This window comes from Syntrophaceae bacterium (assembly GCA_013177825.1).
In the GTDB taxonomy this organism is placed as follows: Bacteria; Desulfobacterota; Syntrophia; order Syntrophales; family PHBD01; genus PHBD01.
On record JABLXX010000005.1, the window covers coordinates 57,672 to 112,676 of the forward strand.

Genomic DNA, 55,005 nt, shown 5'->3' on the forward strand with positions numbered 1-55,005 from the left:
ATTCCGGGAAAAATCAATAATAGTCGCCGAAAAAATAAAACATATCCCCAAGTTATTCAATTTATCCCAATATCTGCAAGGCATGAGCACTCATCGGAAGGAGGTTTTATGAATAAATCCGGTCTTATTGAAGCGTTAAGCAAGCGGGAAAATCTGACGGAAAAGAAGGCAACCGACGTCATCAACTTGATTTTCAAAGGTTTCACCGATGAGTTGAAAAAAAGCGGTCGGATCGAAATCCGGGGATTCGGCAGCTTCGTGGTGAGAAAATACGAGGCCTATACCGGACGAAATCCCAAGACCGGCCGGAGCATTCAGGTGTCGCCGAAGAGGCTGCCCTTCTTCAAGGTGGGCAAAGAACTCAAGGAAAGAGTGGACGGGCTGGAATAATCCCTTCCGTTTCCAGGATTTCCCGACATAAACGGAACATTCGTCTCAACAAAAAGGGGGTCGTTCGCCGATCCCCTTTTCTTTTCCTGATATGCGCCGCTTCTCCCTCGCTCACATCCTGCTTTTCACGGCCACATTCGCCACGACGCTCCTCGCGGGCGCCCTGCAGCAGGGGGTGAATCCGCTGGAGGATCCTCTGTCCGTTTGGAAGGGGCTTCCCTTTTCCCTGACCCTGCTCTTCATCCTCGCAGCCCACGAATTCGGCCATTATAGGATGGCCCGGCGGCACGGCATCGACGTGACGCTGCCCTATTTCATCCCCGCGCCGTCCATCATCGGCACATTCGGGGCCTTCATCAAGATGAAGTCCCCCATACCCAACCGCAGGGTTCTCCTGGACGTAGGAGCCGCCGGCCCCCTGGCGGGGCTGATCGTCTCCGTCCCGATCCTCCTGGCCGGCCTGTATCTCTCCGATACGACGACCGCCGCTCCGGAAGGCCAGGGCATCGCCCTGGGGAGTTCCCTCCTCTTCAGCCTGCTCACCTGGCTCGTTCACGGCTCGACCCCGGACGACCTGAACCTGATCCTCCACCCCGTGGCCTTCTCCGGCTGGATCGGCCTCCTGGTGACATGCCTGAACCTGCTCCCGGTCGGGCAGCTCGACGGAGGCCATGTGGCCTACGCCGTTCTGGACCGGAGACAGAAATATCTCTCCGCAGCCTTTGTGGCGGGGCTTCTGATCCTGGGGTTCACCGGGTGGACGGGCTGGCTCGTCTGGGGGGCGATTCTGGTCGTCATGGGAGTCCGTCACCCGCCGGTCCTGTTCGAATGGATCCCGCTGGACGCGCGCCGGCGCGCCATCGGCTGGATCACCCTGGGGCTGTTTGTGGCGACGTTTATACCCGTTCCGTTCCGGGATTTCTAAGCCATTATTCCCTCTTCCCGAAAGCTGAAAAACCGGTTTTCCCCCACAATCAGGTGGTCGTGGATGAGAATATCCAGGGCCTTGGCCGTTTCCTGGAGGGTCCTGGTCAGCCGGACGTCCGCTTCCGAGGGCTGGACGTAACCCGACGGGTGATTGTGAACGAGAATCAACGCCGAAGCCTTGCGCTTGAGGGCGTTCTCCAGGACCTTCCGGGGATAAACGACGGCCTGGTTGACGATGCCCTCCTGGATCGTCTCGATGTCGATGATCCGGTTCCGGGCATCCAGGTATACGACAGAGAAGCGCTCGTCTTTCAGACCTCCCATGCTGGTGCGGCAATAGTCGAGGAGTTCCGCAGTACAGGTAATCTGGGGCTTTTCGACGGCTTTCTGCCGGAGATAGAGAGAAGCCATGTCCTTGACAAGCTTCAGGAGAATCGCCGTGTGGGGACCGATGCCTTTCCGGGCCTCAAGGTCTGCGATGTCGGCGTCCAGAACCGCGCGGAAGCTGCCGAACTCGGTCAGCAGCTCCTTGGCCAGGGGCTTTACGTCACCCTGCGGAACGCCGTAGAACAGGAGCAGTTCCAGCACTTCGTATTCATGAAAGGCATCGAGGCCCGCCTCGACGTACCTTTTTTTCTGGCGCTGGCGGTGCTGTCTGTAATGGGGAGTCGAAGCGGGAACCGTCATGAAGCCGGGCACCGTGATTCAGAGTTGTGCCGGTCCTCCGGCTGCGGCGGTGCCGTGGCCGGGGGACGGCGTTGACGTTAAGGTCGTGTTGCGTTCTTATCCTCCCTGCAGGTGGAGATCCCCAGGGCAACATAAGCGGGACAGAAACCGAGAAGCGCCGTACCGATGAGAATCAGTCCCACCAGACCCCACCAGCTTCCATAAACCCAACCGGCAACTACGATCGCCAATCCTGCGATGATGCGCAAGGTGCGATCCGTTTTCCCCACGTTGCATTTCATGGCCGCACCTCCCGGCTGCTTGCGGAAAACTCCGCTATGACCTGTCCGCGGACAGCCGGTCCGGAGCCGGACCGGCACATATTTGCGCGGTCGCTCCCCGTCAGGTTCCAGGCACCGGGAATGACGCCGTTTTCCATTATTTCTTTCCTCGCTGTTTTCAGGCCGATCCCGGGATCAACTCCGGATCCGGTCTCACCCGAGGTTGGCGTTCACGAAGTCCCAGTTGACGAGTTTCTCGATGAAGGCCGCCAGGTAGTCGGGACGCCGGTTCTGGTAATCCAGGTAGTAGGCGTGCTCCCAGACGTCAATCGTCAGCAGGGGCTTCTGGCCGTGGGCGACGGGCGTGTCGGCATTGGCCGTTTTCACAATCTTCAGGGCCCCTCCGTCCAGGACCAGCCACGCCCAGCCGCTGCCGAACTGGGTCGCCCCGGCGTTCTTCAACTCCTCGACAAATTTCTCATAGTTTCCCCAGGCCGCCTGGATCCTGTCGGCGACGGCTCCCGTCGGTTTTCCGCCTCCGCCCGGCTTCATGCACTTCCAGTAGAAGGAATGATTCCAGGCCTGGGCGACATTGTTGAAGATGCCCGCCCTGGCGGCGTCACCGGCGACCTTGCGGATGATCTCCTCCGGGGCCAGGTTTTCCAACTCCGTTCCAGCAAGGAGCTTGTTGCCGTTGTCCACATAGGCCCGGTGGTGTTTCCCGTAATGGAATTCAAGGGTGTTCGCGCTGATGACGGGCGCGAGGGCGTCTTTCGCATAGGGCAGTTCCGGCAGTACAAGTGCCATGGAGCGTACCTCCTTTCGTTGATGAATCGTGCGGGTTGAATGATTCCGGGCCTGAATCGGCGCCAGCATTCCATGTCCGAATATAACAATGAAACCGGTTTCCCGCAAGGAATGGAAGGACGAGAAAATGTGCGCCGGCACCCATCCGGAAACGGACCGTCAGGATTCCTTCGGACCGTTCACCGATGCCGCATCCGTGCGGACGGTTCCCTCTTCCGCATTTTCCGGCAGTGCCGCTCCGCCCCGCTTTCGCCCGAGCCAGATGTAGTAAAGGATCAGGAACAGGCTCCCTACGGCGGCCGGGAGGGCCGCCTCGCGGCCGAAGAGCGACAGGGCCAGACCGCCCGTGAGGCCGTAGTTCTTGAGAGTACCGAGGAGAATCAGGCTGGTGGCGGTTTCGTCTTTCACACGGAAGAATTTTGCGACGCGCCCCACGAGGAATCCGAGCACAAAGGTGGTTGCAAAGGCAATCGCCGCAATCGGAATCAGAACAGCCGGGTTCCGGAAGAGAATGTCCTGGTTGAGGCCCGTGATGGCGTAAATGACCAGGAAGAATCCCCAGTCGGTCAGAGGACCCCGGACCGGGCGGATTCGGAGATCCCACCCCCTCCAGAGGATCAGCCGTGAAGCCGCCAGGGGAAGGACAATGAGAACCAGGGCGTGCTGAATCAGAAGCAGGGGGTCCGCGAAATCCCCCCCCAGCAGGCAGAACAGCATCAGCGGCATCAGGACGAGTCCGCCCAGGTAACCCCCGACCGTCCCAACCAGCGAGACAAACAGGTCTCCCCGGAGATAGGTCGTGAAGGGAATGACGGCCACCGCCGGGGGCACGGCGGCCATGAGGACGAATCCCTTCCACAGCAGGTCCTCCCGGATCAGTAACGCGCTGAGGACGATAATGACGTTTCCGAGGACAAGGTAGTTCAGGAATATCCCCGTCAGGGAGGGAACGATCAGTTTCCCCGGCTTTCGGAACAGATCGTTGGAAATCCCAAGGGTGGACAGGGTCAGCACGACCGCCAGGGCCGGCAGGATCAGGGGTTTGATCCAGTCCGACGGCCCCGGGACGAGCAGTCCCGAACCGACCGCAAGGATGAAAATGACGTTTCTGTTCGCCAGAAGCGATCGGAAGCGAGAAATGGCGCACCTCCGCGTTTCAGGGGGACGTCTTCTCCCCCGCCCTTCCCTCCCTGCGGCGGAGGGCCAGACCCGCCATCAGAAAGAGAATGTTGACAAAAACGATCGTGGCCCCCGAGGGCAGATCCAGGGCAAAGGAAACCAGAATCCCCGCCAGGACGGAAAGAACGGCAATTGCCGCCGCTGCCGCCATGGTGGCCCGAAAACTGCTGGTTAGCTGAAGGGCCGTCACGGCCGGCAGAATCAGCAGGGCCGAGATGAGGAGCACGCCCACCACCTTCATCGACAGGACCACCGCCACCGCCGTCAACAGGCCGAAGACCCGGTTGATCGCGTCCACCCGGATGCCCGAGGCCCGCGCCGACTCCTCGTCGAAGGTCACCGACAGGAGTTCCTGGTAGAACAGGGAAACGGCCGCCACGACGACGACCGAGAGAATGACGGAAACGGCGACATCCAGGGGACCGATGGTCAGGATGCTCCCGAAGAGGAAACTGAACAGGTCCACGTTGAATCCTCCCGCCAGGCCGGCGATGAGGACGCCTCCGGCAATCCCGACGGCGGAGACGACGCCGATGGCGGCATCCCCGTACATCTTCGTCTTTTCGGCCAGTTTCAGGATCCCCAGCGCGGAGACCATCACGACGGGGATGGAGACGTAAAGCGGATTCCACTGGAGCCAGAGGGCCAGAGCCGCGCTGCCGAAGGTTGCGTGGGCCAGCCCGTCGCCGATCAGCGACAGGCGGCGCAGGACGAGGAAGACGCCCAGGACCGCGCACAGGACGGCGATGAACGAGCCGGCGATGAGCGCCCGCTGTACGAAACCGAAGGTCAGCCATTCCGTCCAGTTCATGGTTCTCTTCTCCCGCGGCCCTTCATTTCCTAACCTCCCCGCACCGGTTTTCCATGCAGGACCCGGCGGCCGTTTCCGGCGGAACGGGGTACGGCACCAGCCCGCCTTCACCCGTCGGAGCCCCGTGGCGATGGCAGATGACATGCTGGGCAAAGGCCCCGAAGATGCGGGTCACGTCTTCGGAATGGCAGAATTCCTCATACGTGCCGTAAAACACGATCCGCTTGTCCAGGTAAAGAAGCTTCGAGCTGTATCGGCCGATGGTCCCGAGGTCGTGGGTTACCATCACGATGGAGACCTGCCTCCCGGCATTCAGGTCCGACAGAAGCTGGAAGAACCGGTCCCGCACCTCCGGGTCGAGGGCGGAGGCGGGCTCGTCGAGGATCAGGAGGTCCGGATCGTTGACCAGGGCCCGGGCGATCAGGACCCGCTGCTGTTGCCCCCCGGACAGTTCCCCCACGGGGCGGTCCCGAAGATCGTCGATGTCCAGTCGTTCGAGGACCCGATGGACGGCCTCCCGGTCGTCACGTCCGAGGACCTTGGGAAAGCGCTTCCCCGCCAGCCTCCCCAGGGCGACGATCTCCCGGACCGTAGCGGGGAAGCGGGGGACGACGAAGGCCGCCTTCTGGGGCAGGTATCCCACCCTCGTCCAGTCACGGAAATCCCGGATGGACCGGCCGAAGAGCCGGATCTCCCCCTGCTCAGCCTCGATAAGGCCCAGCAGAAGCCGGATCAGCGTCGTCTTCCCCGAGCCGTTGGGCCCCACCAGTCCCACATAATCTCCTGTTTTAACGGAGAAACACAAGTCTTCAAGGACGTCCGCGCCATTGTACCGGAAGGTCAGGTTGCGGATGTCGAGAACGTCTACGGACATGCCAGGCCTCGCTTGAGGTTTTCCAGGTTCCTTTCCATCAGATCGAGAAACGTGACGCCCTTCTCCATGTCCTCCCGGCTGATGTTGGCGGCCGGGTGCAGCGTCAGGACGGCGGCTCCCGTCTCCCGGGATACGGCCTCGGCGATTTTCGGACTGACCAGTTCCTCCTGGTAGACGGCGGTCAGGCCATGGCGGCGGACCGTTTCGGCCAGCCGCATCAGGTCGCGGGGGGACGGCTCCGCGTCGGCGGTGAATCCAGGGTAGGCCGTATGGTATTCCAGCCCGTAGCGATGGGCCATGTATCCGAAGGCGAAGTGGCCCCCGTGGGCAATGACCTTTTTCCGGCAGGATGTCAGTGTCTCCCTGTATTTCCTGTCCAGGGCCAGGATCTTTTCCCGGAAGGCGGCGGCATTACGACGGTAGAAGTCCCCGTTGCCGGGATCCCGCCCGGCCAGGGCGGCGGCCAGGGAATCCACGATCAGGACGTCATTCCCAAAGTCGAGCCAGACATGGGGATCCGCACCGGCGTCGTCGTGGCCGTCGTGGGCGCGGCCGGCATCCCCGTCGTGATCCTCATGCCCCGCATCGCCCCGCCGGAGCGCAATCCCCCGGCTTGCATCGACGATGAGGAGATTTTTCCGGTCCAGACCCGCCAGGATTCGTTCCGCCCAGGGCTCCATGAACTTCCCCGTGTAGATGAAAACGGCCGCCTGCTGGATCCGGGTGATGTCCCCCGGCCGGGGCTCGAAAGCATGCGGCTCCACCCCGGGTGGCAGGAGCAGCGTCACGTGAACCCGGTCCCCGCCGACCTGGCGGACGAAATCATACAATGGGAAAAGCGTCGTCACCACTTCCAGTTTTCCCGGTACTGTCCCCGTATCGCCACCGGGACGGCAGGAGAAAGTCAGCAGGATCGACAGCACACAGACCAGTCCTGTCATTGCGACAAGTTGCCCGCGCTTTCCGATTTTCTTCATGAAATTCCTTTCCCTTTCCGGACCGTTCCCGCCGCCACCCGATCCGACGGCTGCGCAGCGGGAAGCCCCGAAGGCTCCCGTGACCCGGTTGCCCGGTGGCAGTCCGGACACAGGCCGAAGAACTCCAGGGTATGATGGAGCACCTGAAATCCCTTGGTCTGGCCGATGTCGGCTTCCAGCTCCCGCAAATCCCCCTCCAGGGCCACTTCCTCCGCCCGTTTGCAGTTCAGGCAGATGACGTGGTGATGGTGCGTATCGGGACAGAGCCGGTACCGGATCGTCCCGTCGCCGAAATGAATCTCATGAACGATGCCCCGGCCCTTGAGGAAAGAAAGTTCCCGGTAAACCGTGGTTTTGTTCACCCTGAGCCCCCGGGCGGCGAGAGCCTGGCGGAGATCGTCCGCCGACAGGAGCACGCGGCTGGTCGACAGGATGTCCAGGACGGCCCGCCGGGTCCGCGTGATCCGGCAGCCGGAGCCTTTTAAAATTTCTAATAATGAAGCTGTTTCCATGGGGTGCACATTTAACGCAACCTGGTTGCGTTTGTCAAGATTCATTCGGAATTGACCCGGACCGGCTTTTCCCGTATTGGTCAGCCGTCTGATTTTCCATGCCGAATAACCGGAGGGAAGTTGAAGAAGCGTAAACGCATCGGCCTTGCCCTGGGAAGCGGATCCGCCCGCGGGTGGTCCCATATCGGAGTCGTCCGCTGCCTCCAGGAGGCGGATATCCCCATCGACGTCATCTGCGGCGCCTCCATGGGGGCGGTCGTCGGGGGCTGCTGGGCGGCGGGCTTCCTGGGCGAGATGGAAACGCTGGTCCGGGAACTCCGCTGGCCGGACATATTCCGCTTCCTCGAGGTCCGGCTTCCCCGTTCGGGATTCATGGGAGGAGACAAAATCACCGCCTATCTCAAGGAGCGCCTGACGGACCTCCATATCGAAGACCTGCCCGTGGCATTCGGCGCCGTTGCCTCGGACCTGTATTCGGGAAAAGAGGTCTGGCTCCGGAAGGGATCGCTCATCGACGCCATGCGGGCGAGCATCTCCGTGCCCGTCATGTTCACCCCCTATCCCGAGGGTTCCCGATGGCTCCTGGACGGCGGGCTCGTGAATCCCGTTCCGGTCTCCCTCTGCCGCGCCATGGGGGCCGACATCGTCATTGCCGTCAGCCTGAACTCGGACATCCTGGGCAAGTCACTCTTCACCCGGGAACGCCGCCGGCGAAATCAGGTGATCCAGGAAAAGGTCGCCGACTTTCTGGACGCCAGCATTCCCTGGGGCAATCCTTCCGCCTGGCTGCGCCCCAACGGGAACTCGTCTCTCCGCGGTCCCACGCTGCTGGAGGTGATCACCCGGTCCCTCTACATCATGCAGGACCGGATCACCCGACAGAGGCTCCAGGCGGAGCCGCCGGACATCCTGATCTCGCCCCACCTGGCCGACATCGCCCTGTTCGAGTTCAACCGCGGGGCGGAGGCCATCGAAGAGGGATATCGCGCCGCCGGCCTGGTGATTCCCCTGATCCGGGACCGGATGACCTGAAGGCGCCCGGCATGAAAAGGGAATAACCGTTCCGTAAAGGAGAAAACATGGATCTGAACCCCGACCGGATCGCCGCCGCCCTCGGCGAGGTCCGCCGCCGTTCCCCGGTGGTCCACAACATCACCAACTACGTTGTCATGAACTCGACCGCCAATGCTCTCCTGGCGGTGGGGGCCTCGCCGGTGATGGCCCACGCCCCCGAGGAAGTGGAGGAAATGGCGGGCCTGGCCCAGGCCCTGGTGATCAACATCGGAACCCTGAGCGTTCCCTGGATCCAGGCGATGCTACTGGCGGTGCGGGAGGCCGCGAGGCGAAAGATCCCCATCGTCCTGGACCCCGTGGGAGCCGGCGCCACAACATACCGGACGAAGACAGCCCTCGAAATCATGGATGCGGTGCCCGTCTCCGTGCTCCGGGGCAATGCCTCGGAGATCCGGGCCCTCGTCGAGAGCGACGCGAAGACGAAGGGCGTGGACAGCCTGGACGACTCGGACAGCGCCGTGGCGGCCGCCCGGGAGCTGAACCGGAGCCGCGGAAGCGTCGTCTGTGTAAGCGGGGAAACGGATTACATCGTCGGCCCGGATCGCACGGTCAGCATCCGGAACGGCCATCCCCTGATGCCCCGCGTGACGGGCCTGGGCTGCACCGCCACGGCCCTCTGCGGGGCCTTTGCCGCCGTCGAGGAGGATCCGATGCTTGCCGTTGCCTCCGCCATGGCGGTCATGGGGATTGCCGGCGAGATGGCAGCGGAAAAGGCCGCCGGCCCGGGGACCCTGCAGCTGTACTTCCTGGATGCCCTCTGGCTCATGACGGATCTGGACATCCGGAACCGGCTCCGGGCGGAGGTCCTCCCGTGAAGGGCCTTTACCTCGTCACGGACCGGGACCTCTGCGGTTCCAGGACCGTCGAGGAGGTTGTCCGGCTCGCCGCGGAAGGAGGGGCCGTCGCCGTCCAGCTCCGGGAAAAGGACCTTCCCACCCGGCCCTTCATCGAGGAGGCGATCCGGATCCGGAAACTTCTGGACGCTCTCGGCATTCCCCTGATCATCAACGACCGCCTCGACGTGGCCCTGGCCTCGGGCGCCGCGGGGCTCCACGTCGGGCAGGACGACATGCCTTATGACACGGCCCGGCGGATCCTTGGCCCGAAGGCCTTGATCGGCCTGTCCGTCGAGACCTGGGAGGACGTGGAACGGGCGGAAGATCTCGACGTGGACTACCTCGGTGTCAGCCCCGTTTTTGCCACGCCGACCAAGACGGACACGAAGGAACCCTGGAGCATCGAAGGACTGGCGCGGATCCGCGCCTTTTCGCGCCATCCCCTTGTCGCCATCGGGGGACTGAACGCCGGCAACGCCGCCGCCGTGGTCCGGGCGGGGGCCGACGCCGTGGCCGTGATCTCCGCCGTGTGCGCCGCGGAGGACCCCCGGGAGGCCTCCCGGGACCTGGCCCGGATCATTGCCGGCGCTCTGGCGGAAAGAAAGGACAGGCCTTGACGGAGAAGCTGGTCGTCCTTGATTTCTCCGGGACGCTGTGCCTTGCGGCCCCCCGTTTCGCCGCCCCGGCGGCGCTCCATGAGGAGCTGGCAAAGAGCGGCCTGGCCGCCCTGGGCGTGACCTCCGAGGTGTTCTGGTCCGAACTGGTCAACCCGACGTGGACGGCGGGCAGCACAACCCGGGCGGGCTATCGCCGGGTCCTGACGGAGCGCCTGGCGAATCTGACCCCACAGGCCTCAAGGGACGACGTCGCCCGGTCCGTCTCCCGGTTCAGCAACGCCTACTTCCAGGCCAACTCCGTCGACCCCCTCTGGTCCGCCTTCCTCGGGACCTGCGTCCGGCAGGCCGGCCTGGCCGCCGTTATCGCCACGGACCATTACGCCGAGGCGACGGAAGCCGTCCTCGCCTCCCTGGCCGGGATCGGAATCCCGGGGCGCTCCGTGGAAGAAGCCCCCTTGTCGCCGCCCGGAGAAGCTGTCCTGGTGGCCAACTCGGCCGACCTGGGGACGCACAAGTCCGGCCGGGAGTTCTGGGAGGCCCTCCGCCGGCGCATGAACTGTCCTGAACTGAAAGGGATTCTGCTGGTGGACGACTTCGGGATCAACGAACCGGAAGGCGACGCTTACGGGGCATCAGAGAGGGTGATCCAGCGAAAGGCGGAGACAACGGCCCGCCTGGTGGAGGTCTTCCAGGCCCCCGTATCGTGCTTCTTCTTCTCGCTCCGGCCCGCCCCCGGCGAACCCGGGGAGATTCCCGCCGCAGCCCGGATCGACGAGGCTCTTGGGGCGCTGAAGCAATTCCTGGCGGCCTGACGGCGTCTCCGGTCACCGTCGCCTTATGCCGCTCCGTCTTCCGCCGGCTCCGGCGTTTTTTCCCCGCGAAACGCCGCCTCCGCCTCCGCGTGGATCTCCCCTTCCAGGCCCCGGTATTTCGGAGAAAAGTGAAACAGGACGATCCGCCGGGCCCCGGCCCGCCGCGCCAGCCACCCGGCCTGGCAGGCCGTCAGGTGGCGCTTCAGGAAGGCCTTGTCCCGCTCCTCATGCAGGAAGGTGGCCTCGATGAAAAGAAGGTCCGAACCCGCCGCGACGGCCTCGATACGGCGGACGTTTTCCCGGGTGAAGACGGCGTCGGTAACGTAGGAAACGACCATCCCGGGAGAGATCTTGACGGCCCGTTCCCGGAAGAGGCCCAGGGGCAGGATCCGCTCCGCCGTTCCCCCCTGTCCGTCCTTCCACCAGGCCCGGACGGGCGTGTCGTCCGGCTGTCCTTCCAGGATCCGCTGCCTCAGGTCCATCAGCCACGACCCCGTCGGCAGCTCCATCTCCTCCAGGACGTTGCGCTTGAAATTGATCCGGTTCTTCTCCTCGAACCGGAACGCCAGGCAGGGGATGCCGTGATCGATCAGATCCGCCCGCACCGAAAAGAGCCGCTCCTCCACGAGGAGACCGTCGAAGCGGTCCGTTTCCTCCCGCCCCTCGGGCAAGAATCCGGTCCGGCACCGGTAGCGGCGGGTGATGCGCTCCGGCGGGCGGACCTCCGTGGCGACAAGGACGAAGTCGGTCGCATAGTTCTCCACCAGGTTCCAGGTGTAGGCCTGGAGCTTGTTCTCCAGGCGCTCCAGGAAACCCGGGGGGCCGTACAGGAAGAGGGGCTGCTCCCGCCCCAGGCGGACCCGGAGGAGGTGGTCGAAGCCGATGAAATGGTCCATGTGGGCGTGGGAAACGAAGACGTGCCGGACCTTCAGGATGTTCCGGGGTACGAGGTTCCGGAGATCCCCCAGGTCGAAGAGGATGCCGTCGCGGCGGTACTTGCTGTCCAGGTAGACGACGGGATCCTCGAATGGATCGTTGACGAGAACGGCTCGGAACATGGCGCGGAAGGTTCCTCCGGTTTCGCGTCATTGTAGGCAATTTCTTGCCTTCCTGTAAAGCCTCCGGTAGATACGCCGGAAAGGATCGCTCCACCGCGGCGGTGGGAAAGGACGGGAAAACATGGACGAACGCTCACGGCAGGACCTGCTGGAATCGGCGGAGAACGTCAGGCTGGCCGCCCTCTACCTGCAGCAGCGCCTCATGAGAGGCGGCGACGAGGGCTTCCTGGAAGCCCGGCGGGAATACGAACGGCTGGTGGAGCGGTTCCGCCGGGATCATCCCGACGCCGTCACCGAGCGGCAGAGCCGGAACGCCCTGGAGGATCTCGATTACTTCCTCATCCTCGTCGAACAGGCCATTGACGGCTACCGGCGGGACGGCGGGTCCTGAGGCACCGCCTCCGGACCGTTCCCTTTCTCTCCCAGGTAAAGCCTCCGGACCTCCTCGTTGTCCAGAAGGTGCGCACCCGTGTCTTCCAGGCGCGTGACCCCGAGATCCAGCACGTAGCCCCGGTGGGCGACGGAGAGGGCCTTCCGGGCGTTCTGCTCGACGATGGCAAGGCTCACTCCCCCGCGGTTGATTTCCTGGAGCCGGCCGTAGATGTCCTCGATGATCCGCGGCGCCAGGCCGATGGACGGCTCGTCCAGCAGGATCAGCCGCGGCCGGGTCATGACCGCCCGGGCCAGGGCCAGGATCTGTTTCTCCCCGCCGGAGAGATTGCCCGCCTGCTCACGGACCCGTCCCTTGAGAACGGGATATTCCTCCAGAACCTGCTCCACGGCCCGGCGGACGGCGGCGCCGGCGCCCAGGGAAACACCTCCCATCTCGAGGTTCTCGCGCACCGTGAGGGTCGGAAACACGTTTCTCCCCTGGGGGATGTAGGCCATTCCGAGACGGACCTTCTCCTGCGGGTCGAGGCGCCCCGCCTCGGCACCGGCGAACCGCACGGATCCCCGGACCGGCTTGAGAAGCCCGAAGACCGTCTTCAGGAGGGTCGACTTCCCGGACCCGTTGGGACCGATGATGCAGACGATCTCCCCCTCGTCCACGCGGATGGACGTCCCGTGGAGGACCTCGATCTTCCCGTAGCCGGCAAAGACCTCCTCCACCTCCAGCAGGGCCTTCGGCCTGACGGTATCTTCCGGCACGCTCATCCTCCGAGATAGGCCTCGAGCACCTTCGGATCGCTCTGGATCTCCTCCGGCGTGCCCTCGGCGATTTTTTCGCCGTGGTCCAGGACGAAGATCTTTTCGCAAAGCTCGACGATGACGTCCATATTGTGCTCGATGATGAAGAACCGGCCGCCCGCCTCCTTCATCCGCACGATCGTGTCGATCATCGTCCGGATCATGGAGGGATTGATGCCCGCCGCCGGTTCGTCCAGCAGGATCAGTTTCGGCTCCGTCATGAAGGCCCGCCCCATTTCCAGCAGCTTCTGCTGCCCGTAGGAGAGGTTCCCGGCAAACTCGTCCCGGAGCCTGGAAATTCCCAGGATCTCCAGCGTCTCCAGGGCCTTCCCGAGATTTCGGACCTCCTGCCGCCGAATTTCGCCCCTCTTCCAGGCCAGGAATCGCAGGGACTCCCCTTTCTGCCCCCGGGGGGCCAGGAGCAGGTTGTCCAAGGCGGTCATGCCCGCAAAGACCCGGGACAGCTGGAACGTCCGGATCAGCCCCAGGCGGGTCATCTGGTGGGGGAGGCGGCCGTCGATCCGGACGCCGTCGAAGAGGATCTGCCCGGTTTCGGGCCTGAGCAGGCCGGAGATGATGTTGAAGAGGGTCGTCTTGCCGCTGCCGTTGGGACCGATCAGCCCGGATACGGCCAGACCCTCAAGGCTCAGGGTGCAGTCCGCCACGGCCCGGATGCCGCCAAAGGATTTGCTGACGCCGCGTACCTCCAGCATCACTTCCTCCCCTTCTCTCGGATGAGCCCTTCGGGACGGAAGACCATCAGGGCCACCAGAAGCGCCCCGAAGGCCATCTGCTGCAGGGGTCCCAGATACCGCGTCCACTCCGGAGGCAGCCGGAGAAACCGCAGCGATTCCTGGAGGAAAATGAGGGCGACGGCTCCCACCACGGGCCCCGGGCGGGTCCCTTTCCCGCCGAGGACCACGATCAGGAGCACCACGATTGTCTCGTTGAGCGTGAAGTCCGACGGGCTGACGAAAGAGGTGTAATGGGCCCAGAGCACCCCCGCCAGCCCCGCGAAGACGGAGCCGATGACGAAGGAGCGGGTCTTGAAGGCGAAGGCGTTCTTTCCGAGGATCTCCGCTGCCGTCTCGTCGTCCCGGACGGCCCGGAGGGCTCGGCCGAAGGGGCTCTCCGTCACCGCCCCCAGAACCAGGTAGGTCAGGAGCGCCGCAACCGCCGCCAGGCCCAGATATTCCGGGAGGCTCTCGAAACGGACCCCCAGCATCTCCGGTTTCGGAATGCCCGGAAGCCCCATGGGTCCCTTGGTCAGCCACACCTCGTTCTGGAAGACGAGGCGGAGGATCTCCCCGAAGCCCAGGGTGGCGATGCCGAAATAATCCCCCTGCAGCCGGAGGGCCGGGATGCTCAGGAGAAGACCCGTGAGGCCCGCCGCCGCGAGGGCCACCATGAGGCAGAAGGCGAAGGGAAACCCGGCGAGGCTGAGCAGGGCCGACGTATAGGCGCCGATGCCGAGGAAGGCCACGTGCCCGAAGTTGAACAGCCCCGTGTAGCCCACCTCGATGTTGAGGCTCATGGCGAAGATCGAATAGATGGCAATGACGACGCACAGGTGCAGGAGCAGATCCATATGTCACCCGTGAAGGCCCGGCATGATGCCGGGGGTGCAAAGGCCTCGCAAAATGGCCGCAGGCAAGGCGCACCCGCACCGAGAAGCGAGGCGTACCCCTGCGTACGCCGCAGCGACGAGGGGCGTGGTGCAACGCAGCATCCGGGCATTTTCCGAGGCTGCCATCAATCCATCCTCTTTCCCGTGACGATGTACGGTCGTGTCAGCAGAATTCCCACCATGATCGCGAAAGCCACGGCGTCCTTGTAGCCCGGGGAGATGACGAGTACGCTCAGGTTCTCCGCCAGGCCGATGAGGAGCCCCCCCAGGAGCGCCCCCCAGAGGTTCCCGACGCCGCCGATCAGGGTGGCGGCGAAGGCCTTGACGAGGTTGATGACGCCCATCTCGGGGTTGAGGTTCGTATCCAGGGCCATAAGAATCCCTCCCGTTCCGGCGAGGAGCGCCGAGACGACCCAGGCCGCCCGGATGGACCAGCGGGCGTTGATCCCGACCACCCGGGCCAGGTCCAGGTTGTCCGAGACGGCCCGCATGGATTTACCCAGGCTGGTCCGGAAGAACAGAAGGTAGACCCCGATCACGCAGATCACCGTAACCCCGATGATCAGGATCTGGTTTGCCGTCAGGCTCAGCCCGAGAAACCGGAATCCCCGGGTGATCTCGAGGCCGTAGGTCCGCACCTCGGCCCCCCAGAAGAACTGGGCGGCGTTCCGGAGGAGAAACGAGAGGCCCATGGCGGCGATGAGAAGCGTCAGGCGGTCCGCCTTCCGGAGGGGCCGGAAAACGGCGAAGTCCATGGCCATCCCCAGGCAGACGGTGCAGAGCAGCGCCGGCGCAACGGCGACCCAGAGAGGCAGGGAGAAGGGCTCCGAGACAAAGAGATAGAGGAAGTAGGCCCCCCACATGATCAGCTCGCCGTGGGCGAAGTTGACGAAGTTGAGGACCCCATAGATCAGGGTCAGCCCCATGGCGAAGAGGGCATAGATGCAACCGGCGAGGATGCCGTTGACGACGGATTGAAGGAGAATGTCCATGGGGTGCTTAAAAAAAGCAGGTTCCGGCGCCCCGTGGACGCCGGAACCCGTGCTTCGCAGAACCTTGCGGCCCTCCACCGCCGTCCCGTCCGGAGGATCGGGCAGCGTCGTTGAAGAGCCGTCGGCGGGTCGCCTTTATTTCTTGTAGTCGATGATCTTGCCGTCCTTGACGGTCCAGAGTCCCATGTCGGCGTTCAGCATGCCCCGCTTCGCGTCGAAGGTCTTGTCTCCCGTGACGCCCTTGTAGCCCTTGGCTACGGCGGGCAAGGCTTTCCGGATGCCCTCGGCGGTGTAGCCGCCCTTCTCGATGGCCTTCGCGACGAGGTACACCATGTCATAGTTGTAATCGCCGAAGATGGGGATCTTATCGTCGCCGTACTTCTTCCTGTAGGCGTCCTTGAAGGCCTTGTACTGCTTCGTATCCTGGGGAACGGAGGGATAGGTCCCGATGACCCCCTCGGCGGCCTTGCCGGCCAGTTCCACCATCTTCGGGGCCCGGGCTGCAGAGCCGCATAGCCACTGGGTCTTGATGCCCATCTCATAGGCCTGCTTGAACTGGACGGCCCCCTCGTTGATGTAGGTCAGGTTGACGATGGCGGCGGGGTTTCCCCTGTTCACCCGGAGCAGCTCCGTCCGGTAGTCCGTTTTCTTCTCGTCGAAGGGAATGATGTCCGTCACGACGCCGCCCATCTTTTTAAAGCTCTCCACAAACCCGTCCTTCAGGTCCAGGCCCCAGTCGTTGTTGACGTACATGACGGGCAGCTTCTTGTAGCCCATGTCGAAGGCCAGTTTCGCCAGCCGCTGTCCCTGCTTCGCGTTGGACGGGATGATGCGGAAGATGAACGGCCCGGCCTGGGTCAGCTTCTCCGCCGTTCCCTGGGCGGAGACCATGACCGCCTTGCTCTCCTGGGCCACCGGCGCCGCCGCCATGAAGTTGGAACTCCCGGCGGGTCCGAAGAGGACGGGCACCTTGTCGACGGTAATGAGCTTCCGGACCGCCGTCACGCAGTCCTTGGGCGTACTCTTGTTGTCCTCGTAGACGATCTGGATCTTCTTGCCCTTGATTCCTCCCTTGGCATTGATCTCGTCCACCGCCAGATCCACGCATTTCCTGAATCCTTCGCCATAGACGGCGATGCTTCCGGTGAGGGCGAAGGCGGCACCGATCCGGATCGTATCCTGGGCGGCCCGGACGGGCGAGGCGACGAACAGTACCAGGAGCACGATTGCAAAAAGCGCTTTGAATTTCGACATGATTGCGATCCTCCTCGGGAAAAGTATGTAGTACTTACCGGAGTATCGTAGAACCTGTCAATGAAAAAGCCGGGTTCGGAAAGCGGGGGAATCCGGGGCCGCAAACCGGACAAATGGCGGACTGACGATCCGATAACACCGCCCCGGGGCTATCGCCCCGCATCCTCGTAAAGGCCCCGGACCTCCGCGGGCATCTCCGCCAGCCGCTCCCGGGCCCGCTCCGGCGCCAGGGCCTCCAGGGACCCGTCGCGATTCTGGACGACACAGCCGCTCTCCACGACTATCCGGTGGCGGCGCTTCCGCACTTCCTTGTCGGGATGGCAGGCGATCTGGCAGTGGCCGCAGGTCAGGTACAGGGGATCGCGCATGAGAAGGTGATAGTGGCCGCCGGCAATCCGCGGCCAGCGCCCGTATTTCTTCATGGCGGTCACGATGGCGGGCAGATAGTCGTCGTCTTTCTCCGGGACGGGGAGCCGCCCGGGGGACCAGGTGGACCACTTTCCCGAAGGGTGGAGTCCCGTGAAACCTCCGCAGACATACTCGCAGCGCAAGTAGTTGCGGCGCTTCGCGTAGGTGAAAGCGTGTCCGCCCAGGGTGATCGTCGTCTCCTCGTCCGGGTCCATCATGCCGGATGCGCACAGGGCCTGGCAGAGGCGGCAGCGGTCGCAGTAGTTCTTCTCCGGCGCCAGGGGCTCCGTGGGCAGGAGTTCCAGCGTGGTGACGACGGCGCCGAGGATGACGGCGGCACCGCGTTCGGGATGCAGCACGTTCCCGGAGAGGCCAAAGGCGCCGACGCCGGAGCGGACCGCGAGGTAGCGGAGCGATACGTCGGGGTGCATGTCGATGGCACCGCGCCCCGTATCGGCCCGATAGACCTCGTTGGGCGCCACGGGGACGGAGGGGAAGCCCTTCTGGGACAGGTTTTTCGCCAGGCCCAGGGCGATGCCGCCCGCCTGGTTGTTCGTCCGGAAGTTGTCCCGCTCGTGGGACAGGCGATCCTTTTTGCTCAGGAACGGCTCGATGAGGGACGCGTCCAGGGGAACCGCGAAGGACACGGCGGACTTCGCCTCCGGCAGCACGTAGGAGAGGTCCGTCGAGGGGGGGCCTCCACGGAGAGTTTCGACCGTCACGACGCCGGCAGCGCAGGCCCCGTCCTTCATCACATAGTCCATCACGAAGCGGCTCATCTTCTCTTTCATCACCCTTCCTCCTTTCTCCGGCCGCGGCTGTCAGCGGCCGGCCGGGCAGACGGCCAGGCAGCGGACCATCAGGTAGTTGTTGTGCTGGGTCATGCCCATGATGCCGAGGCGCTCCGTCATGCTGGTCCTGGGGTTCGGGCTGTCCAGGGATCCGTCCACTTCCCGGTAGCCCAGGACGACCAGGGACTTCACCGAGGGCATGATTATGGTCAGTTCCGGTGTCCGGGGCGACTTGTAATCCCCTGCGGCAGCGAAGCCCACGACATCCGCGCCGAGATCCAGTCCATGCTTCCGAATTTCTTCCTTGCTCATCGCGTCTCCTTTCCCGCAACCGCCTGCACAACGCCTTTTCCCTTTCCCCCGAGGCGACTGTAGCGAGGTTTACTCATGTCATCCGGCGGCCGTTTCCGAATGGTCCCGCCGAACATGAATTTCGCGTACGAAACAAAAGGTCAAAAATTTTTACGCCTGGAGATCCCGGAGCATGCGCTTCAGGAGCAGGCGCTCCTCCGGCCGCAGGCAATCCATGATTTCGTCGTTGGCGCCGTCCCTGGCCCGGATGAGTTCACCGGCGGCTTCCCTTGCCTTGTCCGTGAGGGAGATCCGGAGGGTCCGCCGGTCGTCGTCGGCGATCTCCTTCACGATCCAGCCGGCCTCCGCCAGTCGGTCCAGGAGCCCCGACAGCGTTGCATAATCGAGAGTCAGGCGCCGGGCCAGCTCCCCCGCAGAGACCCCCTCGCCCTCGTGCAGGGCCAGGATCACCAGGCTCTGTGGCGGTGTCAGGCCGTACGGCTGCAGCCGCTTCTTGAATTTTCCATGGGCCTTCTGGTAGGCCTTGGACAGGAGGAACAGGATGCAGTCTTCGTACGGGGGTGCCATGGATTTGCCTCTTATGTTTCGTGTGCTAAATATCAAGCCGACGAAGTCGTGTCAACGGGATTTCCTTTCCCTTCGCCGTAATCTCCAGCAAGGGGCGGCGTCCGGTGCTTCGGATAGGGCGCTTTCTCAAAGGAGTTGCGGCGGACCGAGCCCCGGGACGGATTTTCATGGTTCCCGGCTGGGATCTATGCTACACAAACGCGTCTGCCCTCCCCCCGGGAGATGCAGGCTGGGAAAAGCGTCGCAGGGATCAGCCGGGTTGTTCCATTCATCTCAAAGGAGGTAGCGTATGGGAAGCATTTTTCAACTGAAGGTGGAGGACGGCATCGGAGTGGTCACCTTCGACGTGGCGGGCGATGCCATGAACACGTGGACGGAGCAGGCTTTCAAAGACTATTTCGCCCTCATGGACGATCTGGCGAAGGAGAAGGGTCTCAAGGGGATCCTCTTCATCTCCGGAAAGCCCGAAAACTTTCTCGCCGGGGCCAATCTCAAGATGATCTCGGAGCTGGAGAAACCGGAAGAGGTCCGGGAGGTGCTCGACACGTTCCACGGAGCTTTCGGGAAGATGAACGCCCTGGGAATCCCCATCGTGGCGGCCATTCACGGCCACTGCCTGGGAGGCGGCCTCGAGTTCGCCCTGGCCTGCACGGCCCGGATCGCCAAGGAAGGGAAGAACACCGTCATCGGCCTGCCCGAGTGCAACGTAGGGCTCTTCCCCGGCGGCGGCGGGACCCAGCGCCTGCCGAGGCTCATCGGCTACGGCGCCTTCGAACTGATTCTCAAGGGAACGATGCTGCCGGCGGCCAAGGCCCTGGAGATGGGCATCATCGACCGGTTGATCCCGGCCGGCGGAGACCTCCTGGCGGAGGCGAAGAAGTTCCTGGCGGAGATCGTCGCCGGCAAGGCCGAACTGAAGCGGCCGGCCCAGGATTTCTCCCAGGTCGATGCCGTGGCGGACATGGCCAAACAGGGGGTCCTCAAGGCCACCAAGGGCCGCGAGATCCCGGGTCCCATGCTGGCCCTGGATTCCATGCACCGGGGGCTAAAAGTCTCCCTCGACGAGGGCCTGAAAATTGAAAAGGACAACTTCGTCAAGGTGGTCATGGCTCCCCAGTCGAAGGGCAGCATCAACACATTCTTCATCAAGGGCCTGACGGACAAGCCGAAAAACATGATGTCGAAGGGATTCCAGCCCAAGGCCCTCAAGAAGGCAGCCGTCTTGGGCTTCGGCACCATGGGCCGGGGCATCGTCATCGAGATCCTCCGGAACACCCAGATCCCCGTGGTTGTGAAGGACGTCGAAGCGGCCCTCCAGCCGGGGAAGGATTTCGTGCAGAAGATCCTCACCGGCATGGCGGAAAAGAAACGCCTCAAGGAACCCGTGGATGCCCTGATGGCCCGGATCATCGCTGTTTCCAACTACACGGCGGATTTCAAGGACGTGGACATCGTGGTCGAGGCGGTCTTCGAAGAAATCGGGGTCAAGGAGCAGGTCTACAAGGAGCTCTGCCCCGTCGTCCCGGCGGACTGCGTCATCGCGAGCAACACGTCGTCGCTGGCCCTCGACAAGATGGCCCCCTACGTGACCAACCCGGAGCGCTTCGGCGGTCTCCACTTCTTCTCCCCCGTCTGGATGATGCAGCTCGTCGAGGTCATCCAGGGTGCGAAGACGACCCGGGAGACCGTGGACAACCTGCTCAACTTCGTGGCCCTCATCCGCAAGCGCCCCATCACCTGCAAGGACAACCCCGGCTTCGTCGTGAACGCCCTGATCTTCCCGTACATCATCAATGCGTTCCAGTACGTGGAGGAAGGGAACTCCATCGAGAAGGTGGACAAGGCCATGATGAAGTTCGGCATGCCCGTGGGGCCCGTCCGGTTGACGGACGAGGTGGGAATCGACGTCCCCGCCAAGGTCCTCAAGGGCATGGGCATCAACCAGAAGACGCTGGAGGCCGTGGTGGCCGACGGCCGCTGGGGCCTGAAGAAAAACGGAAAGGGCTTCTTCGTGAAGGACGGCTCCGTGGACCCGACGGTCCTGCCTCTCATCGCAAAGGCAGCCACGCCTCGCGAGCGCAACGATGAGCAGATTCAGGAAGGCATCATGGAGGCCATGCTGAAGGTCGGCAAGGATCTCCTGGACCGCAAGATCGTCGACGACGTCCGGATGATCGATGTCGGCATGATCTGGGGCGTGGGATTCCCGCCGGACAAGGGCGGCCCCATGAAGTGGGGGGACCTGACGGGCCTCAGCAAGAAGCTCTTCGGGAAGAACTTCTACTGAGACCGGGCGGCGTGATTCACCCGTAACGACCGGGGCCGGCGGGAAACCGCCGGCCCTTCTTTGTTCCTGACCTGTGCCATAAAGGCGCTGAACGGCCGGTCCGGAAGGACTCTTCCCTCCCCGTCATCCATGGGGGCGCGGACGGAATGGAAACAGGTCGAATCGTTGGTTGCAGCGCATAAAATAAGCTGACCTGTTTTCTTCGGTTTTCTTCACGACCGGATCATGACGAGCATCATCTTGAAGGACTTGACGGCCTGGAGCGCATGGGGCTCGCCGGCGGGCATGATGATCATTTCACCTGCCTTCAGCCGGTGCGGCCTGCCCGAAATGGAGATTTCCGCCTCGCCGTCCAGAACCAGAACCAAGGCATCGAAGGGCGCCGTGTGCTCGCTCAGACCCTGTCCTTCGTCGAAGGCAAACAGGGTGACCGTCCCGGTTTTCCGCCCCAGTACCTGCCGGCTCACCACGGAGCCCTCCTGGTAGGCCGCCAGGGCCGCTGTCTCAAGCACCCTGCCCCGGAGATCCGCCTCTTTCGCATCGATTCGTTCCATGGTTTTACCTCCATCAGGAGAAGGGGGCAGGCTTGAAATCCGCCCCTGGAATTATTTCAGGATTGCCGCCAGGTCCGCCTCCGCCGTTGTGATGGGCATGAGGCCGAAGTCCTTCACCAGGACATCCAGAACGCCCGGCGATACGAAGGCCGGCAGGGACGGCCCCAGGCGGATGTTCCGGATCCCCAGGTGGAGCAGCGTCAGCAGGATCGCCACGGCCTTCTGCTCGTACCAAGACAGGACCAGGGACAGGGGCAGTTCGTTCACCCCCACGCCGAAGGCCTCCGCCAGGGCCTGGGCGATCTTCACGGCCGAGTAGGCGTCGTTGCACTGGCCGACGTCGAGGAGCCGCGGGATCCCGCCGATGTCCCCCAGTTCGCGGTCGAAAAACCGGAACTTCCCGCAGGCCAGGGTGAGAATGACCGTGTCGGCCGGCGCCTTCTCGACGAACTCGGTGTAGTAGCTCCGCCCGGGCCGGGCACCGTCGCAGCCTCCCACGAGGAAGAAGTGCCGGATCTTCCCGGCCTTCACCGCTTCCACCACCGCGCCCGCCACGGAGAGGACCGCGTTCCTCCCGAACCCGACGGTGACGGACTTCTCCCCTGTCTCCTCCGTGAATCCCGGCAGGGACAGGGCCTTGTCGATCACCGCGGAAAAGGACTCCCGATCGAGATGCGGGATGCCCGGCCACCCGACGGCTCCGGTGGTGAAGATCCGGTCCGCGTATTCCTCCCGGGGCTTCTGGAGGCAGTTGGTCGTCATCAGGATCGCCCCGGGGAAGGCGGTGAATTCCCGGTGCTGGTTCTGCCAGGCCGTCCCGTAGTGGCCGTACAGGTGCGGATATTTTTTCAGGCCGGGATAGCCGTGGACCGGCAGCATCTCGCCGTGGGTGTACACGTCGATCCCCTTTCCCGCGCTCATGCGGAGGATCTGTTCGAGGTCCATCAGGTCGTGGCCGGAGACGAGAATGGCCTTCCCCGGCCTCGTTCCCAGGGGCACCTGCGTCGGCACCGGATGGCCGTAGGTCTCCGTGTGGGCCGCATCCAGGATCTCCATGGCCCGGAGGTTGATCGCACCGCATTTCAGGACGAGTCCCAGAAGATCCGGCACGCCGAGGCTTTCGTCGAGCGTCGACGCCAGACCCTCGTGGCAGAATCCGTAGACGGCCTCATCCTCCCGGCCCAGGATTCGGGCGTGGTCCGCATAGGCGGCAACGCCCTTGAGCCCGTACGTCAGGAGTTCCCGAAGAGAGCGAATGTTCAAATCGAGGCTGTCCGCCGTCGGGATGCCGACCTCCTCCCCCTGGCGGACGAGACCCTCCAGGGAATCCGCCGGGGCGAACGAGAAGGCCTTTCCCTCCGGTGGTGTGCCGCCCGCTCCAAGAATCTTCTCCCGGAGGGCGTCCCTTCTTTCCGCACATTCGCGAACCAGCGCGGCGATCCTCTCGGGATCGAAGTTGACGTTGGTCAGGGTCGCAAAGAGAGCCCGCACGGTAAACGGGCCGGCCCCGGAATCGACAAGTCCCATCCGTCGGGCCGCGAGCACGGTCCCGGAATATCCCTTCAGGGCATGAACCAGCAGGTCCTGCAGGACCGCCACCTCGGGAGGCTTTCCGCACACACCGCCTTTTTCACATCCCGTTCCTTTCGCCGTCTGCTCGCACTGAAAACAAAACATGGCATCCTCCTGTCCCGGCGCATCGGGGGCGCCGTCCGTTTTCGGAATACATAACCCGCTGCGCCGCGGCAGTCCTTGACTTAAATCAAGAGTTCTGCTCTTTTCCTCCCACGATCCCCATGAAAGGAGCCCCCGATGGAAACCGCCTCCTGGCTGACAGGACAGATCCGCGAATTCGCCCGGACAAGCCCGGACAACTCCCTCAGGAATCATGGCGGCGAGAGGGCCTGGCAGGAGCCGCTCGTGGGGTTCGCCGGCGGGGCCGATCCCCTCTTTGTCCGGCTGAAGGAGGACATCGGTGATTTTTACTGGACGCCCGGGGAGATCTTCAGCCTGACCTTCCCGGACCGGCCCTTTCTGCCGGAGGACCTGACCGTCGCCAGCTGGGTTCTTCCCCAGACGAAGGCGACAAAGGAAGACAACCGGCACCTCGACGAGCGCCCCTCGGAGCGCTGGGCCCGCTCCCGGAAGTTCGGCGAAGAGTTCAACGTACTGCTCGCCCGCCACGTCGTGGACCGGCTCCGGGAAAAGGGGATCGACGCCGTGGCCCCGTCTCTCGGCTCCCCCCTCTGGGGATGGCGGGAGTCGACCCGGTACGGGTTCTCCTCCACCTGGTCGGAACGGCATACCGCCCATGCAGCGGGCCTGGGCACCTTCGGCCTCTGCGACGGCCTCATCACGCCGGCGGGAAAGGCCATGCGCTGCGGCTCCGTCGTGGCGGCATTTCCGTCTTCTCCTCCGGCGCGGCCTTACCGCGATCATCATGCCTGGTGCCTCTTCTTCACCGATGGAACCTGCGGAAAGTGCATTCCCCGCTGCCCCGCCGGGGCCATCACGGAGCAGGGGCACGACAAGAGCCGATGCCGGGCCTTCCTGTTCGAAACGGTGGCACCTTACACGAAAGAGCGGTTCGGGTTCGAAAGCTATGGCTGCGGCCTCTGCCAGACGGGCGTTCCCTGTGAATCGCGCATTCCCTTGAAGGCATGAAAGCGCATCACACCATCGGCCTGCTCCGGAGCGGCCGGCCCGTTACCCTTGCCGCCCTGGGCGATTCCCTGACCCGGGGCTGGATGGTCCGCAGGGGATACCTCGACTACCTGGCGGAGATGCTCCGCCGGGAGTACCCGGCCTGCGATCTCCGGATCGTTAACGAGGGCCTCCCCGGCGATACGGCGGACTGCGGCCTGTACCGGCTCGAGACGGACATCCTGGACGTGAAGCCGCACTGCGTCCTCGTCCAGTACGCCATCAACGACGCCTCCCTGGGCTTCACGACGGGCCAGTTCAAGCGGACCATCCGGGGCATCGTCGAGAAGATCCGCCGCGCTGGAGAGGCAGAGATCGTTCTTGTCACGTCCAGTTTCATCGGCGACAACCGTGAGAACGGCATCGTGGAAGAGTATTACGGAGTTCTCGCGGACCTCGGAGCGGAGGAGGGACTGCCCGTCGCCCGAGTGCACGAACACTGGAAGCGGAAGGTCGCCGAGGGGGTGGACTGGCGCTCCCTTGTCCAGTTCGACTTCGTCCACCCCACCATGGAGGGTTACCGGTACATGGCCGAGGCCGTCATGGAGATTTTCCGGGAGGATCACGCGGAGGGACTGCAGGAAGCCCCACAGCGCTGATGGAATCACGGCGGCGGCGCGGTCTGCGGGCGGCGCCGAACAGCGGATGAATTCAAAGGAGAAGCAGATGCCCGTAACAGACTTGATCTCGACGCCCGAGGACCGGCGGATCCTGCGACGAATTCTTACAGCCGGCCGGCATGGAGCCGGGAGCGCCGATGGAGGGGAGCTGACCGCCCGCCTGGGCCTCCTGTTCCTGGGCGCACCTTATGAAGCGTCCACCCTTGAAGGAGGGAAGGGCTCCCGCGAACCGCTCGTGATCAACCTGCAGGCCTTCGACTGCTTCACCTTCGTGGAGTCCGTGACCGCCCTCGCCCTGACGATCCTCGTCGGCAAAACGTCGTTCGAGGCCTTCGCCGAAAATCTGGAGCGCCTGCGTTACCGCCGGGGAATCCGCGGGGACTATGCATCCCGCCTCCATTACTTCACCGACTGGCTCGGCGACAACCGGCGGCTGGGCATCCTTCGCGACGTGACCCGGGAGCTGGGCGGGCGTCCCCTTCCGAAACCGATCCGCTACATGTCGGACCATTCCGGATCCTACCCGCCCCTGGCCGACGGGACATTGCTGAACGCGGTGCGCCGGGCCGAACGCAATCTCTCGAGGCGGTGCCGGTATTTTCTTCCGAGGGACGTCATCGAAGAAGCGGAACCGCTGATCCGGGAGGGAGACCTGATCGGCGTCACCACCGCCGCAGAGGGCCTCGACGTCGTCCACGCCGGCCTGGCCGTCCGGAGGAGCGACCGCCTTCACCTGCTCCACGCATCCCGGCCCGGGGGTGGGGTTGTAATTACGGGAGAACGCCTGCACCGCTACGTCGCCGGACGCGGGGACGCCACCGGTATCGTCGCGGGCCGGCTGAGACCGGCGCAGCAATAGACTCCGGCATCCCGGGTCTCGACGGGCCGGCCGGTTTGCCACGGGACGGGATATCGAGAAAGCGGAAGATGTTTTTTTTACATGAACCTGCCGATGGGGAGAGAGGAAGACCGCGTTCCATCAGGCCTGAAATCGGGGAAAACGGTTTCAGGTCCGATGGAACGTGAATGTTTCGGTGGAAACGGACGCTGCCCGGACCTTCAGTCCGCAGCTCCCGACTCCGGCGTTGCGGACTCTGCGGCGGCGTACATGCCCCGTTTCACTTTCCGGACCTTGCCCCGTTTCTCGGCCGCGTAAATGACGCCCCAGATCTGCTGTTCCGAGAGGCCCGTACTGGCCTTCAGGTCCGACGTGGTGACTCCGGAGGGGTTTTCCCGGATCAACTCCAGAACCCGGTCCGTGTTGGAGGATCCCTGAATCCTGCGGCCTCCCGCCCGTCTGTTTCGCATCGCCGTTTTGTCTGACTTTTTCTCTTTCCCTGCCTTTTTCGCCCTGACTCCCTTCCCGGCTTTTATGGCCTTTTTCGGTGTCCGGCCTTTTCTTCTCCTGGGCTCCTCGCGCACTTCCTGCGCCACCGACAGAATCAGGCTCTGGATCTTGTCGAAGTACGTCTCGACAAACGCCTGGCTGCCTTCTATTTCGATTTCCATGGAAGACGGATTGAACTTGATACGGTAGTTTCCGCCCATACTTACGCCTCCTTTTCATAGTAGTTCATTGTATGTTTTGTGGGAGAGTAAATAACGGATTGAGTTTTGTCAAGATAAATATCTGCTGATATTGAACGTTTATAAAACTCAATGGCAATATCGAGATTTCATCGGCAACTCACAGGCGTCATATCAATCTCGCATATCCCGTCGGATCAGCGAAACGAATCCTCCGGTTACAGAAGCAATGGTCGAGCAGAGGATTTATAGTCCGATGCATCCGTGCATCATGGAACTCAACACAGCCATGCGGATTTCCTTGACAGAAGAACCATGGAGAAGTCAAGAATGCGTCCAGCATCCGGCAGCTCAACCGGATGCATTCTTGCGAGGGGTGGGGTTCATGAATCGAAAGGAATCTTTTTCCGAGCAGTTTCTCCTCGGCGGCTCTCCGCAGCATGACGGGTCTTCCCTGTCGTCGGTCCTGCGTACGGACCGTCATGCGGAGGGCTGGAACGGAATCCCTCACGGCGGCTTTGCCATGGGTGTCTTCGTCGAGCTGGCGCTCCGGGCCATGGGAGAATCGTCGTCTTCATTCCCGGACCCCTGGACGGCCGATTTCCGGCTTGGGGGAGCGAGCCTGCGTCGCGGAGACCGGGCCGACGTGAAGGTCGAAGCCACGGAGAGGGGTGCGGAGGGCGCCATCACCGTTCCGTCGTCGGATGATCCCTATATGACGGCGGTTTTCCTCCGCGGCGAGACCGACCAGGAGTCCCTGGCGGCATTCCGTTCCCTTCTCCCATCCTCCCTTCCCGATCATGAACGGGACGGCATCCCCCTCCCCTTCTATCGGGAATGCCTGGTCTGCGGCACGGAAAGGGAAGTCCCCGGCCTCAAGCGGCGACTCTTTCTGGCACCTCCCCCTGCGCGGAAAACCGTCTTCACCCGGGCCGGCTTCGATGAGCGGGACAGAGAGAGTTTCGATCGATTTCAGAAGGATGGAATCACTCACCCGGTCGCCCCCCTGGCTCTCCTGGATGAAATCCTGGGCTGGGGCGGTTTCATGCTGGCGGGCCAGGGAGGCGTCACGGTCCGGATCCGTTTCACGTTCCTTCGCCGGATCCTCGCCGGTGAAAAACTGATCTTTCTGGGCCGGGGCGACCGCGTGCGGGGCACATCCCCCTCGCGCATGCTCTTTTGGGCATCCGGCGGTGCAGCAGCCGTCCATCCCGACGGCGGTCTGGAGCCGGTGGCGACGGCCGCAGGCCAGTTCATGGTCGTCCCGGAATTGACAGAGCAGATGAAAACGACACTCCTCCCCCGCGAATGGACGGACCGGGCCTTCCGCCTTGCCGGCCCCGGGAAATAAAGCGGACCTATTTTCCGGGACGTTCAAAAATGGCTGGATGCAAGGCGCCCGCAGGCTTGAGCCGTGAGTCGTACACATACGTACTTCGAGCGGCGAAAGACAAGGGCAACGAAGCAGACGGCCGTTTTTCAGCAGCCCGCCTTCCTCTTCTTCACCCCAAGGGCCGTTCAAAAACGTCCGGATGCAAGGCGCCTGAAATCCCGAGCCATGAGTCGTACTTTTTCGTACGTCGAATGGCAAGGGATGAGGGCAACGAAGCAGACGGGCGTTTTTCAACGGCCCGCCTTCTCTATTTTGTCGAAGTGGTGCAAATCCGCATATGCGCTGAACTGGCCGCCCCAGCGCCAGCCCCGTTCCAGGAAGGCCCGGACGACGGGGTGGCCTTCCGACAGCGTGCCCGGCACCTCCGGACGCCAGGATGCGCCGGGAGGGGTGATCCGGCCGTCGCGGTAGAGCACGGGGTTCAGGAAAGGGTTGATGTCGACGGCCCGGCCGAAGGCGTGATTGGAAAGGCGGTCCGTCCCCTCGACGACGCGGTAATTGAAGGCGGAGGAGTTGTTGTCCGCCATGGAGGCGTCGTCGGACCAGCCGTAGCGGACAACGGGCACGACACGCGCGACGGGAAAGCGAAGCGTCTGCATGAGCCGGAAGATATACAGCACCTCCGCCTCCAGGGTCTCGTGGACGACCAACTGGCCCCGATGATCCCGGCCGTCCAGGCCGAGGTACTCCACCTCCAGCAGGCGAAGGCTGCGCAGCACCTCCTCCGGCGCGGCCGTCCCCGCCACGGCCTCGCCAAACGTCATGGCGCTGTCCGCGATCACGCCCGCCGGCCCGCTCCCTGCCCTCATCACTCCTCCTTCAGGCATTTCCCGGCGCAGGAAACCCCCGACAGGGAATGCTCCCGGAAGGAATCCAGGACCTTCTCCACGGCCCCGGCATCGGCCGATACGTCGCGATAGATCTCCCGGATCAGGGCCTCGTTCATCCGCAGGAAGTCCGTCTCCCTGGCTGTAATGATGGTCCCCGCCATTTCCACGGTTCCCGGGCTCACGAGGATCTGTTCCTCGCCTTCCCGGAAATAGGCCTCCGGCCGGCCCTGCCGCCGGGGAAACAGAAACAGGGTCCAGCGGCCGTCGCGGAAGCGGCCGAGCAGGTTCATCATGGGCTTTCCTGGCGCCGGGGGGACGCGCTCCAGGGCGTCGACGACCTCGGTGAGCATCCGGGAAAGCGGCTCCTCGCGGGCGCCCTCCAGCGTCAGGAGCGTCCTGCCGGCGTGGGCTCCGAAAGACAGGAGGATCCCCTCCCGCTCGTGCACCGGTTTCAGGTTCCAGACAGCCGGTGAGTCCTTCTCCACGGGCAGCGCCCCCGACGGGACGGCCTGGAGGTGCAGATGGTCCGGAGCGGAGGCACCCGACAGCGGCCCATTGAAGAACACGGACCACACCGGGGAGAGCCTCCGGGCGAGGCCCGGCAGGACGCCGAGGATCGCCCGGACGTCCTGGAGGCGGTGTTCCCGGTGCACCACGGTCAGGTGGCGGGGAAAAATCGGGTAGGGGTTGCAGAGGATCCACCATTCGTCGAGGTACAGGATGCTCTCCTGCTCCCGCGGCCGGTTCTCCGGACAGAGGAAGCAGGGCCGCCGGGCCACGGCGGCCGGATCCGTATCCGCGTTCGTGCTGTTGATCCGGCCGGGATTGAAGACGACATTCACCGTTCCGCCGTCCAGCCCGAATGCCCGTTCCCAGACGCTCGCCAGGGCCACGCTGTTCTCCGCCAGGAGCGGCCAGGTCATCATCTGCCCGGCGTGGAGGCGGAGGCACAGGTCGGGAAGGGATTCCCCGCCTCCATCCCCGGGGTAGGCCATCGTCTCGTTCGCATCGTCCATTCGTTCCATCAATGCTATTCCTTTCGCCTTTCCATGGTCCGACGGTTCTTCCGCCGGCGGGCCGTTATTTCGAGGGTCCGGAGCCTGTCCTTGTAGGCGTCGTTCCGGTTCGCCGCCTCCACGGAAAGGGCGGCGTCGGTGTTGCCGCCCCACCGCCGGCACAGGTAGAGGGATTCGTAGATCCGCCCGATCCGGTAATCCCGGGAGATCCGCAGGGCCACGGCGTAGTCCTCCCCGTAACCCACGTCGGGAAAGCCGAAGCGCCGGAGCACAGCCGTGTCGAAGGCCCGGGGCGCCCCCAGGCCGTTGATCCGGAGGGCGTTGTTCCGGCCGTTGCCGGGCGTCCATTCCCTGTGATCGATGAGTCCCGGAGGGATTTCCTCGAGCCGCTCGTTCACGAGCCGGTAGGAGCCGACGACCATGGCGTATGGGCCCTCCCGGAGGAGGTCCACGATCCGCTGCAGCGCGTCCGTCCCTTCGTAGAGGTCGTCCGAGTCGAGCTGGACGGCGTAGCGCCCGCAGAAGGGAGAGCGGACCGCCTCGTTCCAGCAGCCGCCGATGTTCAGATCCGTCCGCGCCGGGACGATGTGCCGGAGCACCGGGTTCCGCCGCGCCAGGCCCGCCAGAACCTCCGTCGTGCCGTCGGTGGAGTGGTTGTCCACGACCAGGACGTTGAAGGGAAAGTCCGCCTTCTGGCCCAGGGCGCTGTCGGCGGCCTCCGCCACCGTCCCTTTCCGGTTCTTCACCGGGATGATCACGCTGGCCAAGACCGGAAAGACCTCCCGGGACCGGGGAACCGGACGGAAGACCGGCGGGAGGTACGCCCCGAGCCGCTTCAGGTGGGCCGTCGCCGCCGCTTCGAATTCCAGCTGGGCCTCCCGGTTCCGCGGATCGACATACTCGAAGTGCCGCTCCGCCGCCGTTCCGGTCTCTATTGACGGCATCCCGGCCGCCGTCCGGGAAAAAAGAGCGCGGTCCAGACGGCGGAGCCCGTGGTCCAGGGACAGCTTCAGCCGGAGATCGTAGAAGCCGGCGGCCCGGAAGTCCGGGACGGAGCCGTATTTCCCGAGAACGGACCGGCAGGCGGCCATGGACAGCAGAACGGCCGGCCCGAAGTCGAAACCCTCCCGAATGCTCCCCCGCCGGCAGGCGATAACCGGATGATCCACCCATCCGCCGGGGCCGGACTCCCGGTAGCCGCCGTAGGCCATCCCCGTCCCGACCCGCCGCAGGGCCTTCCGCAGCGCCGAGAGGCTCCCGGAGAGCGGCAGGACCACCGAATCCGGATCGAGGACCGCCAGGGCCTCCTCCGTCCGGACCGCCTCGGGGATCCGGTTCCAGGTCCCGCCGGCATGGAGGGATTCGACCCGCAGGGAATCGACGCCCGGCCGTTTGAGCGGCGGGCTGTTTCCTCCGTTGAAGACGAGAATCCGCACCACCTCCGGTTCGGCGGAAAAGGCATCGATCATCCGGGCGGATGATTCCCGGCTCCCCTGCGGCAGAATGACGGTGATTCCGTTCATGATCCCGATGCTCCCGTGCTGCGATCCCGGGCCTCCTTCAGCGGCCTCCGAAAACCGGGTGGCGGGCCGCGGCGAAGGACACGATGCGGCTCCCCAGGGCGCCGTAGGAGTATCCCGCGGCCTCGGCGGAGCAGGCCACGCTGGCGTCGGCACTGATGTCGGCGTTGGGATTCACGTCCAGGACGTAAAAGACGCCGTCCCGGAGGCGCAGGTCGATCCGGGCATAGTCCCGGCATCCCGTCGCCCGGTAGGCCTCCCGGGAAACCGCCGCCAGGGTCTCCCGCTCCGCCGGTTCGAGGGGCGCCGGGAGCAGGGTCCGGATGGCCGTATAATGGAAGGATCCGGGGACGAACTTGGCCTCGAAGGTGCAGAGGCGGTCCTGAAGGCGGCCGATGTCCGAGTAGTCCATCTCCACGGCGGGGAGCATCTCCACGGGGCCGTTGCCCCACAGGACGGCCCGGAACTCGCGGCCGTCGATGAACTCCTCCACCAGGGCCGGCTGGCGCCAGGTCGAAACGACGAAGTCCACCCGGTCCAGCAGCTCCCTCTCGGTCATGACGACGGCCTCGGCGGTGATCCCGGCGCTGCAGTGCTCGCGGAGGGCCTTCACGATGGCCGGGAATCGCCTCCAGCGTCCCCGCTCCGGCACCGCGAACAGGGCGCCCTCGGGAACGGGGACGCCGCGCTCCCCCAGGAGGTTCCGGACGCGGCCCTTGTCTTCGCAGAACGCCAGGGCCTCCGGCGCCGCGCCGGTGTAAACGAAGCCCGCCCCGCCGATCCGCCGGGCCGCCTCGGCCTCGCTCCGTTCGATTCCGGGAATGGCCTCGCACCAGTTGAAGACGATCCACCCGGCCGGGTCCAGGTTCGACAGGGCATTAAAATCTTTCTCACCCCGGACGGAAACCTCCCGGACCCGGTGGCCTTCGCCTTCCAGGGCGGCAGCGAGCCTCCGGGTCTCCCGGAGGACCTCCTCCTGCGCGCCGGCGTCCCAGGATTCGTCGAGGTTGTAGACCAGAAGCACCGGCTCAGGCGACAACATGAATCCCCCTTTCCGCCAGCGCCTCCCGGCACCGTGAGAGCAGGTCCTCCAGGCGGGGAAAACCGCCGTGCCGGCGGGCCGCCTCGGCAAGGTTCAGGAAGCCCCGGGGGATATGGTCCAGGAACTCCCGCTTCCCCTTCCGGAGCCCCAGGAATCCATAGGCCCCCATGGCCTGGAGGAGCCGCTGGACCGAGGCCTCCCGGAAGCGGGACGCATCGTCCCCGGCAATCTCCGGCAGCCCGCCGAGCCCGGCGTACCAGAACAGCATCTCCATTCGCTCATCCTCGGCCAGCGGCACGTAGGGATCGTACAGGAGCGATCCGAGGTCGTAGAGGGGATTCCCGAGGCGCATCCCCTGGAAGTCGATCAGAACCGGCTCTCCCCGGAGGATCATGACGTTCTTCGACTGGAAGTCCCGGTGGACGAGGCAGGGCGGGACCGCAAGCAGCCGCTCCGCCAGGGCCGACAGCTCCTTCTCCAGGGCCTCCCACTCCCGGCCGCCCGGCCGGATTCCGCAGACGGCGTAAACGAACGATTCGAGAAAATACTCCCGCTCCCAGCGGTACAGGTCCGGCCCGAACGAGGCCATCAGGCCCAGCTCTCCCGCGGCTTCCTCCGGCCGGGGATACCCGTGGAGATGGTGCGCCGCCTCCAGAACCTTCCCGTAGAGGGCGCGGCGGACCTCCCAGGGGGCGTCCCGGAACGACCAGAGATCGGCGTCGCCGGCATCCTCCAGGAGGACGAAACCGCGCTTGGGATCCTCGGCGAGAATTTGCGGCACGGGGACGCCGATTCCCAGGAGGAACCGGGCCGTCGCCGTAAAAATCGTGTTTTCCCGGCCCTCCGGTCCGTACTGCATCATGACCGTCGACGATCCACCGGGTCCCGCCACCCGGTGGAAGGACCGGTCCGACCCTCCGCCCGCCAGGAGCGTCAGTTCAACCGTCTCCTCCGCTTTCAGGGACAGGACCTCTCGCAGCCAGGATGCCGCTTCTTGAGAAAACATCGTCATCGTCTAAGAAAACCTTCCATTCCCGGGCAAACGGAACGAAGGGCCGTTCGCCTCGCCGCGCTGTGCGCTATTTGCGGAACGCCCCGGAACCCCGGGAGGCAAACTCCTCATCCAGCCGATTGTAGGCCTCGACCGTGCCGATGTCGTGCCATGACCCCTCATCAATGATCACCGAGCCGACGGATCCCGGCTGCCGACGGATCATCTCCACGAAAACGGGGACCACCGACTCGATCCGCCCCGGCTCCAGGCGATCGAGGAAGGCCCGCTCCACCGCGTAGATCCCGGTAAACAGGCACTGCCGCGTCCCGGGATTTCCCAGGATCCCCCGCATGTCGCAGATCCGCCCCTCCCCGTCGACGCTGACGTTCCGGAGGCCGCCGGAACTGCGGAGTGCCAGCATCGCCTCCGGCCGGCTCCGGAAATGGGCCGTGAGGAGCCTCTCCAGGGGAAGGTCGCTCACGACGTCCCCGTTGTACACCAGGATCGTTTCGTCGTCGCTGTCCAGGAGAACCTCGATGTTCTTCAGCCCCCCGGCGGTGTCCAGGAGCACCGGTTCGTGGCGGAACAGAACGGGAAGGCCCCGCCAGGTCCCGTCCGGGAAGGCGCGGGCGTATGCCTCCGCCCGGTGGTGGGTGTTGACGATGAACCGCTCGACGCCGGCCGCCCGGAGGTGCTCCATGGCGTACGTGATGATCGGCCTTCCGCCCAGGGGAAGAAGGGGTTTCGGGCATTCCTCCGTCAGGGGCCGGAGGCGCATCCCCAGCCCGGCGCCCAGGATGAATGCGGTTCTAACGGATGGCTGTTCAGTCATAAAGCCTCGTCAGGGACGTCCCCGGGAAATAGCGGGCCAGGATCTCCTCCGCCCGGTCGCCCCGCCAAGCCAAGGCGGCGGCCCCGATCTGGCAGAATCCGACCCCGTGGCCCCAGCCCGCTCCATGGATGATGAAACGCTCGGGCGGACCGGACGGCGGGCCTTCCGTTTCCACGATAAACGCGCTACTGTAGAGGTGGCTCCGGGAGAGCCAGCGGCGGATCTCCAGCTCCTTGCCCACGACGACGGTCCGCCGGGAACCCTCGACGCGCAGGCGGACGATCCGCCCCGACGGCCCCCGCTCGAGAGGCACGAGATCCAGGAGGTCCCCGAAACCCAGTCCCGATTTTTCCTCCAGGATCGCCTGCAGTTCCTCCCGTCCGTACTCCACCTTCCAGCGGAAAAAGTCCGGCGTCTCGCGGTCGAAGTCGGGAAGGACGGTCTTCAGGATGTCCGGATCGCGGACCCGGCAGCAGGCCTCCGGCTCCGAGCGGATCCAGCGCTCCGCCTCCTCCTCGTTCGAGACGACCGGGAAAGAAGCCGGTCCGTCCGCCACCGAAACGAGGTAGGGGACATGGACATCCTCCCAGGCGCTCTGGAAACGCTCCGTCCGGCCGCCGCAGCACTTGGAATAGCGGGCGTCGCAGACCTCGCCCTGCCAGGTGAGGACCCGGCCCCGGGTCGCCGCAACGGCCTCCCGGGCCTTCTCCGTCACGGCCCCGACGCCCTGGTAACGCTGGCAGTGGTCGTCGGCGCAGACGTCGAAGTGCTCGTGGTCCTCCCGGCCATACCAGCGCCGGATCTCGGCGATCCCGGCATCGTCACAGCCGGCGGCCGCGTCCGCTTTCCGCTCCGGAGATTCCCGGAGCCGCCCCGCCTTCCGCTCCAGCATGGCCAGGATCCAGCTCCGGGAGAGGACCGCGTGGGCCTTGAGAAACTCCGGGGGTGCTGCGGGGCTCATCTCCGATGAGACGACGCTCTCCAGGTAGGCCTCCAGGGGGATCTCGTTGACGGCGGAGAGCAGGCCTTCCCTGCACTCCAGGACGAGGTCGCCCTGGAACGCCTGCTCCCGCCTGCGCTCCCAGTGGAACGCAACACCGATGGTCACGTCCCGGAGGACGAAAGGGGCATCGCCGGAAACCCGGCACCGGATGCAGCGGGCGACGACCGGGGCGCCGTCTTGTCCGCCGCTTAAAACCACATGCTCCCCGTCCGCAACCGCCCGGAACGGACCGGCCGGAAAATCCCGTCCATTCACGGAAACCGTTTCCCGGAAGGCTCCGGTTACGGTTTCTGCGCGGCCGATGATGCCGACAGTTATGGCGGGTTCCATCCGGATCATGCTCCCTCCCCGTTCCGGCCGCAGGCGGAATGCGGCGTCAGGCAGACTAGGGTCTTTTTGCGGGTCCGTCAAGGCTGGAAATGTAATGGACGCATCGTCCCCGATCAACTATAAGAAACGCGGCCCTCGGCGGGGAGGCGGCCCCGGGGCGAAAGGAGACGGCGGGAAAAAATCGGAATTCAAATCCGGTTGCTTTCCGTTTTCGACAGCGTTTTTCCACCTCTGCGGCTGTTCAAAAAGGGTTGAATGCAAGGCGCCCGAAGTTCCGGGCTGCGAGGCGTACTTTGTCGTACGTCGAGCGGCACGGGACAAGGGCAACGCGGCAGACGCCCTTTTTCAACAGCCGCACACAGGGAATACCCTATGGAGAACCAACCCCTTATCGGCCTCAACATGTCCGTCCTGGAGCAGGAAGGGGCGGACGTCCTCCGGGTCCACCTGGACTATCCGGATGCCGTCGCGGCCGCCGGCGGTTGGCCCCTCTGCCTCCCGGCGCTGGATGATCCGGACTTCCTGCGGGAAGTCCTGCCGATGCTCGACGGCGTGCTCTTCGTCGGTGGCGCGGACTACGATCCCGGACATTACGGGGGACACCCCCAGCCGGCGGAAGAGCTCGTTGCACCCCGGCGCGACCGCTTCGACCTGGAGCTGGCCCGGCGGGTCCTGGAAAACACGGACCTTCCTGTCCTGGGGATCTGCGGCGGCTGCCAGCTCCTCTGGATCGCCTGCGGGGGCGGCCTTGTCCAGGACATCCGGACCGAATGGGCGGTCCCCGGCGGCGGCCCGCCACTTCCCCACGCAGGAAAAGACCGTACCGGGATCGATCCGGGCCCGTATCGCCATGACGTTCTCCTCACTCCGGACAGCCTCGCCGCCGCCGGTGTCGGGAATCCTCCCGGCAACAGGGTCGAGACCAACTCGTTCCACCACCAGGCGGCCGACCCGGCCCACCCGGCCCGTCACCTTATCGTATCGGGGAAGTCGGAAGACGGTATCGCGGAGGCCGTGGAGCCCGGCCCCGACACGGACTGGACGCGGTCGGGACGGTTCGTCCTCGGCGTCCAGTGGCACCCGGAGCGGATGCGGGACGAGGAGCCCCAGCGGCGGCTCTTCGAGGCCCTCGTCGCAGCGGCCCGGATCCGGAAAACGCGGATGCAGAACGGGCGATAGCCTGTCCGGGACCGTCCACGCAGGCAGGCAGCGGAAATCCTCACGCCAGGAGAAACGACGCGTCCCATGATGAACCGCCTCCGCATCGCCCAGATCTATCTCTCCCCCCGGATGCTCCTGATGCTCGTCCTGGGGTTCGCATCGGGGATGCCCCTGGCCCTTTCCGGAGGGACGCTGACGGCCTGGATGGTGGCGGAGGGCATCGACATCCGGACCATCGGCGTCTTTTCCCTGACAGGCCTTCCCTACGCCTTCAAGTTCCTCTGGTCCCCCCTGATGGACCGGTACGTCCCGCCCTTCCTGGGCCGCCGGCGGGGCTGGATGCTGGTCACCCAGATCCTCCTGGTCGTTACCCTGGCCGCCCTGGGCTTTTTCAACCCCTCGTCGAACCTGCCCCTGGTCGCCCTCCTGGCGGTGGCCATTGCTTTCTTCAGCGCCAGCCAGGACATCGTCCTGGACGCCTACCGGACGGAGTATCTTTCTCCACAGGAGCGGGGCGCCGGCGCCGGCGTCTGGATCATGGGGTACCGGCTCGCCATCCTGGTCAGCGGCGCGGCGGCCCTCATCCTGTCGGACCACCTCCCCTGGAGGACCGTCTATGTCCTCATGGGCGGCCTCATGACGATCGGCTGCATCGCCACGCTGATCGCCCCGGAGCCCCACCCGGAAGACAGGGAGGGACGGGCCGTGGCGCCGCCCGCAAGCCTGCGGGAAGCGGTGGTCCAACCCCTGCTGGAGTTCTTCCGGAGACCCGGATCGCTGGAGATCCTGCTCTTCGTCGTTCTCTACAAGATCGGCGACGTGGCGGCGGCCCAGATGACGACGCCCTTCATCCTGCAGCACGTGGGGTTCTCCCGGACGGAGCTGGGGGCCGTCTTCAAGGGACTCGGGATGGTGGCCACCATCGCCGGGACCCTCGCCGGAGGTGCCCTGATGATCCGCTGGAGCCTGAAGCGATCCCTCTTTGTCTTCGGCATCCTGCAGGGGATCTCGACCCTCTCCTTCATCCTGCTGGAGTTCACGGGCCGGCAGATCTGGGCACTGGGAGTCGTGATCGGGATCGAGAACGTCACCAGCGGCATGGGCACGGCGGCCTACACAGCCCTCCTGATGGGCCTGTGCAACACCCGGTTCACCGCCACCCAGTACGCCCTCCTGAGCAGCCTGATGGCCGTGAGCCGCTATGTAACCGGCGCCCCGACAGGATACCTGGCCGCGGCCGTCGGCTGGCCCGCCTTCTTCATCGTCTGCACCCTTCTGGCCGCTCCGGGGCTGCTCCTGCTCCTGCGCTACAAACGCTGGGGCGTCAACTCCGAGCCGGACGCAGGTCCTCCTCCCGGTGATTGATCGCCGGATTTCTCCCGCTGATTTCTTTTGGGACGGCAAAAACGGAAATAGGGAAAGTGTCCCTGGTTTTTTTTTAGCCTTTGGACAGGTCTTCCCGGGCGATGAGGGCGGCCCCGAGGGCGCCGGTGAGCTGGCAGGAGTGTGCGATCCGGATCTCCGTTTTGAGCTCCTTCTCCAGGGCCCGGACGACCCCGCGATTCTTCGCCACGCCGCCGGTGAGGACCACGGGCGGACGGACGCCGAGACGGGAAACGAGCCCGGCGACACGCTTCGCCACGGACTGGTGGATTCCCGCCAGGACATCCGGCACGGCCTCCCCGCGGGACAAGTGGGAGATCACCTCCGACTCGGCGAAGACCGTGCAGATGCTGCTGATGGAGACCGTGCGGGCGCTGGTCTTCGAGACCTCCGCTAGCCTTTCGACCTCCAGCCCCAGGACTCGGGCCATCACCTCCAGGAAGCGCCCCGTCCCGGCGGCACACTTGTCGTTCATGACGAAATTCCGGACAAAGCCCCGGTCCGGATCCACCTCGATGGCCTTCACGTCCTGGCCGCCGATGTCGATGATCGTCCGGGCCTCCGGCATCCGGTGGAGCACCCCTCGGGCGTGGCAGGTGATCTCGCTGACCTGCCGGTCCGCCCCTTGCCAGGTGACCCGCCCGTAGCCGGTGGCGATCGTCCGCCCTACGTCCTCCGGCGCGATTTCCGCCTGTGCGAAGGCCTCCCGGAGCGCCCGCTCGGGTCCCGTCGTGCCGGTTCCCACCGGGATAACAGCCTGACCTGCCACTTCCCCGTTGTCCCCGAGAATGACCGCCTTCGACGAGGCGGAGCCGATGTCGATGCCCAGCGTATACATGCGTCAGATCATCTCCGCGAAGGACTGGAGGCGCGTCCGGGCCTGCTCCAGGGACATCCGCGGCTCCACTTCCAGGTGAAGGACGGGGATGCCCGCTGCCTCGAATTCTTTCCGGTAGAGGGGATAGTCCATCTCCTCGGGATCGCAGAACTGCATCATCAGGACGACGAGGCCCCGGGCCCCGGAATTCCGCACGAGGTCCAGGAGGATCCGGTTTCTCTCCTTTCCCGGATCGAAGGCCAGGGAGCAGCCCTCGACGAGGGACCAGCGGCGGGCAAGGCGCTCCAGGGGATCGCCCCCGTCGGGCACGTCGGTCCGGAAGGCCCTGGATTCCTGGGCCAGGTCGTCGGCCGCGATGTCCAGGCCGACCTCTGCGAACAGCCCGAGGAGGCCCTCCGGCTCGGCCATGATCCCCGTCAGAACGACCCGCTTCCCAGATACGGCCTCCTCCGGCAGCGACTGCAGGAGGCCCGTCAGCTCGCCGACAAGGGCGGCATGGTCCGCCCGGTCCATGAAATAACCGCTCTTCGCGACGGCGTGGCGGATCCGGGGGGATACGAGGGACGAATGCCGGGGCGCTTCCTCGAAAAAGGCCCGCATGACCCGGCGATGATCGTTGAAGATCACGATGGCCTGGTCGAGGTCCTGCGCCGTAACCGCCCGCCCGGCGATCTCCGCCAGCCGGTCCCGGACCTTTTCATACTCCGCCCGGAGATACGCCACTCCCTCGGGACTCCGGCGGTTCTGCGGGTGGACCACCGGCACGAAGGGGATGCCCGACCGGGCGGCCCGGAAATTCTGGCCGAAGAAGGTCAGGCTCTCGCAGAGGGCCGGAACGATCATGGCGGCGAGGTCGTCGTAGACGCCCCGGAGGGCCAGTTCCAGGGCCGATTTCACCAGGGGACAGGCGAAGGGTGGGAAATAGTGGCCCGCCATGGACGCATCCGCCGTCCCGCCCCAGACGCCCACGGGAAGCATCCCCGCGGCATGAACGATCTCCTCGGGGGCGTAATAGGGCAGGACGCCGACCAAGGGCTTCCCCTTCTCCCGCTTCAATCTCTGTGCGGCTTCGCCGGGACGGGCGGCGGTTTCCTCCAGTTCGGACAGGATCGCCCGGATTCGCTTCTCCCCGGTCATCGCCCTGCCTCCTTCCGGGACTCCATCATCTCGACAAGGGCCTGGACCCTCGTGTCGAACTGGGCGGCAACGAAGATCCGCGGGTCCGCCTGGTCCCCGTCGAAGGTGATGTAGGGCACGCCGGTTTCGGCGAAGACCCGCCGCTGCGCCTCGTAGGTCGTGAAGTCCATGACCTTGCAGCTCCGGTTCATGTGATAGACCGCGCCGTCGCAGCGGCCCTGCCGGATGATCTCGACCCGCTTCTCCACCGCCTTCTCCAGGCTCATGTTGTTCGCGATGGAGGCGTAGGCCCGGGCCATGCCGTCCAGGTCGCCCGTCTCGTACTGGACGGCCCAGCCGTCGGGGTAGTTGGAGCCGGTGATGTTGATGCCCCAGGAGCGGAAGGCCTTCGCCGTGTGGGCGAGCTGCGGCCAGCAGGCGATGCCGTCGAACATGATCCGGAACTTCTCCGCGGCATCCCGGAACGGCCCTTCGCCACGGGCAATTTTCCCCTCCATCTCCCGGATCCACAGGCGGAGGACCTCCGTCGTCTCGGCGCGCCCTCGCATGAAGACCATCAGGGTCAGATAGTTGTAGAAGTCGAAGCCGTTCGCCGGCGACGGAACGTGGCCCACAAGTTCGAAGGCCCGCTTCCACAGCCGGGCGTTCTCCCGGGAGATCTCCATCACCTCCCGGAACCGTTCCTGGTCGAACGGGCGGCCCGTCAGGTCCTCCAGCTGCCCGACGAGGCGGTCGAACTGGGCCCGGATGTACCGCACCCGCGCATCATCCACGGCGCCCTCCGGGTTGTAGGGCATGTCGATCATGAACAGGGGAACCCCCAGCTCCTTCGCGAGGTTTTCGTACCACTTGACGATCATGGTGCAGTAGTTGTTGCAGCAGACGACGAAGTCAGGAACCGGCGCCGGCGGCACGTCATCGTCTCCCTCTGCCCCTTCCAGGAGGTAACCGAAGTTGACCCGCATGTACCCGCAGACGTCGGCGTGATAGCCGTACCCCTCGGCCCGCTCCAGGAACCCGAGGGCCCGCTTCCGGGCCGAGATGACGGCCGAGTGGTTCTCCGGGTAGACGAGGGGCAGGTCCATGGTCTCGAAGAACTCCTGGGGCACGATGGCCGTGGACCAGCCGACGGGCCTTCCGGCGGCCTTGGCCGCCGCCGCGTCGGCATAAACCTTCCGTGCGTAGTGATCCAGGAGCTGTTTGGAAGTAACGTTCTCGCTCATTCTTTACCCTTTTCGTTCGGGACGGCCCGGTCTCCGCACCGGGCGGACCGTTTCCATCCTGTTCCTTCGCACCCTTCACCGCCGCTCCGGCAGTGCCACGTACAGTCGGGCCCCGTCGTGGAGGGCACCTTCCAGGCCGAGGACGAATCCGTTTTCGTCCCGGACCGCCACGTCACCATCGAGCGCAGGCTTGTACAGGTCGCCTCCGGCGGCGATCAGGGCGTGCTTTACCGCCAGACCCCGGTAGATCGTCATGGGCCGGTCGTTCACGAAGACCCGGATTCGCTCCTTTTCCATGAATTTGCCTCCCCGCTGCCCGCATCAGGCAGCGAACCTCGATCAGGGTGCGGCGGAAGCCCTTCAGATTCCCCTCACCTCGATGCGCCCCTCGATGCGGGGCCGGACGGGGGAATGTTTTTTCAGGTAGGCCGCCGCGACGTCCCGGAGGTCGTCTCCGTACACGACGTTCTTCCCCTCCCGGAACACGGTGAACTCGTCTCCCCCCGCCGCCAGGAAGTCGTTCGTGACGACCCGGTACGTCTTTTCCGCCGCGAGGGGCCGGCCGTCGATCTCGACGCCCACAATCCGCTGTCCGGCAGGCCTTGTCAGATCGGCCGTCACCCGGAGTCCGGAGATCTGGAGGCTTCCGCGGCTCCCGCGGGCGCTCTCTTCCAGGATCTGAAGCACCTGTCGCCCCGTCAGGTCCATGGAGACCAGGAGGTTGTCGAAGGGCAGGAGGGTGTAAAGAATCTCCAGCGTGACGGCCCCCCGGGAGATGTCCGTCCGGATGCCGCCGCTGTTCATCAGGGCGATGTCGGCCCCTGCGGCCTCCCTCATGGCGTCGGCGATCAGGTCGCCCAGGTTCGACTCGCCCCGGTAATTCCGCGTCAGGTCGACCTCCGTCGAGCCGACGACGGCGGCGAAGCGGTCCCGGATCCGGTCGTCGTAGGACGCCACGATCGCGGCAATCGCCGGATCGAAGGAATCCTTCGGCCCGGAATAGACGGCCTTCAGCTCGTTTTTCTCCGTGAAACCCGTGATCCGGCCCTCCTCCGGATCCACCTGCAGTTCGAGAACACCCAGGTACTGGCCGTAGCAGCCCGCCTGGACGATCACCGTCTTCCCCACGACGACGGGGTCCATCACGGCCGTGTGGCTGTGGCCGCCGACGATGACGTCGATACCTTCCACCTCCCCGGCGGTTTTCCGGTCCGCGTCGAGCCCGCAGTGGGAAAGGACGACGACGAGGCGCGCCCCTTCCGCCCGGACCTGCCGGATCAGCCCAGGCAGGACGTCCTTCGGCTCCCGGAACGTCAGCCCCGCCACGTTCCCGGGCTTCGTCGTCCAGGCCGTCTCGGGGGTCGTGATCCCAATGACGGCGATCCGGATCCCCTTCCGTTCCGCGATGATCCATGGCTTCACGCCCGGCAGCCCCTTTCCCTGCCCGTCGACAATGTTCGCCGCGAGCCAGGGCGTGCGGGCCGCCGTCCGGAGTTTCCTCAGGGTGTCCATCCCCCAGTCGAACTCGTGGTTGCCCACGGCCATGGCGTCGAAGGCCAGCGCGTTCATGATCTCCGTCACGGGCGCCCCCCGGAAGACGTTGGAGATCGCCGTCCCCTGGAACATGTCGCCCCCCGAAAGGAGCAGCGTTCCCTGCGGGTTTTTCGCCCGCTCGTCCTCGATCATCTGCGCCAGCCAGGCGGCCCCGCCGACGGGCCGCTCGGGGTCCACCGTCTTGACGACGCCGGGCAGGATGTGGCCGTGGGTATCGTTGACGTGAAGGATCGTGAGCGCGACGGTGGGTCGTGCGCCCGCCGTGCCGGCAAGCGTGCAGACGGCCGTCAGGCAGAGGAGAAGGATCAGTAACAGGGCCGTCCCTGGAAAAGAACGGATCCTGCCGGTTCCCAGTGCCGATTTCTTCCAATTCATGAGCTCTCCCTTGGAACCGACGTTTTTCAAGCCCGGCATTGCCGGCCGGTCGAATCGTTCACAGGACGATCCGGACGGCCGGGTGGTTTTTCAGCATCTCGTAAAGGCTTGTCCGGACATTCTCGTCCGCCACGGTCAACTCGACATTCAGGCAGCAGTAACGGCCAGTGGCGCTCGTATTGGAAAGCGCCACCGTATGGGGAAGATTCTGGACCACCTGAGTCACCGCCTCCCGCAGGGCCGCCTCGTCGGGGCCTATGATCTTGTAAACCCATTGGCACGGATACTCAATGACGGGCTTCCGATTCTTTCCACTCATGATGTGTCGCTCCTTTATCCGAGGCGGGCGGGACCGCGGCCTGCAGGCCTTTATTGCATGAACGGGCTTGCACTGAAAAGCACTATGATGCGTAATGCCCATGACCTGGAGGGAAGGCATCAACATTTCTCGGAATATTTCGAATCCAGCATCCATGGAGGGAGCCGGCGGGATCAACGCCGCCTGCAGGCGGCCGGCCGAACCGCTATTTGGCCATGCACGTCCCTCCATCCTGTGGTAGAAAGCGGTGCCGGAAATGCCGGAGGAGCTATGGAATCGACGTTACCCCAAACCCCCGCCTGCCTGGAGATGGAGCGTCTCGGGGACGCCTGGCCGTGGAAATGCCGGCAGGCCCTGGTCGTGCGGGCTGATGGATGGAAGGCGACGGAAGGCATGATGTGTCTCTGCTCCCGGGAGCATCTTCGTTCGCCCTGGCGCTTCGATCCCGGGAACCTGCCGGTCATTCTGGGGAAACACGGCCTTGCCTGGGGGCGGGGGATTCATCCACTGACGGAGGAGGAAGAGCCGCGCAAACGGGAGGGCGACGGGACGGCACCGGCGGGGATTTTCCGGATCCGGCGGGCCTTCGGGCACGCGGCACCGGAGGAAGTCCCGTGGATCCGGCTCCCTTACCGGCGAATCGCACCGGAGACGTTCTGCATCGACGACCCGGTATCGGCCTCCTACAACCGCATCCTGGACGGCGCGGGCATCGAGCCGGACTGGAAGAGCCGCGAGGCGATGCTCCGGGAGGACGGTCTCTATCGCCTGGGGGCTGTCATCGAGCACAACGCCGATCCCGTCCTGCCGGGGGCCGGCTCGTGCATTTTCCTGCATCGGTGGCAGGGACCCGCATCGCCGACGGAGGGATGCACGGCCCTGGCGGAGAAAGACCTGGAGCGGGTCCTGCGCTGGCTCGAACCGGAAGCGCAACCGGTCCTGATTCAACTGCCGGATGTGGAATACGAAAAAAGGCGCGCCCCCTGGAGCCTGCCCTGAATCAGTCGGCAGAAGCGCCGAAGGCAGACGAAAAACGAATTACCCGATCCTTGCTTCCACAGCCATAAAAAAAGGGCGCGGGCCCATGACCCTCCGGCCATTCTCCCGCGCCCTTGTCTTTTTTTACCGACCCGGCTTTCCTACTGGATGCTCCAGGTCGTTCCGGACGGACCGTCCTTCAGCACAACATGCCGGGCCGCCAGTTCCTTCCGGATCTCGTCGGCCCTGTGCCAGTCCTTGTTCTCCCTGGCCTCCCGGCGTCCGGTGATGAGCCGCTCGATTTCTGCCACGTCCAGTCCCCGCTTGGCCGCTTCCCGCTCCCGGTCCTCCAGGAGGTAGCGGTCCGGATCCACCAGGAACAACCCGAAGACCCGGCCGAGCCTGTCGAGGGTCTCCCGGGCCTGGCGCAGGACCGCCATGGAGGCAGGCGTGACGCTGAAGGCCTTGTCCAGGAGGTAGCCGTTCAGGTGGCGGATCACGTCGAAGACGTAGCCCAGCGCCCGGGCCGTGTTGAAGTCGTCGTTCATGGCCTCGGCGAACCGCTCCGGCAGACGGGTCAGGACCTCCGCCAGGTCCTTCTCCTTCCCGGTCAGCGACGACGGGGCGGCCTCCGCCGCGCCCTCGCCCGCCTTCAGGGCGTCCTGAAGCGCCTTCAGCGTGCTGTAGCAGCGGTCCATGCCCTGCCGGGCCTCGGCCAGCGACTCCTCGGAGAAGTCGACGGGGCTCCGGTAATGGCTCTGGAGCATGAAGAAGCGCAGGACCTCCGGGGCATAGCGCCGGAGCATCTCCTCAATGGTGAAGAAGTTCCCGAGGGACTTGGACATCTTCTCGGAATTGATCCGGACGAAGCCGTTGTGGAGCCAGTAGTTGGCGAAGGGCTTTCCGTAGGCGCCCTCGGACTGGGCGATCTCGTTCTCGTGGTGGGGAAAGATCAGATCCTCGCCGCCGCCGTGGATGTCGAAGGTCTCGCCAAGAAAGCGCTGGCTCATGACGGAGCACTCGATATGCCAACCCGGCCGGCCGGGCCCCCAGGGGCTCTCCCACCAGGGCTCTCCTTCCTTGCTGGCCTTCCAGAGGGCGAAGTCGAGGGGGTTCCTTTTCCGCTCGTTCACGTCCACCCTGGCGCCCGCCAGCATGTCCTCCAGGTTGCGCCCCGAGAGCTTCCCGTAACCCCGGAATCCCTCTACGGAATAGTACACGTCCCCGTCCATCGCGTAGGCAAGGCCCTTCTCCTCCAGGGTCCGGATAAGGCGGATCATGCCCTCGATGTTCTCCGTCGCCTTGGGCGTCACCGAGGGCGGCTCGATGCCGAGAGCCCCCATGTCCTCGTTGTGCCGGGCGATGAAGCGCTCCGAGATGTCGCCAATCGTCGCTTTCTCCCGGTTGGCCCGTTCGATGATCTTGTCGTCCACGTCGGTGAAGTTCTTCACGTAGGTTACGTCGAAGCCGGCGTATCGGAAGTAGCGGGTGATGACGTCGAAGACGACGGCGGAGCGGGCATGGCCGATGTGGCAGACGTCGTAGGCGGTGATCCCGCAGACGTACATCCCCACTTTCCCGGGCACGATGGGTTTGAATTCCTCTTTCCGTCTCGTCAGGGTGTTGTAGAGTTTCAGGGACATGAAAACTCCTCCATGAGCAGGCGTCCGGTCAGGAAATTGCCCTGGCGCCTGCGGGATGTTCAAAGCGGAATATCCGCGCGGGTCCGGCCCGGGCAATGAAACACCGGTCGGCGCCGCGGACGGGCCTCAGGGGAACACGGACAGCATCCCCAGCCCCGCGTCCTCCGGGAAACCGCACATCAGGTTCATGTTCTGGACAGCTTGTCCCGAGGCCCCCTTCACGAGATTGTCGATGGCCGAGAGAACGATGACCCGCCCCGTCCGCCCGTCGGCGACGACGCCGATGTCGCAGAAGTTGGTTCCCTTGACCGACGAGATGTTGGGAACGCTGCCTTCCCGGTAGATCCGGACGAAGGGCTCCCGCTCGTAGAAGCGGCGGAAAAGATCCGTCAGGTCCGCCGTGGACAGGCTCCTCGTCAGGCGGGCGTAAAGGGTGCTCAGGATCCCCCTGTTCACAGGCAACAGATGGGGGGTGAAAGAGAGAAAGATATCCCGGCCCGCCAGAACGCCGAGTTCCTGCTCGATCTCCGGTGTGTGCCTGTGCTGGCCCACCTTGTAGGCCTTGAACCCTTCATCAACCTCGCAGAAGAGCGAGCCGATCTGGGCCTCCCGTCCGGCGCCACTCACGCCGGACTTGGAGTCGGCAATGAGTGTTTCCGTATCGATCAATCCCTCTTTCAGGAGCGGCGCAAATCCGAGAATGATGCTGGTGGGGTAGCAGCCCGGATTGGCGACGAACCGGGCCGCCTTGATCTCGCTCCGGTACAGCTCGGGGATGCCGTAGACCGCTTCTTCGATAAGGCCCGGGGCTCCGTGCTTCTCGTACCAGGCCTCGAAGGTCTCCACCTTCCGGAGGCGAAAGTCGGCGCTCAGGTCGACGACCTTCTTCCCGGCATCGAGAAAATGCGAGGCTACTTTCATCGCTCCGCCGTGGGGAAGGGCCAGAAAGACAAAGTCTACCGCCCCGGCCACTTCTTCCGGCGAGGCGTCCAGAAAGACAAGGTTCGTCCGGTCCGTAAAAACGGGATAGAGATCGGAAACGGCCATTCCCTTGTACTGGCGGGACGTGACTGCCGCGACTTGCACATGGGGGTGGTTCAGAAGGATCCGCAGCAGTTCCTGGCCCGTGTATCCGCTTGCTCCATAGATTCCAATTTTCATGTTTCCGCCATCCGGATTTTCCGGTGTCGATGAACACCGGACAATGGGAAAAGAATGCCCGGGAGGGGGCGAAAAAAAAGGGAGGCCCGAAAGCCTCCCTCTCCGTTACCGTTTGGAGAACTGGAATCGCTTCCTGGCCCCCGGCTGACCATACTTCTTCCGTTCCTTGATGCGGGAGTCCCGGGTCAGGAAACCAGCCCGTTTCAGGGTGGAACGCAGCTCGACGTCGTAATCGATGAGCGCTTTCGCGATTCCGTGCTTGACGGCTCCCGCCTGGCCGGCGCTTCCGCCGCCGTTCACGTTGATGTAGAAATCGAAGCGGTCCTTCTTTCCCGTGATCTCCAGCGGCTGCTGGATGAGCATTTTCAGGCTGTCCCGGGTGAAGTAATCGTCAAAGTTCCGCTTGTTGATGATCATCTGGCCGCTGCCTTCCTTCATGTAAACCCTGGCGATGGCCGTTTTCCGCTTGCCTGTTGCGTAAAAGCGCTTTTCCATGTTCTTCTCCAGATCGAGTCTTCCCTGCGATTCCCTACAGCTCGAGTGTCCTGGGGCTCTGGGCCTCATGCCCATGAGTGCCGCCCTTGTAGATCTTGAGCTTTCTCAGCATCTGCCTTCCCAGGGTATTCTTCGGAAGCATGCCCTGAACGGCAATGCGGAGCACGTCCTCCGGCCGGGTCTGCAGCAGTTTACCTGCCGTGATGGACTTCAATCCTCCCGGATAGCCGGAGTGGGAGTAGTACATCTTGTCGGTGAGCTTCCGGCCCGTGAGGACCACTTTCTCCGCATTCACGACGATGATGAAATCCCCCGTATCCACATGAGGCGTATAGATCGGTTTGTGCTTGCCCCGCAGCCTTGAGGCGATCTCGCTGGCCAGCCGGCCCAGCGTCTTTCCTTCGGCGTCCACAACGTACCAGTCCCGCTGTACGTCTTCTTTCCTGGCACTGTATGTTTTCATCGGATGCTCACCAGCCATATAAAATTGAAAGGTGGAACCTACGCAATCCAGGTGGGTTTGTCAAGGAAAAACCTTTCCTGCAACGCTTCCGGGACCACGGAGGAACCGGCCGAAGATGTCTGTCCTTTCGGCGCCGATACGGCCTAGAGACCATACAGGGAGAGCTTGACCGCATAGACCCGGTCCGGCTCCTCCACTCCATTGGCCAGGTAGGACACGTTGTCGGAGAAGCTGACCTTGATTTCCCAGCACTGCCGCCGGTACTGGACGCTGTATGTTCTCTCCACATCCTTGTTGTCCAGACGGTTCCGTCGATGGACATACATCACGTCCAGGGAAGGCGTGATGACGGCTTTCAGGGTCAGGTTCAACTCTTCCAGCGTATCCTTCGTGTACCGATACCCTGCCGTGATCGAATCTCCCCGGACATCGGACAGGGTCAGATCGTAATTGGTCTGCTTCCATCCCCCTGTGCTGACATCCAGTTTGTTTCTGGCCGCAAAGTTCAGATAGGAAATCGGCGTCAGGTCGAGTTCCATATCCATCACGCTGAAGGGCCGGTTTCCCGTTGTCCCCAACTCAACCGTCCGCTTCGCCTCGATGATGTCGAATGTCTGGGCCAGCTTCAGGCGGACCCACTCCTGGTAGGTTGTCTTGCCCGTCTTTCTGTCTTTGCGGCGAGCCGTAAGGGTGTTCGTCAAGGCGTATGTAACCGTGTTCTTCTCGCTGACGGAAGCGGCAAAATCGGGAATGTCCGTCTGCGATACGTTCGGGATGTACGTATAGGTTACTTCCGGCTTGATGGCGTGGCGGACCTTGTCCACGCCAAACAGGTTGATGTCGAATATTTTCTGAACTTCCGACGAGAAGGTGGCTCCCGCCTGAAAGAGCTGGCGCTCCCCCTGGCGGGTGTCCGTGGTGAGGCTGACGTCGTCGTCCCGGCTCCAGAATGTTCCCTCCCAGCTCATGCTGGGCGTGAACTGGATCCGTCGGAAGAGGGTCATCGGCATGGAGATGGTCGGTCTTATGTCCAGCAGGTGCCCTTTCTGCCCGGTGTTCCGATAGAAGTAGTCATAGACACTGCCGAGTTCGTAATACAGCGGCGTCTTCAGGATCTGCTGCTTCGAGGTGGTGAAGGATATTTCCGGGTACCTCTGTAGTGTCGTGGCATTGGTCGACTTCGTAAAATCGTCGGTATAGCGGATGGCGGCGGTCAGGTTGGCATTGGCCCAGTCCTTTACATAGCGGACAGTGGAATCGAGTTGGGGCAGGGATTCGTTGGCCAGGAAGGAAACCCTGCGGAACCGGTCCGACTGATCGCTGGAGTAGGAGCTGAGGAAATAGTTATGGGACGAGAAATCCCGGAAGTACCAGGAATCGGACACCTTGGCGATATCGGCCCGGATGTAGCTCTGGTTCTCGAACCGGGTCTCGTGATTCCACCATAATGCCCATCTGCTCTGACCCGGCTGCCAGTCACGGAGCTTGTAACTTACATCCTCGTAGACACGCTTGCGGTCGTCGAGGAAATCCCCGTAGATCGTACCGAAGGATCCGCCCGCCGTGACGTAGCGCACTTCCAGGCCTTCCTGGGTACCCCGCTGGGTCATGACGCGCGTGTAAAGAGTGGCATCGATGTTTTTCGCTGCGGCCCAGTAGAAGGGAACCTGAACGTCCACGCCCAGCTTATCTCTCGAGTAGGACATGTAAGGCAGAAGGAATCCGCTCTGACGCGTCGTTTTTACCGGAAACATCAGGAAGGGGGTATAGATTACGGGCTGTTTTCGGACCTCGAAACGCCCGTGATAGAGCTTGCCGTACCCGTCGAGGGTAACGTCGAGTTCCCGGCCGGTAAACCGCCAGTCCGGCGTGTCGCCGTCACAGGGCGTGGCCGATGCATTCTCGATCCAGTAAGTGGCTTCGGCCCGCTTCTCGATCCGGTCCCCCCGGACATACATATGATTTTTCGCCAGGAACAGGCGGCCGTCATAAATGACGCCCGTTTTGGCCTGGAGCTTGAGGAACCCCCTGTCTCCCTCCAGGATGTCTCCGTCGCCGAGGACCAGCACGTGCCCTTCCGCCGCGGCCTCGTCGGTGGTCCGGTCGATGCGGACAGTCTCCGCCACGAGGATCGTGCTGTCATACGTTATATAAACGTTGCCCGAAGCCAGATACGTCTCGTGATCTTCCTCGTAGCCGAAGCGGTCCGCCTCGATCTCGACGGGACCGCCTTTCCCGACGGTCGGGGCAACGTTCTCTCCGTCCGGATACAGGACATACCGCTGCCTGGTGTCCTGGACGGGAGAGCCGGGATCCGGCCGGGAGACGAAGAGGGGCAGTGATCCCGCCCTGGTGATTTTGAGCAGAAACGGCTCTCCTGGGGGAATGGAAATGGAGAACCGGCCTTCACGGTCGGTCCGGACCCGGATCCCGGGCCTTTGAACCAACTCCACCAGAGAGTCTGCAAGGGGCTTTCCGAAGGGATCCGTTACCGTTCCGGTAAAGGTGTCATGGACTGCCGTCGTTGAGGATTCCCTTCCCGTGTCCTTCATTTGCGGCTCCGGAGGCTGCCCGTCTTCTATGCTTTGCTTCGCTTCCGCCGCAGGACCGGCCTGCACGGATTCCGGCGGGGGAAACCCCGGAACTGCAGTCGCAGCCGCCGCGGATGCAATGGCCTTGAGGGGACACAGGAGATGAAAAACAAGGAAAAGAAAGAAGAAAAGCGGAATGATGCGTCTGGCTTTGCCTGCACCCATGGGGTCCCGATCCTGGTTGTAAGCGGATATCTTTGTACATTCCTGAATTTACGGAGGACTTTCCCTAGCATATTCTGCATCAGGAGGGAACAGCTTTTTCACGGCGCCGACCAGATAGAGGGACCCGGTCACACAGACCAGCCCCTGTTTCCCCGCGATCTCCCGGGCCTTCCTGAGGCCATCCCGCTGATCCGGGCAGACATCGACGGGAACCGGCAACACGCGGGAAGCGAGTTTCCGAAGCTCGCCCAGGGGGAGCCCCCGTTCCGACTGGGTTTCCGTGAGAATCACATGTGAGGCCACGCCGCGCATTTTCTTCAGCATGGACGCAACGTCCTTGTCCTCCAGCACGCCGAAAAGAAACACAACAGGCCCGGACGCCGACTCCCGTCTCAAGGCCCGACAGAGAACGGACATCGCCGCGGGATTGTGGGCTCCATCCAGGATGACCGGCGGAGTTCCCGGAATCGTCTCCATCCTCCCTTCCCATTGCGTCGATGCCAAACCGGATCGGACAGCCGCCCCATCCACCTGGAATCCTTGTTCGGCCATGACTTCCAGCGCTGCAAGGGCCACGGCGGCATTATCGATCTGATGCCGCCCCCGGAGCGGACAGGACAGGGAGCGCTCCCTCCAGATTCGTCCACAGTAAGAGAAGCTTTCCCCATCGGTCGATCGGACCTTGAATTCCCTACCGAGCCTGAATACCGTCGCCTGCCTCCGCCGGCCCTCCTCCTCCAGCACTTGCAGGGCCGAAAGCTGACGCACGCCCGTGACGCAAATCCCTCCTTCCCGGATGATTCCCGCTTTTTCCCCCGCGATTTCTCTCAGAGTCCTGCCCAGATAGGCCGTATGCTCCAACCCGATCGTTGTGATTACGGATACCACCGGATTTGGAACCAGATTGGTGGCGTCGAGCCTGCCGCCCATGCCCACTTCCAGAACGGCGACATCAACGCCGGCCCGGCGGAATTCGAGAAACGCCACCGCCGTGATGAATTCAAAATAGGTGAGGATTTCATCTCCAAGAGCCCCACGGATTTTGAAGACATGACGGGAGAAATCCTCCTCTTCGATCCAGCGGCCGGCAATCTGGATCCGTTCCCGAAGGTTCATCAGGTGAGGTGACGTATAGAGACCGACACGAAGCCCGGCGGCCGTCAAAACGGATGTTATAACAGCTGCAACGGACCCCTTGCCGTTTGTACCGGCAACAAGCACCGCCGGGCAGACGTCCTGGGGGCGGCCCATGCGCTCCAGAACGCGGCCCAGACGATCCAGGCCGAGCCGGATGCCCATTCCACCGAGATGCGAGAGATACTGGAGAGCTTCCTGATAGGACATGATTTCAGAGGTGTAACTGGAACGATAAGAAAAAAGCCACGAACCCGGCGGATAAAACACGCCCGTCCATGGCCTTTCGGAACCTGATGAAGATCTGACCGGCTACTCGACCTTGAAAACCTCGTCGCCGGGCCGCACCCGATCGGGCACCTTGATGCCGATGTAGTCGCCCGCTACGGCTTTTTCCACCTTCTGGTTGTTCACCTCCATGGAATCGATCGCCATCGTCAAATCCGTTGTGTGGCCGAAAAACTTTATGGATTCCCCGACCTTGAGTTCCCCGTCCGTGATCTTGACGGCGGCGACGCTTGGCTTCGCAAAAAATTTCACAACTTCTCCAATCTTGATATCCGCCATGGTACCTCCTTTCGTCGGTTATCCTTTTCGGGATCAACCCAGCTTTCTTGCCTTGGTTAACTATCCCCAAAGCGGGAAAAAGACAAGCAAAAAGAGAGGCAGGCGTGATCGGCCTGCCTCTCGATATTTCTCAGATAACCGGCCGGGGCTGTCCGGCTGCGTTCCGTCAGGCGGTTTTCTGCTTGGTCTTCTGGGGCTTCTTGGCCTTCTGGGCCTTTTCCTTCTCCCCTCCGACGAGTTCGATGAGCGCCATGGGGGCATTGTCTCCGGTCCGGTAACCGGTCTTGACGATTCTAGTGTATCCACCCTTGCGCTCCTTGAAGCGCGACGAGATCTGCTCGAACAGCTTCTCCACGACATCGCGGTCCCGCACATAGGCCAGAGCCTGCCGCCGGGCATGGAGATCGCCCCGCTTTCCCAAGGTGATCATCTTCTCGGCAACACGCCGAAGTTCCTTGGCCTTGATGTCCGTTGTCTCTATCTTCTCGTACTTCAAGAAGGAGGTAACCATGTTGCGGAACATGGCTTTCCGGTGGCTGGCTGTTCTTCCGAGTTTCGTTGTCAGTTTCCGGTGACGCATGAGTCCGGTCCTTTCCTCGACGGATGTTTAACTGTCACGGCCACCGCCGAGCTCATCCGCATCGGCGGCCCGGTTCCAGGGTGGGAATTCAAGCTTCATCCCGAAATTAAGGCCCATTTCGTCCAGAATCGTCTTGATCTCGTTGAGTGACTTCCGTCCAAAATTCTTTGTTTTGAGCATCTCTGCCTCGGTTTTCTGAACAAGTTCACCGATGAGCTTGATGCCCGCGTTCTTCAGGCAGTTGGCCGAACGCACGGATAGCTCCATGTCATCAACGCTGCGCAGCAGCATTTCATTGACGTCCCTCTCCGGTTCCAGTGCGGGCGCATCCTCTTCCTCCACCTCGTCAAAATTGATGAAGGTGTCCAACTGATCCTTGAGGATCTTGGCGGCATACGCCACGGCATCCTCGGGAAGAACGCTCCCATCGGTCCATACTTCAAGGATCAGCTTGTCGTAGTCCGCTACCTGGCCCACACGGGCATAGGTTACGGTATAATTGATCTTCTTCATCGGCGAGAAGATCGCGTCGATGTTGATCGTCCCTTCCGGCTGATCTACATCCCGCTCCCGCTTTGCCGGGACATACCCCTTCCCCATCTTCACGACCATGGAGGCCTTGAGCGGTGCTTCTCCCGACAGGGTGGCAATATAATGCTCCGGATTCAGCACCTCCACCGTTCCGTCTGTGACGATATCCGCTGCCGTGATGGTTCCACTCTTGGAGCGATCAATGGTAACCGTCCGGGGGCCCTCGCCGTGCATCTTGAACCGGACACCCTTGATATTGAGGATGATATCCGTCACATCCTCTTTCACACCCGGGATCGTGTCAAACTCATGAAGGACACCGTCGAACTTTACGGAAACAACCGCCGCTCCCTGGATGGACGACAGCAACACCCTTCGCAGGGCGTTGCCCAGCGTGATGCCGAATCCTCTCTCCAGGGGCTGGCAGGTGAACTCTCCATAGGAACGGGTATGCGTGCCCTCATCGCACTCGATACGTTTGGGCCGTATCAGACTGCGCCAATTGCTTTGCATAGACGTGATTTCCTTTCCGCCACTTTCAAGCCAAGCCGTCGGCCGTTATTTCGAATACAACTCGACGACCAGCTGCTCCTGCACGGGCATGGTGAGTTCTTCTCGGCTGGGAAGAGCCCTGACGCCTCCCCGGAAGTTCTCTTTATCCAGTTCGAGCCAGGAGGGAACTCCCCGCCTGGCCACCGTCTCCATGGCCTCGATAATTCTTTCCACTTTCCGGCTTCCCTCTCGAATTTCGATCGCGTCGCCGGTCTTTACAAGATATGAAGGAATGTTGACTGGTTTCGAGTTCACCAGGAAATGGTTATGTCTGACCAGCTGGCGGGCTTCCGTTCGGGAACTGGCGAATCCCATCCGGAAAACCATATTGTCCAGTCTACGCTCCAGAAGCACCAGGAGGTTTGTCCCGGTGATTCCTTTCTGCCGGTCTGCCACCTCAAAATAGCCGCGGAACTGCTTCTCCAGGATTCCATACATCCTCTTGAGCTTCTGCTTCTCTCTCAACTGGACGCCGTAATCGGAGAATTTCTTCCGAATCTGTCCGTGCTCACCCGGCGCATAACCGCGCCGCTCATATGCGCAC

Annotated in this window: 56 protein-coding genes and 1 pseudogene (1 of these 57 cut by a window edge); 15 read left to right on the forward strand and 42 right to left on the reverse strand. The window is 63.7% G+C overall.

The genetic code is table 11. From position 1 onward, the window contains the following. The first annotated feature begins 108 nt into the window (after window positions 1-108). Together HPY65_11195 and HPY65_11200 are read left to right on the forward strand one after the other, a co-directional pair. Window positions 109-390: an integration host factor subunit beta gene (locus tag HPY65_11195; protein ID NPU85043.1), complete on the forward strand. Its 282-nt coding sequence runs from the start codon at window positions 109-111 to the stop codon at window positions 388-390. A 91-nt stretch (window positions 391-481) separates the two neighbouring features. Further along, complete coding sequence (locus tag HPY65_11200) at window positions 482-1,315, forward strand: site-2 protease family protein (GenBank protein NPU85044.1); 834 nt, start codon at window positions 482-484, stop codon at window positions 1,313-1,315. Here HPY65_11200 and radC read toward each other — a convergent pair. From radC to HPY65_11240, 8 genes are all read right to left on the reverse strand, one after another. Continuing rightward, the gene (gene radC / locus HPY65_11205; protein ID NPU85045.1) at window positions 1,312-2,004 is read right to left on the reverse strand and encodes a DNA repair protein RadC; all 693 of its coding nucleotides are present in this window, start codon (window positions 2,002-2,004) and stop codon (window positions 1,312-1,314) included. The two genes, HPY65_11200 and radC, sit on opposite strands and share 4 nt — an antisense overlap. 77 nt (window positions 2,005-2,081) lie before the next feature. After that, window positions 2,082-2,285, reverse strand: coding sequence for a DUF2892 domain-containing protein (locus tag HPY65_11210; GenBank protein NPU85046.1), 204 nt, complete (start codon window positions 2,283-2,285; stop codon window positions 2,082-2,084). Window positions 2,286-2,477: 192 nt separating this feature from the next. Further along, window positions 2,478-3,071 carry a superoxide dismutase gene (locus HPY65_11215; GenBank protein ID NPU85047.1) on the reverse strand — a complete coding sequence of 198 codons (594 nt, stop codon included), beginning with the start codon at window positions 3,069-3,071 and terminating at the stop codon, window positions 2,478-2,480. A 159-nt stretch (window positions 3,072-3,230) separates the two neighbouring features. Next, a complete protein-coding gene (locus HPY65_11220) occupies window positions 3,231-4,085 on the reverse strand; it encodes a hypothetical protein (GenBank protein ID NPU85048.1) in 855 nt (284 codons plus the stop codon). 142 nt (window positions 4,086-4,227) lie between these two features. Beyond that, window positions 4,228-5,061: a metal ABC transporter permease gene (locus HPY65_11225; GenBank protein NPU85049.1), complete on the reverse strand. Its 834-nt coding sequence runs from the start codon at window positions 5,059-5,061 to the stop codon at window positions 4,228-4,230. A gap of 22 nt (window positions 5,062-5,083) precedes the next feature. Further along, window positions 5,084-5,935, reverse strand: coding sequence for a metal ABC transporter ATP-binding protein (locus HPY65_11230; protein NPU85050.1), 852 nt, complete (start codon window positions 5,933-5,935; stop codon window positions 5,084-5,086). After that, window positions 5,926-6,876: a zinc ABC transporter solute-binding protein gene (locus HPY65_11235; protein NPU85051.1), complete on the reverse strand. Its 951-nt coding sequence runs from the start codon at window positions 6,874-6,876 to the stop codon at window positions 5,926-5,928. Before HPY65_11235 ends, HPY65_11230 begins: the two co-directional genes overlap by 10 nt. Before the next feature lie 32 nt (window positions 6,877-6,908). Continuing rightward, window positions 6,909-7,424: a transcriptional repressor gene (locus HPY65_11240; GenBank protein NPU85052.1), complete on the reverse strand. Its 516-nt coding sequence runs from the start codon at window positions 7,422-7,424 to the stop codon at window positions 6,909-6,911. Window positions 7,425-7,544: 120 nt separating this feature from the next. Between HPY65_11240 and HPY65_11245 the strand changes: the two genes are divergently transcribed. From HPY65_11245 to HPY65_11260, 4 genes are read left to right on the forward strand one after another with little or no spacing between them, the layout of a single operon-like run. Continuing rightward, a complete protein-coding gene (locus HPY65_11245) occupies window positions 7,545-8,456 on the forward strand; it encodes a patatin (GenBank protein NPU85053.1) in 912 nt (303 codons plus the stop codon). 47 nt (window positions 8,457-8,503) lie between these two features. Next, a complete protein-coding gene (thiM, locus tag HPY65_11250) occupies window positions 8,504-9,313 on the forward strand; it encodes a hydroxyethylthiazole kinase (protein NPU85054.1) in 810 nt (269 codons plus the stop codon). After that, window positions 9,310-9,951, forward strand: a complete 642-nt coding sequence (thiE, locus tag HPY65_11255; protein NPU85055.1) for a thiamine phosphate synthase — start codon at window positions 9,310-9,312, stop codon at window positions 9,949-9,951. The genes thiM and thiE overlap by 4 nt, the downstream gene beginning before the upstream one ends. Continuing rightward, window positions 9,948-10,763, forward strand: coding sequence for a hypothetical protein (locus HPY65_11260; protein NPU85056.1), 816 nt, complete (start codon window positions 9,948-9,950; stop codon window positions 10,761-10,763). Before thiE ends, HPY65_11260 begins: the two co-directional genes overlap by 4 nt. 23 nt (window positions 10,764-10,786) lie before the next feature. On the opposite strand, the gene HPY65_11265 is transcribed toward HPY65_11260, so the two are convergent. Further along, window positions 10,787-11,821 carry a ribonuclease Z gene (locus HPY65_11265; GenBank protein NPU85057.1) on the reverse strand — a complete coding sequence of 345 codons (1,035 nt, stop codon included), beginning with the start codon at window positions 11,819-11,821 and terminating at the stop codon, window positions 10,787-10,789. 121 nt (window positions 11,822-11,942) lie between these two features. Between HPY65_11265 and HPY65_11270 the strand changes: the two genes are divergently transcribed. Then, window positions 11,943-12,212 (forward strand): hypothetical protein, encoded by a 270-nt coding sequence (locus HPY65_11270; protein NPU85058.1) that lies wholly within the window; start codon window positions 11,943-11,945, stop codon window positions 12,210-12,212. On the opposite strand, the gene HPY65_11275 is transcribed toward HPY65_11270, so the two are convergent. From HPY65_11275 to HPY65_11310, 8 genes are all read right to left on the reverse strand, one after another. Next, entirely contained in the window at window positions 12,188-12,976 is a 789-nt protein-coding gene (locus HPY65_11275; GenBank protein NPU85059.1) for an ABC transporter ATP-binding protein, read from the reverse strand. The genes HPY65_11270 and HPY65_11275 overlap by 25 nt on opposite strands. Further along, window positions 12,973-13,722: an ABC transporter ATP-binding protein gene (locus HPY65_11280; GenBank protein NPU85060.1), complete on the reverse strand. Its 750-nt coding sequence runs from the start codon at window positions 13,720-13,722 to the stop codon at window positions 12,973-12,975. The genes HPY65_11275 and HPY65_11280 overlap by 4 nt, the downstream gene beginning before the upstream one ends. Beyond that, complete coding sequence (locus tag HPY65_11285) at window positions 13,722-14,597, reverse strand: branched-chain amino acid ABC transporter permease (GenBank protein NPU85061.1); 876 nt, start codon at window positions 14,595-14,597, stop codon at window positions 13,722-13,724. The genes HPY65_11280 and HPY65_11285 overlap by 1 nt, the downstream gene beginning before the upstream one ends. 164 nt (window positions 14,598-14,761) lie before the next feature. After that, on the reverse strand, window positions 14,762-15,628 hold the full coding sequence (locus HPY65_11290; protein ID NPU85062.1) for a branched-chain amino acid ABC transporter permease: 867 nt from the start codon (window positions 15,626-15,628) through the stop codon (window positions 14,762-14,764). A 135-nt stretch (window positions 15,629-15,763) separates the two neighbouring features. Further along, entirely contained in the window at window positions 15,764-16,882 is a 1,119-nt protein-coding gene (locus tag HPY65_11295) for an ABC transporter substrate-binding protein (GenBank protein ID NPU85063.1), read from the reverse strand. 149 nt (window positions 16,883-17,031) lie between these two features. After that, on the reverse strand, window positions 17,032-18,081 hold the full coding sequence (locus HPY65_11300; protein ID NPU85064.1) for an epoxyqueuosine reductase: 1,050 nt from the start codon (window positions 18,079-18,081) through the stop codon (window positions 17,032-17,034). 30 nt (window positions 18,082-18,111) lie between these two features. Next, complete coding sequence (locus tag HPY65_11305; GenBank protein NPU85065.1) at window positions 18,112-18,393, reverse strand: hypothetical protein; 282 nt, start codon at window positions 18,391-18,393, stop codon at window positions 18,112-18,114. 150 nt (window positions 18,394-18,543) lie between these two features. Next, window positions 18,544-18,960, reverse strand: coding sequence for a MarR family transcriptional regulator (locus tag HPY65_11310; GenBank protein ID NPU85066.1), 417 nt, complete (start codon window positions 18,958-18,960; stop codon window positions 18,544-18,546). 289 nt (window positions 18,961-19,249) lie between these two features. On the opposite strand from HPY65_11310, the gene HPY65_11315 reads away from it, so the two are divergent. Continuing rightward, window positions 19,250-21,247 (forward strand): hypothetical protein, encoded by a 1,998-nt coding sequence (locus HPY65_11315; protein ID NPU85067.1) that lies wholly within the window; start codon window positions 19,250-19,252, stop codon window positions 21,245-21,247. 212 nt (window positions 21,248-21,459) lie between these two features. Here HPY65_11315 and HPY65_11320 read toward each other — a convergent pair whose 3' ends face one another. Beyond that, window positions 21,460-21,801, reverse strand: coding sequence for a cupin domain-containing protein (locus tag HPY65_11320; protein NPU85068.1), 342 nt, complete (start codon window positions 21,799-21,801; stop codon window positions 21,460-21,462). Between the two features lie 51 nt (window positions 21,802-21,852). Next, window positions 21,853-23,478, reverse strand: coding sequence for a hydroxylamine reductase (gene hcp / locus HPY65_11325; protein NPU85069.1), 1,626 nt, complete (start codon window positions 23,476-23,478; stop codon window positions 21,853-21,855). A 135-nt stretch (window positions 23,479-23,613) separates the two neighbouring features. Between hcp and HPY65_11330 the strand changes: the two genes are divergently transcribed. The 3 genes from HPY65_11330 (at window position 23,614) to HPY65_11340 (ending at window position 25,983) form a co-directional block, all read left to right on the forward strand. Next, window positions 23,614-24,465 carry an epoxyqueuosine reductase gene (locus HPY65_11330; protein ID NPU85070.1) on the forward strand — a complete coding sequence of 284 codons (852 nt, stop codon included), beginning with the start codon at window positions 23,614-23,616 and terminating at the stop codon, window positions 24,463-24,465. After that, window positions 24,462-25,103 (forward strand): SGNH/GDSL hydrolase family protein, encoded by a 642-nt coding sequence (locus HPY65_11335; GenBank protein ID NPU85071.1) that lies wholly within the window; start codon window positions 24,462-24,464, stop codon window positions 25,101-25,103. The genes HPY65_11330 and HPY65_11335 overlap by 4 nt, the downstream gene beginning before the upstream one ends. A gap of 67 nt (window positions 25,104-25,170) precedes the next feature. After that, window positions 25,171-25,983, forward strand: a complete 813-nt coding sequence (locus HPY65_11340; protein ID NPU85072.1) for a DUF1460 domain-containing protein — start codon at window positions 25,171-25,173, stop codon at window positions 25,981-25,983. Window positions 25,984-26,183: 200 nt separating this feature from the next. On the opposite strand, the gene HPY65_11345 is transcribed toward HPY65_11340, so the two are convergent. After that, window positions 26,184-26,672, reverse strand: coding sequence for a hypothetical protein (locus HPY65_11345; protein ID NPU85073.1), 489 nt, complete (start codon window positions 26,670-26,672; stop codon window positions 26,184-26,186). 364 nt (window positions 26,673-27,036) lie between these two features. On the opposite strand from HPY65_11345, the gene HPY65_11350 reads away from it, so the two are divergent. Continuing rightward, complete coding sequence (locus HPY65_11350; protein ID NPU85074.1) at window positions 27,037-28,002, forward strand: hypothetical protein; 966 nt, start codon at window positions 27,037-27,039, stop codon at window positions 28,000-28,002. Window positions 28,003-28,274: 272 nt separating this feature from the next. Here the strand turns inward: HPY65_11350 and HPY65_11355 are convergent, their stop codons facing one another. The 7 genes from HPY65_11355 to HPY65_11385 form a co-directional block, all read right to left on the reverse strand. Beyond that, window positions 28,275-28,853, reverse strand: coding sequence for a M15 family metallopeptidase (locus HPY65_11355; GenBank protein ID NPU85075.1), 579 nt, complete (start codon window positions 28,851-28,853; stop codon window positions 28,275-28,277). Then, window positions 28,853-29,899 carry a DUF4922 domain-containing protein gene (locus tag HPY65_11360; GenBank protein NPU85076.1) on the reverse strand — a complete coding sequence of 349 codons (1,047 nt, stop codon included), beginning with the start codon at window positions 29,897-29,899 and terminating at the stop codon, window positions 28,853-28,855. Before HPY65_11360 ends, HPY65_11355 begins: the two co-directional genes overlap by 1 nt. A gap of 5 nt (window positions 29,900-29,904) precedes the next feature. Further along, a complete protein-coding gene (locus HPY65_11365; protein ID NPU85077.1) occupies window positions 29,905-31,413 on the reverse strand; it encodes a glycosyltransferase family 2 protein in 1,509 nt (502 codons plus the stop codon). Window positions 31,414-31,450: 37 nt separating this feature from the next. Then, window positions 31,451-32,452: a hypothetical protein gene (locus HPY65_11370; protein ID NPU85078.1), complete on the reverse strand. Its 1,002-nt coding sequence runs from the start codon at window positions 32,450-32,452 to the stop codon at window positions 31,451-31,453. Further along, complete coding sequence (locus HPY65_11375; protein ID NPU85079.1) at window positions 32,439-33,458, reverse strand: phosphotransferase; 1,020 nt, start codon at window positions 33,456-33,458, stop codon at window positions 32,439-32,441. Before HPY65_11375 ends, HPY65_11370 begins: the two co-directional genes overlap by 14 nt. 73 nt (window positions 33,459-33,531) lie before the next feature. Continuing rightward, entirely contained in the window at window positions 33,532-34,278 is a 747-nt protein-coding gene (locus HPY65_11380; GenBank protein NPU85080.1) for a nucleotidyltransferase family protein, read from the reverse strand. Then, the gene (locus HPY65_11385) at window positions 34,271-35,620 is read right to left on the reverse strand and encodes a SpoIID/LytB domain-containing protein (protein NPU85081.1); all 1,350 of its coding nucleotides are present in this window, start codon (window positions 35,618-35,620) and stop codon (window positions 34,271-34,273) included. Before HPY65_11385 ends, HPY65_11380 begins: the two co-directional genes overlap by 8 nt. Window positions 35,621-35,983: 363 nt before the next feature. Between HPY65_11385 and HPY65_11390 the strand changes: the two genes are divergently transcribed. Both HPY65_11390 and HPY65_11395 read left to right on the forward strand, forming a co-directional pair. Further along, the gene (locus HPY65_11390) at window positions 35,984-36,790 is read left to right on the forward strand and encodes a gamma-glutamyl-gamma-aminobutyrate hydrolase family protein (protein ID NPU85082.1); all 807 of its coding nucleotides are present in this window, start codon (window positions 35,984-35,986) and stop codon (window positions 36,788-36,790) included. Between the two features lie 111 nt (window positions 36,791-36,901). Further along, the gene (locus tag HPY65_11395; protein ID NPU85083.1) at window positions 36,902-38,137 is read left to right on the forward strand and encodes an MFS transporter; all 1,236 of its coding nucleotides are present in this window, start codon (window positions 36,902-36,904) and stop codon (window positions 38,135-38,137) included. A 73-nt stretch (window positions 38,138-38,210) separates the two neighbouring features. Here HPY65_11395 and HPY65_11400 read toward each other — a convergent pair. The 5 genes and pseudogenes from HPY65_11400 to HPY65_11420 all read right to left on the reverse strand — a co-directional run bounded on the left by HPY65_11400 (window position 38,211) and on the right by HPY65_11420 (window position 43,601). Then, window positions 38,211-40,130: pseudogene (locus tag HPY65_11400) on the reverse strand (hypothetical protein). Next, on the reverse strand, window positions 40,127-41,353 hold the full coding sequence (locus tag HPY65_11405; protein ID NPU85084.1) for a 2-hydroxyacyl-CoA dehydratase: 1,227 nt from the start codon (window positions 41,351-41,353) through the stop codon (window positions 40,127-40,129). The pseudogene HPY65_11400 and the gene HPY65_11405 overlap by 4 nt, the downstream one beginning before the upstream one ends. 75 nt (window positions 41,354-41,428) lie before the next feature. Then, window positions 41,429-41,650, reverse strand: a complete 222-nt coding sequence (locus HPY65_11410) for a hypothetical protein (GenBank protein NPU85085.1) — start codon at window positions 41,648-41,650, stop codon at window positions 41,429-41,431. Between the two features lie 63 nt (window positions 41,651-41,713). Beyond that, the gene (locus HPY65_11415; protein NPU85086.1) at window positions 41,714-43,282 is read right to left on the reverse strand and encodes a bifunctional metallophosphatase/5'-nucleotidase; all 1,569 of its coding nucleotides are present in this window, start codon (window positions 43,280-43,282) and stop codon (window positions 41,714-41,716) included. Window positions 43,283-43,340: 58 nt separating this feature from the next. Then, complete coding sequence (locus tag HPY65_11420; protein NPU85087.1) at window positions 43,341-43,601, reverse strand: DUF493 domain-containing protein; 261 nt, start codon at window positions 43,599-43,601, stop codon at window positions 43,341-43,343. Between the two features lie 270 nt (window positions 43,602-43,871). On the opposite strand from HPY65_11420, the gene HPY65_11425 reads away from it, so the two are divergent. Then, window positions 43,872-44,600 (forward strand): L,D-transpeptidase family protein, encoded by a 729-nt coding sequence (locus HPY65_11425; GenBank protein ID NPU85088.1) that lies wholly within the window; start codon window positions 43,872-43,874, stop codon window positions 44,598-44,600. 140 nt (window positions 44,601-44,740) lie between these two features. Here the strand turns inward: HPY65_11425 and HPY65_11430 are convergent, their stop codons facing one another. From HPY65_11430 to rpsD, 10 genes are all read right to left on the reverse strand, one after another. Further along, window positions 44,741-46,222: a cysteine--tRNA ligase gene (locus HPY65_11430; protein ID NPU85089.1), complete on the reverse strand. Its 1,482-nt coding sequence runs from the start codon at window positions 46,220-46,222 to the stop codon at window positions 44,741-44,743. Between the two features lie 126 nt (window positions 46,223-46,348). Beyond that, window positions 46,349-47,383, reverse strand: a complete 1,035-nt coding sequence (locus HPY65_11435) for an N-acetyl-gamma-glutamyl-phosphate reductase (protein ID NPU85090.1) — start codon at window positions 47,381-47,383, stop codon at window positions 46,349-46,351. Window positions 47,384-47,488: 105 nt separating this feature from the next. Further along, window positions 47,489-47,878, reverse strand: a complete 390-nt coding sequence (rpsI, locus tag HPY65_11440; GenBank protein ID NPU85091.1) for a 30S ribosomal protein S9 — start codon at window positions 47,876-47,878, stop codon at window positions 47,489-47,491. A gap of 34 nt (window positions 47,879-47,912) precedes the next feature. After that, window positions 47,913-48,341 carry a 50S ribosomal protein L13 gene (rplM, locus tag HPY65_11445; GenBank protein ID NPU85092.1) on the reverse strand — a complete coding sequence of 143 codons (429 nt, stop codon included), beginning with the start codon at window positions 48,339-48,341 and terminating at the stop codon, window positions 47,913-47,915. Between the two features lie 143 nt (window positions 48,342-48,484). Beyond that, window positions 48,485-50,893 (reverse strand): LPS assembly protein LptD, encoded by a 2,409-nt coding sequence (gene lptD, locus HPY65_11450; GenBank protein NPU85093.1) that lies wholly within the window; start codon window positions 50,891-50,893, stop codon window positions 48,485-48,487. A gap of 252 nt (window positions 50,894-51,145) precedes the next feature. Further along, a complete protein-coding gene (locus tag HPY65_11455; protein NPU85094.1) occupies window positions 51,146-52,441 on the reverse strand; it encodes a bifunctional folylpolyglutamate synthase/dihydrofolate synthase in 1,296 nt (431 codons plus the stop codon). 102 nt (window positions 52,442-52,543) lie between these two features. Continuing rightward, window positions 52,544-52,798, reverse strand: a complete 255-nt coding sequence (locus tag HPY65_11460) for a translation elongation factor-like protein (GenBank protein ID NPU85095.1) — start codon at window positions 52,796-52,798, stop codon at window positions 52,544-52,546. 166 nt (window positions 52,799-52,964) lie between these two features. After that, window positions 52,965-53,378 (reverse strand): 50S ribosomal protein L17, encoded by a 414-nt coding sequence (gene rplQ, locus HPY65_11465; GenBank protein NPU85096.1) that lies wholly within the window; start codon window positions 53,376-53,378, stop codon window positions 52,965-52,967. A gap of 27 nt (window positions 53,379-53,405) precedes the next feature. Then, on the reverse strand, window positions 53,406-54,422 hold the full coding sequence (locus HPY65_11470; GenBank protein ID NPU85097.1) for a DNA-directed RNA polymerase subunit alpha: 1,017 nt from the start codon (window positions 54,420-54,422) through the stop codon (window positions 53,406-53,408). Between the two features lie 45 nt (window positions 54,423-54,467). After that, window positions 54,468-55,005, reverse strand: partial view of a 30S ribosomal protein S4 gene (rpsD, locus tag HPY65_11475; protein NPU85098.1) — the 3' portion only. It continues 89 nt past the right edge of the window; 538 of the gene's 627 nt are visible here — the last part of the coding sequence; its start codon lies beyond the right edge, outside the window — the gene reads right to left on this strand; its stop codon occupies window positions 54,468-54,470.

What these genes read in the sequence shown, in the direction of transcription:
- HPY65_11470 (NPU85097.1), bottom strand. Translation starts at nt 54,422, where the DNA reads ATGCAAAGCAATTGGCGCAGTCTGATACGGCCCAAACGTATCGAGTGC.
- HPY65_11410 (NPU85085.1), bottom strand. Translation starts at nt 41,650, where the DNA reads ATGGAAAAGGAGCGAATCCGGGTCTTCGTGAACGACCGGCCCATGACG.
- HPY65_11285 (NPU85061.1), bottom strand. Translation starts at nt 14,597, where the DNA reads ATGGATCTGCTCCTGCACCTGTGCGTCGTCATTGCCATCTATTCGATC.
- HPY65_11230 (NPU85050.1), bottom strand. Translation starts at nt 5,935, where the DNA reads ATGTCCGTAGACGTTCTCGACATCCGCAACCTGACCTTCCGGTACAAT.
- HPY65_11215 (NPU85047.1), bottom strand. Translation starts at nt 3,071, where the DNA reads ATGGCACTTGTACTGCCGGAACTGCCCTATGCGAAAGACGCCCTCGCG.
- HPY65_11235 (NPU85051.1), bottom strand. Translation starts at nt 6,876, where the DNA reads ATGACAGGACTGGTCTGTGTGCTGTCGATCCTGCTGACTTTCTCCTGC.
- HPY65_11375 (NPU85079.1), bottom strand. Translation starts at nt 33,458, where the DNA reads ATGTTTTCTCAAGAAGCGGCATCCTGGCTGCGAGAGGTCCTGTCCCTG.
- HPY65_11315 (NPU85067.1), top strand. Translation starts at nt 19,250, where the DNA reads ATGGGAAGCATTTTTCAACTGAAGGTGGAGGACGGCATCGGAGTGGTC.
- HPY65_11240 (NPU85052.1), bottom strand. Translation starts at nt 7,424, where the DNA reads ATGGAAACAGCTTCATTATTAGAAATTTTAAAAGGCTCCGGCTGCCGG.
- HPY65_11320 (NPU85068.1), bottom strand. Translation starts at nt 21,801, where the DNA reads ATGGAACGAATCGATGCGAAAGAGGCGGATCTCCGGGGCAGGGTGCTT.
- HPY65_11330 (NPU85070.1), top strand. Translation starts at nt 23,614, where the DNA reads ATGGAAACCGCCTCCTGGCTGACAGGACAGATCCGCGAATTCGCCCGG.
- HPY65_11200 (NPU85044.1), top strand. Translation starts at nt 482, where the DNA reads ATGCGCCGCTTCTCCCTCGCTCACATCCTGCTTTTCACGGCCACATTC.
- HPY65_11345 (NPU85073.1), bottom strand. Translation starts at nt 26,672, where the DNA reads ATGGGCGGAAACTACCGTATCAAGTTCAATCCGTCTTCCATGGAAATC.
- HPY65_11370 (NPU85078.1), bottom strand. Translation starts at nt 32,452, where the DNA reads ATGTTGTCGCCTGAGCCGGTGCTTCTGGTCTACAACCTCGACGAATCC.
- lptD (NPU85093.1), bottom strand. Translation starts at nt 50,893, where the DNA reads ATGAAGGACACGGGAAGGGAATCCTCAACGACGGCAGTCCATGACACC.
- HPY65_11385 (NPU85081.1), bottom strand. Translation starts at nt 35,620, where the DNA reads ATGATCCGGATGGAACCCGCCATAACTGTCGGCATCATCGGCCGCGCA.
- HPY65_11270 (NPU85058.1), top strand. Translation starts at nt 11,943, where the DNA reads ATGGACGAACGCTCACGGCAGGACCTGCTGGAATCGGCGGAGAACGTC.
- HPY65_11360 (NPU85076.1), bottom strand. Translation starts at nt 29,899, where the DNA reads ATGGAACGAATGGACGATGCGAACGAGACGATGGCCTACCCCGGGGAT.
- HPY65_11290 (NPU85062.1), bottom strand. Translation starts at nt 15,628, where the DNA reads ATGGACATTCTCCTTCAATCCGTCGTCAACGGCATCCTCGCCGGTTGC.
- HPY65_11275 (NPU85059.1), bottom strand. Translation starts at nt 12,976, where the DNA reads ATGAGCGTGCCGGAAGATACCGTCAGGCCGAAGGCCCTGCTGGAGGTG.
- rplM (NPU85092.1), bottom strand. Translation starts at nt 48,341, where the DNA reads ATGAAAACATACAGTGCCAGGAAAGAAGACGTACAGCGGGACTGGTAC.
- HPY65_11265 (NPU85057.1), bottom strand. Translation starts at nt 11,821, where the DNA reads ATGTTCCGAGCCGTTCTCGTCAACGATCCATTCGAGGATCCCGTCGTC.
- rplQ (NPU85096.1), bottom strand. Translation starts at nt 53,378, where the DNA reads ATGCGTCACCGGAAACTGACAACGAAACTCGGAAGAACAGCCAGCCAC.
- HPY65_11295 (NPU85063.1), bottom strand. Translation starts at nt 16,882, where the DNA reads ATGTCGAAATTCAAAGCGCTTTTTGCAATCGTGCTCCTGGTACTGTTC.
- HPY65_11415 (NPU85086.1), bottom strand. Translation starts at nt 43,282, where the DNA reads ATGAATTGGAAGAAATCGGCACTGGGAACCGGCAGGATCCGTTCTTTT.
- HPY65_11300 (NPU85064.1), bottom strand. Translation starts at nt 18,081, where the DNA reads ATGAAAGAGAAGATGAGCCGCTTCGTGATGGACTATGTGATGAAGGAC.
- HPY65_11455 (NPU85094.1), bottom strand. Translation starts at nt 52,441, where the DNA reads ATGTCCTATCAGGAAGCTCTCCAGTATCTCTCGCATCTCGGTGGAATG.
- HPY65_11310 (NPU85066.1), bottom strand. Translation starts at nt 18,960, where the DNA reads ATGGCACCCCCGTACGAAGACTGCATCCTGTTCCTCCTGTCCAAGGCC.
- HPY65_11380 (NPU85080.1), bottom strand. Translation starts at nt 34,278, where the DNA reads ATGACTGAACAGCCATCCGTTAGAACCGCATTCATCCTGGGCGCCGGG.
- thiM (NPU85054.1), top strand. Translation starts at nt 8,504, where the DNA reads ATGGATCTGAACCCCGACCGGATCGCCGCCGCCCTCGGCGAGGTCCGC.
- HPY65_11365 (NPU85077.1), bottom strand. Translation starts at nt 31,413, where the DNA reads ATGAACGGAATCACCGTCATTCTGCCGCAGGGGAGCCGGGAATCATCC.
- HPY65_11460 (NPU85095.1), bottom strand. Translation starts at nt 52,798, where the DNA reads ATGGCGGATATCAAGATTGGAGAAGTTGTGAAATTTTTTGCGAAGCCA.
- HPY65_11210 (NPU85046.1), bottom strand. Translation starts at nt 2,285, where the DNA reads ATGAAATGCAACGTGGGGAAAACGGATCGCACCTTGCGCATCATCGCA.
- HPY65_11435 (NPU85090.1), bottom strand. Translation starts at nt 47,383, where the DNA reads ATGAAAATTGGAATCTATGGAGCAAGCGGATACACGGGCCAGGAACTG.
- HPY65_11395 (NPU85083.1), top strand. Translation starts at nt 36,902, where the DNA reads ATGCTCCTGATGCTCGTCCTGGGGTTCGCATCGGGGATGCCCCTGGCC.
- HPY65_11355 (NPU85075.1), bottom strand. Translation starts at nt 28,853, where the DNA reads ATGAGGGCAGGGAGCGGGCCGGCGGGCGTGATCGCGGACAGCGCCATG.
- HPY65_11335 (NPU85071.1), top strand. Translation starts at nt 24,462, where the DNA reads ATGAAAGCGCATCACACCATCGGCCTGCTCCGGAGCGGCCGGCCCGTT.
- HPY65_11425 (NPU85088.1), top strand. Translation starts at nt 43,872, where the DNA reads ATGGAATCGACGTTACCCCAAACCCCCGCCTGCCTGGAGATGGAGCGT.
- HPY65_11405 (NPU85084.1), bottom strand. Translation starts at nt 41,353, where the DNA reads ATGAGCGAGAACGTTACTTCCAAACAGCTCCTGGATCACTACGCACGG.
- HPY65_11225 (NPU85049.1), bottom strand. Translation starts at nt 5,061, where the DNA reads ATGAACTGGACGGAATGGCTGACCTTCGGTTTCGTACAGCGGGCGCTC.
- HPY65_11430 (NPU85089.1), bottom strand. Translation starts at nt 46,222, where the DNA reads ATGTCCCTGAAACTCTACAACACCCTGACGAGACGGAAAGAGGAATTC.
- radC (NPU85045.1), bottom strand. Translation starts at nt 2,004, where the DNA reads ATGACGGTTCCCGCTTCGACTCCCCATTACAGACAGCACCGCCAGCGC.
- HPY65_11350 (NPU85074.1), top strand. Translation starts at nt 27,037, where the DNA reads ATGAATCGAAAGGAATCTTTTTCCGAGCAGTTTCTCCTCGGCGGCTCT.
- HPY65_11280 (NPU85060.1), bottom strand. Translation starts at nt 13,722, where the DNA reads ATGCTGGAGGTACGCGGCGTCAGCAAATCCTTTGGCGGCATCCGGGCC.
- HPY65_11305 (NPU85065.1), bottom strand. Translation starts at nt 18,393, where the DNA reads ATGAGCAAGGAAGAAATTCGGAAGCATGGACTGGATCTCGGCGCGGAT.
- hcp (NPU85069.1), bottom strand. Translation starts at nt 23,478, where the DNA reads ATGTTTTGTTTTCAGTGCGAGCAGACGGCGAAAGGAACGGGATGTGAA.
- HPY65_11390 (NPU85082.1), top strand. Translation starts at nt 35,984, where the DNA reads ATGGAGAACCAACCCCTTATCGGCCTCAACATGTCCGTCCTGGAGCAG.
- HPY65_11420 (NPU85087.1), bottom strand. Translation starts at nt 43,601, where the DNA reads ATGAGTGGAAAGAATCGGAAGCCCGTCATTGAGTATCCGTGCCAATGG.
- HPY65_11340 (NPU85072.1), top strand. Translation starts at nt 25,171, where the DNA reads ATGCCCGTAACAGACTTGATCTCGACGCCCGAGGACCGGCGGATCCTG.
- rpsI (NPU85091.1), bottom strand. Translation starts at nt 47,878, where the DNA reads ATGGAAAAGCGCTTTTACGCAACAGGCAAGCGGAAAACGGCCATCGCC.
- HPY65_11195 (NPU85043.1), top strand. Translation starts at nt 109, where the DNA reads ATGAATAAATCCGGTCTTATTGAAGCGTTAAGCAAGCGGGAAAATCTG.